Annotated in this window: 49 protein-coding genes (1 of these 49 running past the window's edge); 26 read left to right on the plus strand and 23 right to left on the minus strand. The window is 45.5% G+C overall.

The genetic code is table 11. The annotated features are described in order from the left end of the window. Window positions 1–320: 320 nt before the first annotated feature. Entirely contained in the window at window positions 321–1,835 is a 1,515-nt protein-coding gene (locus PN466_RS17185; protein WP_271941491.1) for a family 10 glycosylhydrolase, read from the minus strand. Window positions 1,836–2,103: 268 nt separating this feature from the next. On the opposite strand from PN466_RS17185, the gene PN466_RS17190 reads away from it, so the two are divergent. After that, entirely contained in the window at window positions 2,104–2,844 is a 741-nt protein-coding gene (locus PN466_RS17190; protein ID WP_271941494.1) for a PEP-CTERM sorting domain-containing protein, read from the plus strand. Window positions 2,845–2,982: 138 nt separating this feature from the next. Here PN466_RS17190 and PN466_RS17195 read toward each other — a convergent pair whose 3' ends face one another. Further along, window positions 2,983–6,687 (minus strand): WD40 domain-containing protein, encoded by a 3,705-nt coding sequence (locus tag PN466_RS17195; protein ID WP_271941496.1) that lies wholly within the window; start codon window positions 6,685–6,687, stop codon window positions 2,983–2,985. Between the two features lie 388 nt (window positions 6,688–7,075). On the opposite strand from PN466_RS17195, the gene PN466_RS17200 reads away from it, so the two are divergent. From PN466_RS17200 to PN466_RS17210, 3 genes are all read left to right on the plus strand, one after another. After that, complete coding sequence (locus tag PN466_RS17200) at window positions 7,076–7,765, plus strand: hypothetical protein (RefSeq protein ID WP_271941498.1); 690 nt, start codon at window positions 7,076–7,078, stop codon at window positions 7,763–7,765. A 64-nt stretch (window positions 7,766–7,829) separates the two neighbouring features. Further along, complete coding sequence (locus PN466_RS17205; RefSeq protein ID WP_271941500.1) at window positions 7,830–8,441, plus strand: hypothetical protein; 612 nt, start codon at window positions 7,830–7,832, stop codon at window positions 8,439–8,441. Between the two features lie 13 nt (window positions 8,442–8,454). Next, window positions 8,455–8,763 (plus strand): hypothetical protein, encoded by a 309-nt coding sequence (locus PN466_RS17210; protein ID WP_271941503.1) that lies wholly within the window; start codon window positions 8,455–8,457, stop codon window positions 8,761–8,763. A 105-nt stretch (window positions 8,764–8,868) separates the two neighbouring features. On the opposite strand, the gene PN466_RS17215 is transcribed toward PN466_RS17210, so the two are convergent. After that, window positions 8,869–9,780 (minus strand): AAA family ATPase, encoded by a 912-nt coding sequence (locus tag PN466_RS17215; RefSeq protein ID WP_271941506.1) that lies wholly within the window; start codon window positions 9,778–9,780, stop codon window positions 8,869–8,871. Window positions 9,781–9,891: 111 nt separating this feature from the next. On the opposite strand from PN466_RS17215, the gene PN466_RS17220 reads away from it, so the two are divergent. The 3 genes from PN466_RS17220 (at window position 9,892) to PN466_RS17230 (ending at window position 12,104) form a co-directional block, all read left to right on the plus strand. After that, window positions 9,892–11,439: a CPBP family intramembrane glutamic endopeptidase gene (locus PN466_RS17220; protein WP_271941509.1), complete on the plus strand. Its 1,548-nt coding sequence runs from the start codon at window positions 9,892–9,894 to the stop codon at window positions 11,437–11,439. A 97-nt stretch (window positions 11,440–11,536) separates the two neighbouring features. Beyond that, the gene (locus PN466_RS17225) at window positions 11,537–11,815 is read left to right on the plus strand and encodes a ribbon-helix-helix domain-containing protein (RefSeq protein WP_271941512.1); all 279 of its coding nucleotides are present in this window, start codon (window positions 11,537–11,539) and stop codon (window positions 11,813–11,815) included. Next, window positions 11,802–12,104 (plus strand): type II toxin-antitoxin system RelE/ParE family toxin, encoded by a 303-nt coding sequence (locus PN466_RS17230; protein WP_271941516.1) that lies wholly within the window; start codon window positions 11,802–11,804, stop codon window positions 12,102–12,104. The genes PN466_RS17225 and PN466_RS17230 overlap by 14 nt, the downstream gene beginning before the upstream one ends. Before the next feature lie 189 nt (window positions 12,105–12,293). Here PN466_RS17230 and PN466_RS17235 read toward each other — a convergent pair whose 3' ends face one another. Then, window positions 12,294–13,685, minus strand: a complete 1,392-nt coding sequence (locus tag PN466_RS17235; protein WP_271941519.1) for a UDP-N-acetylmuramoyl-tripeptide--D-alanyl-D-alanine ligase — start codon at window positions 13,683–13,685, stop codon at window positions 12,294–12,296. 507 nt (window positions 13,686–14,192) lie between these two features. On the opposite strand from PN466_RS17235, the gene PN466_RS17240 reads away from it, so the two are divergent. The 3 genes from PN466_RS17240 to PN466_RS17250 all read left to right on the plus strand — a co-directional run bounded on the left by PN466_RS17240 (window position 14,193) and on the right by PN466_RS17250 (window position 17,783). Next, on the plus strand, window positions 14,193–15,476 hold the full coding sequence (locus PN466_RS17240) for a hypothetical protein (protein WP_271941522.1): 1,284 nt from the start codon (window positions 14,193–14,195) through the stop codon (window positions 15,474–15,476). Window positions 15,477–15,714: 238 nt separating this feature from the next. Next, on the plus strand, window positions 15,715–16,284 hold the full coding sequence (locus PN466_RS17245; RefSeq protein WP_271941524.1) for a Uma2 family endonuclease: 570 nt from the start codon (window positions 15,715–15,717) through the stop codon (window positions 16,282–16,284). Between the two features lie 89 nt (window positions 16,285–16,373). Further along, the gene (locus PN466_RS17250) at window positions 16,374–17,783 is read left to right on the plus strand and encodes a GTP-binding protein (RefSeq protein WP_271941527.1); all 1,410 of its coding nucleotides are present in this window, start codon (window positions 16,374–16,376) and stop codon (window positions 17,781–17,783) included. 56 nt (window positions 17,784–17,839) lie between these two features. Here the strand turns inward: PN466_RS17250 and PN466_RS26020 are convergent, their stop codons facing one another. Together PN466_RS26020 and PN466_RS17260 are read right to left on the minus strand one after the other, a co-directional pair. Further along, window positions 17,840–18,154: a retropepsin-like aspartic protease family protein gene (locus PN466_RS26020; RefSeq protein WP_271941530.1), complete on the minus strand. Its 315-nt coding sequence runs from the start codon at window positions 18,152–18,154 to the stop codon at window positions 17,840–17,842. A 347-nt stretch (window positions 18,155–18,501) separates the two neighbouring features. After that, on the minus strand, window positions 18,502–18,708 hold the full coding sequence (locus PN466_RS17260; RefSeq protein ID WP_271941533.1) for a hypothetical protein: 207 nt from the start codon (window positions 18,706–18,708) through the stop codon (window positions 18,502–18,504). Between the two features lie 82 nt (window positions 18,709–18,790). Here PN466_RS17260 and carA point away from each other — a divergent pair, with 82 nt between their 5' ends. The 5 genes from carA to PN466_RS17285 all read left to right on the plus strand — a co-directional run bounded on the left by carA (window position 18,791) and on the right by PN466_RS17285 (window position 22,326). Next, the gene (gene carA / locus PN466_RS17265) at window positions 18,791–19,936 is read left to right on the plus strand and encodes a glutamine-hydrolyzing carbamoyl-phosphate synthase small subunit (protein ID WP_271941536.1); all 1,146 of its coding nucleotides are present in this window, start codon (window positions 18,791–18,793) and stop codon (window positions 19,934–19,936) included. Window positions 19,937–20,050: 114 nt separating this feature from the next. Then, window positions 20,051–20,440: an STAS domain-containing protein gene (locus tag PN466_RS17270; protein WP_278003129.1), complete on the plus strand. Its 390-nt coding sequence runs from the start codon at window positions 20,051–20,053 to the stop codon at window positions 20,438–20,440. Between the two features lie 79 nt (window positions 20,441–20,519). Next, entirely contained in the window at window positions 20,520–20,918 is a 399-nt protein-coding gene (locus PN466_RS17275) for a Mini-ribonuclease 3 (RefSeq protein ID WP_271941538.1), read from the plus strand. A 6-nt stretch (window positions 20,919–20,924) separates the two neighbouring features. Next, entirely contained in the window at window positions 20,925–21,953 is a 1,029-nt protein-coding gene (gene rlmB / locus PN466_RS17280) for a 23S rRNA (guanosine(2251)-2'-O)-methyltransferase RlmB (RefSeq protein WP_271941541.1), read from the plus strand. 85 nt (window positions 21,954–22,038) lie between these two features. Then, complete coding sequence (locus tag PN466_RS17285; RefSeq protein ID WP_271941544.1) at window positions 22,039–22,326, plus strand: DUF1816 domain-containing protein; 288 nt, start codon at window positions 22,039–22,041, stop codon at window positions 22,324–22,326. A gap of 25 nt (window positions 22,327–22,351) precedes the next feature. On the opposite strand, the gene PN466_RS17290 is transcribed toward PN466_RS17285, so the two are convergent. Together PN466_RS17290 and PN466_RS17295 are read right to left on the minus strand one after the other, a co-directional pair. Continuing rightward, window positions 22,352–23,164: an alpha/beta fold hydrolase gene (locus tag PN466_RS17290; protein WP_271941546.1), complete on the minus strand. Its 813-nt coding sequence runs from the start codon at window positions 23,162–23,164 to the stop codon at window positions 22,352–22,354. Further along, window positions 23,161–23,637 (minus strand): nitrate reductase associated protein, encoded by a 477-nt coding sequence (locus PN466_RS17295; protein WP_271941548.1) that lies wholly within the window; start codon window positions 23,635–23,637, stop codon window positions 23,161–23,163. The genes PN466_RS17290 and PN466_RS17295 overlap by 4 nt, the downstream gene beginning before the upstream one ends. 238 nt (window positions 23,638–23,875) lie before the next feature. Between PN466_RS17295 and PN466_RS17300 the strand changes: the two genes are divergently transcribed. Genes PN466_RS17300 through PN466_RS17310 form a run of 3 tightly spaced genes read left to right on the plus strand, consistent with a single transcriptional unit; the run spans window position 23,876 to window position 26,461 of the window. Continuing rightward, window positions 23,876–24,853, plus strand: coding sequence for a GDP-mannose 4,6-dehydratase (locus tag PN466_RS17300; protein WP_271941551.1), 978 nt, complete (start codon window positions 23,876–23,878; stop codon window positions 24,851–24,853). Between the two features lie 46 nt (window positions 24,854–24,899). Next, complete coding sequence (locus PN466_RS17305; RefSeq protein ID WP_271941553.1) at window positions 24,900–26,015, plus strand: glycosyltransferase; 1,116 nt, start codon at window positions 24,900–24,902, stop codon at window positions 26,013–26,015. Between the two features lie 56 nt (window positions 26,016–26,071). Then, window positions 26,072–26,461 carry a hypothetical protein gene (locus tag PN466_RS17310; RefSeq protein ID WP_271941555.1) on the plus strand — a complete coding sequence of 130 codons (390 nt, stop codon included), beginning with the start codon at window positions 26,072–26,074 and terminating at the stop codon, window positions 26,459–26,461. Between the two features lie 39 nt (window positions 26,462–26,500). Here PN466_RS17310 and PN466_RS17315 read toward each other — a convergent pair whose 3' ends face one another. Together PN466_RS17315 and tmk are read right to left on the minus strand one after the other, a co-directional pair. Continuing rightward, window positions 26,501–26,911 (minus strand): DUF1622 domain-containing protein, encoded by a 411-nt coding sequence (locus tag PN466_RS17315; RefSeq protein ID WP_271941558.1) that lies wholly within the window; start codon window positions 26,909–26,911, stop codon window positions 26,501–26,503. 118 nt (window positions 26,912–27,029) lie between these two features. After that, window positions 27,030–27,683, minus strand: a complete 654-nt coding sequence (gene tmk, locus PN466_RS17320; protein WP_271941561.1) for a dTMP kinase — start codon at window positions 27,681–27,683, stop codon at window positions 27,030–27,032. 56 nt (window positions 27,684–27,739) lie between these two features. Here tmk and PN466_RS17325 point away from each other — a divergent pair, with 56 nt between their 5' ends. Further along, complete coding sequence (locus tag PN466_RS17325) at window positions 27,740–28,153, plus strand: hypothetical protein (RefSeq protein WP_313898632.1); 414 nt, start codon at window positions 27,740–27,742, stop codon at window positions 28,151–28,153. A 109-nt stretch (window positions 28,154–28,262) separates the two neighbouring features. Here PN466_RS17325 and PN466_RS17330 read toward each other — a convergent pair whose 3' ends face one another. From PN466_RS17330 to PN466_RS17340, 3 genes are all read right to left on the minus strand, one after another. Continuing rightward, the gene (locus PN466_RS17330) at window positions 28,263–28,697 is read right to left on the minus strand and encodes an FHA domain-containing protein (RefSeq protein WP_271941564.1); all 435 of its coding nucleotides are present in this window, start codon (window positions 28,695–28,697) and stop codon (window positions 28,263–28,265) included. Between the two features lie 328 nt (window positions 28,698–29,025). Continuing rightward, on the minus strand, window positions 29,026–31,338 hold the full coding sequence (locus PN466_RS17335) for a heavy metal translocating P-type ATPase (protein ID WP_271941566.1): 2,313 nt from the start codon (window positions 31,336–31,338) through the stop codon (window positions 29,026–29,028). A 35-nt stretch (window positions 31,339–31,373) separates the two neighbouring features. Continuing rightward, complete coding sequence (locus PN466_RS17340) at window positions 31,374–31,664, minus strand: element excision factor XisI family protein (RefSeq protein ID WP_313898643.1); 291 nt, start codon at window positions 31,662–31,664, stop codon at window positions 31,374–31,376. A gap of 98 nt (window positions 31,665–31,762) precedes the next feature. On the opposite strand from PN466_RS17340, the gene PN466_RS17345 reads away from it, so the two are divergent. From PN466_RS17345 to PN466_RS17355, 3 genes are all read left to right on the plus strand, one after another. After that, window positions 31,763–32,149, plus strand: coding sequence for a hypothetical protein (locus PN466_RS17345; RefSeq protein ID WP_271941569.1), 387 nt, complete (start codon window positions 31,763–31,765; stop codon window positions 32,147–32,149). A 490-nt stretch (window positions 32,150–32,639) separates the two neighbouring features. After that, on the plus strand, window positions 32,640–39,731 hold the full coding sequence (locus PN466_RS17350) for a non-ribosomal peptide synthetase (RefSeq protein ID WP_271941571.1): 7,092 nt from the start codon (window positions 32,640–32,642) through the stop codon (window positions 39,729–39,731). 387 nt (window positions 39,732–40,118) lie between these two features. Beyond that, the gene (locus tag PN466_RS17355; RefSeq protein ID WP_271941573.1) at window positions 40,119–49,082 is read left to right on the plus strand and encodes a non-ribosomal peptide synthetase; all 8,964 of its coding nucleotides are present in this window, start codon (window positions 40,119–40,121) and stop codon (window positions 49,080–49,082) included. A gap of 352 nt (window positions 49,083–49,434) precedes the next feature. On the opposite strand, the gene PN466_RS17360 is transcribed toward PN466_RS17355, so the two are convergent. The 9 genes from PN466_RS17360 to PN466_RS17400 form a co-directional block, all read right to left on the minus strand. Next, window positions 49,435–49,953 (minus strand): YceD family protein, encoded by a 519-nt coding sequence (locus PN466_RS17360; protein WP_271941827.1) that lies wholly within the window; start codon window positions 49,951–49,953, stop codon window positions 49,435–49,437. Window positions 49,954–49,971: 18 nt separating this feature from the next. Continuing rightward, window positions 49,972–50,475: a Jag family protein gene (locus tag PN466_RS17365; RefSeq protein WP_271941576.1), complete on the minus strand. Its 504-nt coding sequence runs from the start codon at window positions 50,473–50,475 to the stop codon at window positions 49,972–49,974. Between the two features lie 15 nt (window positions 50,476–50,490). After that, window positions 50,491–51,681 carry a membrane protein insertase YidC gene (gene yidC, locus PN466_RS17370; protein ID WP_271941579.1) on the minus strand — a complete coding sequence of 397 codons (1,191 nt, stop codon included), beginning with the start codon at window positions 51,679–51,681 and terminating at the stop codon, window positions 50,491–50,493. A 118-nt stretch (window positions 51,682–51,799) separates the two neighbouring features. Then, the gene (locus tag PN466_RS17375; protein ID WP_271941582.1) at window positions 51,800–52,201 is read right to left on the minus strand and encodes a PH domain-containing protein; all 402 of its coding nucleotides are present in this window, start codon (window positions 52,199–52,201) and stop codon (window positions 51,800–51,802) included. After that, complete coding sequence (gene rnpA / locus PN466_RS17380; RefSeq protein ID WP_271941830.1) at window positions 52,191–52,568, minus strand: ribonuclease P protein component; 378 nt, start codon at window positions 52,566–52,568, stop codon at window positions 52,191–52,193. The genes PN466_RS17375 and rnpA overlap by 11 nt, the downstream gene beginning before the upstream one ends. Window positions 52,569–52,680: 112 nt before the next feature. Continuing rightward, entirely contained in the window at window positions 52,681–52,818 is a 138-nt protein-coding gene (gene rpmH, locus PN466_RS17385; RefSeq protein WP_271941585.1) for a 50S ribosomal protein L34, read from the minus strand. A 143-nt stretch (window positions 52,819–52,961) separates the two neighbouring features. Next, a complete protein-coding gene (locus tag PN466_RS17390) occupies window positions 52,962–53,507 on the minus strand; it encodes a DUF2808 domain-containing protein (protein WP_271941587.1) in 546 nt (181 codons plus the stop codon). Between the two features lie 231 nt (window positions 53,508–53,738). Beyond that, window positions 53,739–53,954 carry a hypothetical protein gene (locus PN466_RS17395; RefSeq protein ID WP_271941589.1) on the minus strand — a complete coding sequence of 72 codons (216 nt, stop codon included), beginning with the start codon at window positions 53,952–53,954 and terminating at the stop codon, window positions 53,739–53,741. A gap of 3 nt (window positions 53,955–53,957) precedes the next feature. After that, window positions 53,958–54,431 carry a type II toxin-antitoxin system VapC family toxin gene (locus tag PN466_RS17400; RefSeq protein ID WP_271941591.1) on the minus strand — a complete coding sequence of 158 codons (474 nt, stop codon included), beginning with the start codon at window positions 54,429–54,431 and terminating at the stop codon, window positions 53,958–53,960. A 121-nt stretch (window positions 54,432–54,552) separates the two neighbouring features. On the opposite strand from PN466_RS17400, the gene PN466_RS17405 reads away from it, so the two are divergent. Next, a complete protein-coding gene (locus tag PN466_RS17405) occupies window positions 54,553–54,870 on the plus strand; it encodes a type II toxin-antitoxin system VapC family toxin (protein WP_271941593.1) in 318 nt (105 codons plus the stop codon). A 68-nt stretch (window positions 54,871–54,938) separates the two neighbouring features. Here PN466_RS17405 and PN466_RS17410 read toward each other — a convergent pair whose 3' ends face one another. Beyond that, entirely contained in the window at window positions 54,939–55,358 is a 420-nt protein-coding gene (locus PN466_RS17410; protein ID WP_271941596.1) for a hypothetical protein, read from the minus strand. A 381-nt stretch (window positions 55,359–55,739) separates the two neighbouring features. Here PN466_RS17410 and PN466_RS17415 point away from each other — a divergent pair, with 381 nt between their 5' ends. The 3 genes from PN466_RS17415 to PN466_RS17425 form a co-directional block, all read left to right on the plus strand. Beyond that, window positions 55,740–56,891: a Re/Si-specific NAD(P)(+) transhydrogenase subunit alpha gene (locus PN466_RS17415; RefSeq protein ID WP_271941599.1), complete on the plus strand. Its 1,152-nt coding sequence runs from the start codon at window positions 55,740–55,742 to the stop codon at window positions 56,889–56,891. 131 nt (window positions 56,892–57,022) lie between these two features. Then, window positions 57,023–57,310: an NAD(P) transhydrogenase subunit alpha gene (locus tag PN466_RS17420; protein ID WP_271941602.1), complete on the plus strand. Its 288-nt coding sequence runs from the start codon at window positions 57,023–57,025 to the stop codon at window positions 57,308–57,310. 60 nt (window positions 57,311–57,370) lie between these two features. Next, on the plus strand, window positions 57,371–57,671 hold the 5' portion of the coding sequence (locus PN466_RS17425) for an NAD(P)(+) transhydrogenase (Re/Si-specific) subunit beta (protein ID WP_271941832.1). It continues 1,115 nt past the right edge of the window; the window shows 301 of its 1,416 coding nt (coding positions 1–301); its start codon is at window positions 57,371–57,373; its stop codon lies beyond the right edge, outside the window.

Raw genomic sequence — 57,671 nt, forward strand, 5'->3', positions numbered from 1 at the left:
CTCGATCAGCTAGAAGAAGTGTTGTACCAGCGCTGCCAAACCTTATTGAAACAGCCAGAATTAATTGGAGGGTTAACCGATTTTTACGGGTGGAGTGAACTCACTGCTATATCACAACTTATTCAACGGACTTGATATGATTTCTTTGTTGGGACACTTTAATTAAAACAATTTCTTGATGATACTTCACTCAATAAGGGGCTTAACCCCCTTTTTAATTTTTAACTGATATAGCAGAGAAAGAGTTGGTGAGGACATGGTTCAAGAGTGAAACCTAGCTACCATCACCTATTCCCTATTCCCTAGCGCGCAGCGCTATATTACTGGGGGCGACAAGAACGCCGTTGACGATCGATCTGCGGTTCTTGCCAAGAAAAGGCAAAATGGCTAATGGCTGAAATGCGGCCCTGCCAGCGTTGAAGGTCGCGCATCTGAGCTTCTAAAGAAGGTCGATTTCTGTAGGTTTCCCCCCATTGTCCTGCTAAGACGGGCTTCACTTGCACCTCTTGAGTCGCCATACTCAAGACTCGCTCCACTTGTTCCGTAATACATTCAGTTCCTCCACAAACGCCATAGGACATGGGATGCCATTCCATAGAAGCTGGGAATCGATCCCAAGGTTGTAATCGGGAATCATAACCTTTTCCCACGACTTTGTTGGCATCCGGGAAAAAGACCGCTCCAGTGGGTAACCCTTGGCGTTGAGCTGGGGCACTAGCGAGAGCGAGAAAGTCGATGACTCCTTGCAGAGCATGGGCAACGGTGAGTAACCATAATTCCTGTTGGAGACGATTCTGCTGTTGCCCTAAACTGAGGGAGCTTTGAGGGGCTTGGCGACCTTGCCAGAGGGGTTGACCTTCTTGGGGATGGCGACGATTGGCAGCTTGAATATCGTCGATGGTAATATACCCCTTGCTGATATAGGCTTGAATTAAGTCCCGACCTTTGTTATTGGTGGCTCGTTGATAGAGGGATTGTTGAGATGCCGGGCCATAAATCCATAAATCTTGGACTTTTGTCGCCACCGAAGCGGGGCCAGTGAGCCGAGGATAGCGAATATAATCAAACAGCATTCCATCGGGCTGGCGTTTGAGGATGGAATTAACTAAGTAATAATAGTCTCGTTTGGCTTGGGGATGATAGGGATCGATAAATACATTCTCTGTATCGCCTCCGGTCACATCATAACTGGTATCTTTTTGATCGTGGACGGAGAGACTGGTATCATTATTGCCATTGCGAGCCAGGACTTGTTGGCGATCGCCAAGCAGACTATAGTTATACCCAAAATTCATCGAAAACAACCAGGCATAAACTCGTAATCCCCTTTGTCTGGCTTTCTGAATCGCTAAGGCTAACAAATCCGCGTTTTCTTGTCCTTGAAGCCGAACGACAGAGGGCCAAGGTGTGGGGTTATCATTGACCGGTAAGAGGACTTGGCTATCATAAAATACCTCAACATAGACTTCGTTATATCCCTTATTAACAATCTCATCCATCACTCGATCCAAATTCCCGTTGAATAGATCGCAGGGATAGAGCCGTAGCCAAATAGCCTGGGTTTGCGGCCAAGTGCGATTGCGACAATTTTGCAGTTGGGCAGTATGTTGTTGAATCAAAGCTTGATAGCGCTGTTGGGCTTCTGAATTTCCACTCAGGGCTGCTTGACGGATCTGTTCCTTTTCTTGCCGCTCTCGATCGGATAACTGACAATAGGCATTGACTGCCGCAAAGCTCGATTTGACTTGAGTTAAGGTTCCTAAAATCGGCGACAGAACCAGCAACAGGGCAAGCCAAAGATTCAACTTTTGAAGTCTCAAGAATGGAAAAGTCATGAAAAAAGGATTAATCGGGTTGTAGTACCTTGTAGAGGCAGGGAGAATCTGGATTAGGCGATCGCCAAATATTGCTCGTCATCTTAACATTAATTCAATTGAGCCAGATCGTCGATCCGTACTTTTCCCAATCTTCATACCCCTGTGAAGAGTTGGTAAAGAAGGGGATTTAAGCTAGTCATCAGAGGAACTGGCAGCTTAAATTAGGCATATGACATGCACTTAATCTTATTGAAACCCCTAAAGATAGCCTACCTCAGGAGAAATAATGATGAAATCTTCTCAAGTCTTTGCTGCGATCGCCACTACCACCACCTTAAGTGTAATGGCAATGACTAGCGCTGCCCAAGCCTTCACCATCGGTGGCCATCTGAACGGGGCAGAATTTGACGCTTTAGGTTTAGACATTCCCTGGGCAGCCGAAAGCCGCATTGGTCGCGTAGGAGACCATGAACTTAATATTCATGACTATACCAACAGTGCCCAAAATCGGGTTCAAGCCAACTACGACAACTGGGTGAGTGGCGAAGCTGTTGATTTTTCCTTGGTTTTTGACAGTGCGCTCAATACCCTTACTTATACAGTAGCTGGTATTGAACTGAGTAAAACTGAGATCTTCGAGGATAATTTTTCTGACCTCTACATCCGCACAGCCGCTCGCAAAGAAGGAACCAGCATGGTAGTCAATAACTTATTCTTGAGCGATGCAACCCTGTCATCAAGTATTGGAGATTTCTCCAGTGCCTCCTGTTCTGGAGGAGTCGGTTGTGGATACAATGATGCCGACTACCTTCACATTGGCAATATTGTGGGTGACTTTACCCTAACTGGACAATCAACCATGACTTGGGGCGCAGTGCAACCCAAGAACTCTAATCTTGCCTATCAAATTAAATTGGTTGAAGGCGGTGGAGATGTTCCAGTTCAAGTCCCTGAGCCTGCTACTTTATCACTGTTCTCCCTGGGCTTGGTTGGTGTGTTAGCCAGTCGTAAACGCCGTCAATCCTAATTAAAAATTAGTCAACAAGGTTGTGATGCTGTAGGGGCGTGTTCTCCAAAATCTAGGATACCGATCATCAATGAAGTAAACCCGCCCCACCCTCAACAATTGGATTTGGCGATCGCCTCAATTGATTGATGCAAAGCTTTAGTCTTGTTTAGCACCTAAACTCATTAAAGCCTGTATCTGGAGTTCCGTTAATCCACCGATCCCTGTAATATTCATTCCTTCATAAGGACGAGGAATGGTTAGAATTTTCAAGCATTCTCCCGTATGAACATTCCACGACCGAATAGTACAATCAGCGCTACCACTAACCAGGGTTTGACTATCTGGAGTAAAAGCAAGTGATCGCACCGTATGTTTGTGTCCTTGTAGGGTATAGAGGCATTGCCCGGTTTGCACATCCCAGAGTTTGATTTTTGCCCCTCGATCGCCAGGAAGATAACCACTCGCGAGGATTTGACCATTTGGACTCGAAGCAACAGACCAAACTCCTTCAGTCTGTTCGTCCATAGTCTGTATGCATTCTCCCGTAGAAACCCTCCACACTTTGATCGTGCAATCATCGCTACCGCTCACTAGACATTCACCATCGGGACTAAATGCGATCGCCTCTACTTTACTCTCATGTCCGTTCAGAGTTCTAATCTGGCTTAGAGTTTGAATATCCCAAAGTTTAATCGTTCCATCATGATCCGCTCCAGCCAAAATGGGATAATTTTGGAAGGGAACAGCAGGATTGAACGCTAATGACCAACTCCAGGTCACTTCACCCGGTAAAGCTGTCCATTGCTTAGTGCTAAAGTTCCAGACCTTAATTTGTTTCGCTTGATACGAACAAGCCATCAGTTGGCGATCGGGACTCCAGGCGATCGCCCCCACAATTCCGTGAAATTCATCAGTATTGGGCACTAGAGTCGTCCATAACCGACCCGTTTGTGCATCGTAAATGCGAATCGTTTCATCCTCACTACTGCTCGCCAACCATTTCCCATCAGGACTAAAGGCCACAGCCCAAATCCAAGCCGTATGTCCAGGCAAAGTTTTCACACAATTTCCTGTTTCAATTTCCCAAATTCTCACTTGGCGATCTAAATGTCCGCTCCCTATATACTTTCCATCTGGACTAATCGCAATTGACCAAATCCAATTCACATATCCCTGCCAAGTTTGCAAGCATTCTCGGCTTTGAATATCCCAAAATTTTACTGTTTGTTCATTATCTCCGCTAACTAAAAGAGTACTATCTGGATTAAAAGCAATCGTTCGGATCGGAGCCGTATGGCCAGATAATATTTTCAGGCATTCACCAGTCTGGATCTCCCAGAGTCTAATCACATTATCAAAACCGCCACTTGCAACTATTTTTCCATCTGGACTAATCGCTAATGCTTTGATCGCTTTCGTATGACCTTTTAGAGTATGAGTACAGTCTACAGTTGAAACATTCCATAATTTCACCTCTGGTTCAAATCCAGAACTCGCCATTATTTTCCCATCTGGACTAAGAAATACTGACCAAATTCCCTCTTTATGCTCCGTTAAAGTCTTCAGACATTGACCCCTATCAATATCCCATAGCTTAATCGTAGCATCTTTACTAGCACTGGCAAAAACTTGACCATCACCGCTAAAAGCCACCGATAAAACCCATTCTTGGTGACCTTCTAATACCTGCAAACATTTTTGAGTAGTAGCATCCCAAATCCTAATCGTTTTATCGTCACTTCCACTCGCAATAATTGAACGACAAGGATGAAAAACTGCCGTCCATATCAGTTCTGTATGTCCTTCTAAATTCCATACTTCTCCTGTACTGATATCCCACAACTGTAACACAGACGATCCATAGCTACTACTGACAATTTTTTGGCAGCAAGGACTAAAAGATAATGAAGTAATCCACCATCCCTTACTCTGAAAAGTTTTAATCAGATTTCGATCGTGCGCCGTAAAAATGCGAATTTGACATTTGGAATCACCTAGAGCTAAGAATTTACCATCTGGACTAAAGGTAGCAGCATGAACACCTCCCAATTCTTGGGTAAAGGAAGACCGTTTAAAATGACAATTAGAAAAATCAACATCAGGTAATTCAACACCTTGTAAATCTGCTTGTAAAATAGATAGTCCGGAAAAATCATACCCCTTCAGATCAACCTCCAAGGAACAGAGTAAATTAATCATATTTCCAGCAAAATATCCAAAATCTCTTCTCAGATCTTTCTCCCGAACAATCAAATTATTCAGTTTTTGGATTAATTGATATCGAGATCCAAGCCGATCGAGCAGATTTTCTTTGATCGGATTAATAATCGTTCGTTTTTGACTTGCTTTGATATAATCTTTTCCGAATACTTTAAGTAAAGCATGAGAATTCAATAATTGGATATCGCCTGTATTGACTTCATCACAAATTCCCTCGATAAATCTCTCAGTCCAGTATTCAATTAACATCGGTTGTAGCGTAAACGTATTTTTATAACTCCCTCTTTCCAGAGGAAGTCTTAATTCTAGGGAATATAAAGTTTCGGTTAACTGTTTTTGAGCGCTTGTGGATATCAAATCCTCTTTCAACTCTGCAATAGAGACAGGCTGACGATTTATTGCTAACCAGTACATCACTTCTTGTTCGCGTTCAGAGAATCTCTGAAAATACCAATCGAGTAACTTGCGAAGGTCATCTCTTTCATTCTCACTCTCATTCAGAGGTTCTCCTAAGATTGGTCTCCCTTCTTTTAAAAATTCGGCAATATCACCTTGATAAACTTGCTTGATATGCTGGGAAACTAGCTCTAATGTCAAAGGATTTCCATTATACCATTGAATTAATTTATTCCATTGTTCATCTGTCGCCTCAAAATCCGTGGAAATCGTTTTAAAAATATTTTTCCCGGCTTGAGTATCGACTCCTTCTAGCTTGAGCAAACGAACCAGCTTTTTATCCCCTGATAAATTTTGAATTGTTTTAGGCACTTCCCTACTGGTGAATAAAACACAGCTTTGATGTCTAACTCTGCCCAACTGTTCAAAGAACTGACCATAATTGTGATAGCCTTCCCTGTACTGTCCAGCCATGCCACCTTCTTGCAAGATTGTTTCTACGTTATCGAGAATAATCAAACATTTATGTCGATCTAAATGATTCAGTAGCCAAAGGATTTTTTCGTCTGTTCTTTGACTGAATAAAGTTTCACTTTGTTTGTCAAAAAAATGAATAATATCGTCCAAGAGATCGTCGAGTCGTGGAGCGTTAAGCAATTTTCGCCAAATGATGTATTTAAACCGATCTTTAATGCGATCGACTAGGGTTAAAGAGAGATCGGTTTTACCTATACCGCCTTTATTGAACTGGAGGGATAATCCAGTTTTCCCGACTCCTGCAAGTCCCACAATTCCAACTAATCGACATTGCTCGTCAACAATCCATTTTATGAGAGTAGATAATTCATCTTCCCGTCCAAAGAAATGGGTGATTTCTGGAGCATCTCCCCAGTCTTGATAAGGAGAATTTGCATCAGGATCAATACCACCCAGCTCATTTGAGGGATCATCTACAATTCCCTGCCACTCCAGTCCTAGCATTTGGCATAAAGCTTGGAAAATTTCTAGGACTATTTTCTGTTTCCCTCTGCGAAATCGATGCCAAGTGGAAACTGAAATACTTGTCGGAATTTCAGTTTCTTTCCCTCCATGTTTGATGGTTTCGCTAGGTAGAAATTGATTGGCTCTATCTGCCCAATCTTCACCTTTCAAGTTCGCCTGTTGTTCCCGTTCTATTTTTGCTATGGCTCGCTTTATTTTTTCTAATCCTTCCGGGGAAGCTTTGGCCGTTTTTCTGTTTCCCATCTTATAGAGTTGACTAAGAAGATCGCATTGACTGAGTTATTATTGTATCACGACTCTACTAACGATCGCAAAAGCGAATCCTTGGTTTGTAAAAATATATGACATGATATCCGATTCATTAGCTTCCTGATTCAAACTGATTTTTACTGATTGTAACTGATATTTAATGATTCCAATTGAATGGATAAGGTTGAGAAAGTCACTGGCATCTTATAAATAGCGTTATTTCCAGTCAGTTCAATAATTATAAAAGAAATATTGTGGCGTTTTAATTGTTTTCTAATTTCAAAAGTTCGTCCGTATTTTTACGATGGCTCTCATCCTGGTTAGGATTATGATTGTTAACAAAGCTATTTTAGCTGTTGTTTTTGAATAGAGAAACAAAGCCATGATCCACTACAATCGCAAATACTTAATGCCTCTACTAACGAGTATAGCTACTATTGGCGCAGTGTTTACAACCAACTCAGCTCGTGCTTATTCAGGCTTTGATAATCGCAGTTATTGGGAAAAGGCGGTTTCTGAGTACACTATTATTACAGAAGATTTTAATTCTGTTGTGGGTTCAGTCAGTTCAGATACCCAATTACCCAGTACGTTGTTTACAGAAATTCCTTTAACTGTGAATAATGGTCAAGCGGAGTCAGAATGGGCAGCATTTGATTTTGTCTTTCCAGATGAAGTCATTGCCTTTGGTTTTGACATGATTTCACCCAATTACTCTCCCAATCGGGATGCTATCTTGGGCAACGTTAAGTTTTTTGACGAAGACAATAATTTAGTCAATCACTTGGGCGTACAATTCACGAGCTATGATGAAGATTTTGTTGGTTTCTTTTTAGGTGAAAACTCAGGAGTTCATCGGATAGAGTATCTTTGGTGTGGGGTTTGGCAAGGAGAAGGTAAGCCTTTAGATTATTGTAGACATGATTCGGCTCAACAAACCATTGATAATTTCAGTTTTGTCACCCCTAATACAGAATCTAAGTCAGTCCCAGAATCTGATGCTAATTTTGCACTTTTAGCATTGGCTATTTTGGGAACAGGTAACCTGATAAAACGCAAATATATTCATTAGAAAGGATTGAGTTTTGACTTGAATAAGAATACTGTAACTGAATTGACTGGAGAATTCAACTATTATGAAGATTAAATCCGTCATTGAAATTACGGCAATTGCCAGTACCATTTCCCTATTGAGTTTCTCTAAACCGGTTTCAGCCTTTACTCTAGTTTTTGATGATGTCACTGCTGGAGTAACTCACATTAACGATCTAGAAATTGACGAAAAAATTTATGATGTTTCGTTCGTTGGTGGATCGTTTCTGTCCCTTTTTGGTTTGCCCGATAGTCCAGATTTCAAGGCTCCTACATTTTGGGGTGATGATTCTGGCGGACTGAATGCTTTGAATGCCATCATGACAGCTTTGGGTGATAATACTTTCATTGTAGATAATGGATTCGTTACTTGGGATGCATTTTTTCTTCCTACTAAAAGTTGTGAAGATTGTCCTCCTGGGTGGACTGGATATCCATGGATTAAAGGTTTAACTGATGGAAATCATGGTTCGTCCATCGATACGATATCTGGTTTTTCAGCAGATATATCTTGGAAAACCTCTAACTCCGTTTGGAGGTATGCTGTATTCCAAGAGTCACAGAGTAGAAGCGTACCCGAACCTGTCAGTGCGATAGCTCTTCTAGGGGGAGCGAGTGCCATCCTCTTAACCCATAGAAAGTCTAAAAATAAATGATGGATTGAGGATTATGAAACGATTGCTTCAGGTCGCAGAAATTTATCTATACAGACAAAGAAACCGATATTTAACTGATGTCGAACGTCAAGTGCTGGAGTTGTGTTTAGATGGACAATCTTATCCGAAGATGGTATTAGAGACGAAGCGAAGTCAGGAACAGCTCAAGCGCATTGGTTCGTATCTTTGGAAAGATTTGTCTGTAGCTTTAGGAGAACCAGTACAAAAAAAGAATATTAGGGGGGCTTTGGAGCGCTATGTAGAGTTTCAGGAAAACGATCGCGATCGCTGCTGTTGTCGAAGCAAGCTTCGCTCTGTCTAACACAAGGCAGTCGGCTCGTTATTTGAGTTTGGATGACAATGATTAACATAGGATTTAGATAAGACAGGGGGCAAAGCGATCTTTGCCCCTTTTTACAGGAACCCTTTAAGTCCCGGTGGGAACCGATCGCAACAACCGCTCGATAATCACCCTCGCTTGTCGTCCTCCGGCCGGAATCATGCGATGACATAGTACGTGGGGAGCTAAAAACTTGACATCATCGGGGGTGACATAATCGCGGTTTTCCAGGAAGGCAAGGGCTTGGCTGGCTCGTTGTAGGGAGATCGCCCCCCTGGGACTCACCCCTAACGTAATCTCTTCATCTTCACGGGTTGCGCGCACCAAATCCACAATATATTGCTGTAAGGGCACTTCCACCTTTACTTGCAAACACTCATTTTGCAGTGTCTTTACTTCCGCCAGAGAAATACAAGGTTTTAAGCGATCGACCGGTTTTGATCCCGAATGTTGTTGCAACATCTTTAACTCTTCCGATTCCGTGGGATAACCCAGAGAAAACGACAACGCAAACCGATCCATTTGCGCTTCCGGTAAGGGAAATGTGCCTTGATATTCCACCGGGTTTTGCGTCGCAATCACAAAAAAGGGAGACTCTAGAGTATGGGAAACCCCATCCACAGTTACCTGCTGTTCTTCCATCACCTCCAAGAGCGCTGACTGGGTACGAGGAGTGGCGCGGTTAATCTCGTCGGTGAGCAGCACATTGGCAAAAATTGGCCCTGACATAAACTTAAATTCCCCCGTATTTGGGTTCCAGATATTGGTTCCGGTAATATCACTAGGGAGCAGATCGGGGGTACATTGAATCCGTTGAAACTTACCATCGATCGAACGAGCTAAGGATTTAGCCAGTAAGGTTTTTCCTACTCCAGGAACATCTTCTAAAAGGGCATGACCTCCAGATAAAAGGGCTACAAGTACGAGACGAATTGGATCGTTTTTACCGACGATCGCTTGATTCAGGTTATCGATTAATTGCTGGATATGCTCTCTCATCCGCTTACTTACTCCCCAAGCTTATTGTTTATAGAATAGCTTGGTTTCGATCCAGGATGTCTAGAATACTCCGGTACAATGGGATCTTGCCATCCCACCTAGAAGTGTTCTATGACCTCTGAAAAGCAACCTCTAACCATTAAGCGAATTGGGCTATTGTTCTTAACGGCGATCGCCCTTAGCCTGATTACCCTCTTTTTGTATAACAGTTGGAGTCAACCCCAGTTTCAAGGTCAGTTAGAACTCTATCAGACCAATTTACTCCTGAATTCGTCTGTGTGGAAGGGGGAAAATTTAACCCCCCAAGCCCAAGGGGTGTTGCGTCAAACGCTGATCGGAGTTGAACCGGTGTCAACGGCGATCGCCCAATATGAGGATGCTCAAAAAGATAGCCAAAATCATCTGGAGAAAACGCAACAGCAACTCACCGAGTTAAACCAGCAACCGGTAGCAAATCCGACTCAAGAGACCCTCCTAAAACAGGCGATCGCCTCTACACAAGAGAGTTTAGAAAAGATTAATCTTAATTTAGGTCTGTTAAAAACCCAGGCGGATCGAGTTCCAGAGGCTTTGCAATTATGGCAAAAATTAGCCGATGCTCCTCAATCTTTTACCGGAGATACAGCACAGGCTTTAATCGGGTTATGGGAAGAGCCGCCCCAGATTCTCTCAGATGCCCCATTGATGTTGGATCTGGAGTTATCGGGATGGTTTCGTTATCAGGCATTATCACAACTGTATGAGATCCAGGGTGACGCATTAGCGTTAAGGGAGTTGGAGAGTCAGCAACAGGAAATCGCGTTTCAAGGGATTCGTAAACTGCTGATTGTGGCTGGGGTGCAGTCAGTGGGAATATTCTTAGGAACTGCCTTATTGGTGCTAGTCGTACTGCAATGGATCATTCAACGGAAAGAGTCTTGGTTATCTCAAAATCAGGGGGTTAGCGAAGTCCCCTGGAATTGGGACACTATCTTGTTAGTCTTAGTCGCGGGATTTTTCTTCATTGGCCAATTGATTTCGCCAGTCATTTTCCGGGAATTCTTAAGTCTATTTTCCTTTACTCGTGGCAGTGGAGTTCGCGCCGATGCCATTATTATTTTAATGTCTTACTTGGTGAGTAGTGCTGGAGCATTAGGGATTTTATATGTGGCGGTGAATCCCTTTAAACCCTTACCACAAAACTGGTTTAAGTTTGAAGTTAAAACTTCAGGTATAGTGTGGGGAATAGGGGGATTTCTAGTTGCTATTCCCGTGGTGTTATTGGTATCTTTAATCAATCAAATTCTATGGCAAGGTCAAGGGGGTAGCAATCCAATTTTACCGTTAGCGCTGCAAGGGAATGATTGGGTTGCGATCGCCTGTTTTGCCTTTACCGCCTCTGTTGCGGCACCAGTCTTTGAAGAAATTATGTTTCGCGGTTTCCTACTTCCATCCCTCACCCGCTATGTTCCAGCATGGTTAGCGATTACGTTGAGTGGGTTTGTTTTTGCGATCGCTCACCTGAGTCTATCAGAAATCATTCCCCTCGCCACCTTAGGTATAATTATGGGAATAGTTTATAGCCGTTCCGGCAACTTACTTGCGCCCATTCTCCTCCATAGTTTATGGAATGGGAATACCCTGTTAAGTTTATTTCTCCTAGGCAGTAGTCTTTCTTGACTTGATATATACTAGATTTAGTGAATATGTTGTATCGGTTAAATGATAGATATTATTTTCACTAGATCTATTTTGATTGAACGGGTAAATTGTTGTCATGAATATCGTTTTAAGTCCAGAACAAAAACAATTCATTGAATCTCAAATCAAGAAAGGAAAGTATCTGAATAGTCAAGAGCTAATTAACAAAGCTTTGCAATTATTAGAAAAACAAGATCGAGAATATGAAAGATGGATTGAAGATACTCGCAAAAAAGTTGTTGTTGGAATTGAACAATTAGAAAAAGGAGAAAAAATGGATGGGGAAGTTGTGGTGGCACAATTGCAAAATAAATTTAAGCAAATGCGGGAAGGTGTAATGGATGAAGAGGTATAGTATTTCTCAAGAAGCGATTCAAGATCTTGATGAGATTTCTGACTATTTAGCCAGTTTTAGTATTGAAGCCGGTGAACAGTTTATTCAGAAATTTACTGAAAAATGTAGGCACTTAGTAAGGTTTCCTAATATGGGGAAGAACTACCCTGAAATTATGCCTAACTTAAAGGGTCTTATTTTGGATAATTATCTGGTTTTCTATCAAATCAAATTAGAAGAAGTGGAAATTGTGAGGGTTGTGAGTGGATATCGAGATTTAGAATCTGTCTTTGTAGATGATGACACTTAAGCAGAGTCGAAACCAGAGCGTCGGGGAGTAACGCTGACACCATTTCTCCATAATATTGCGCTTAATGAGAAGGTCAGACAATTGTTCCCACAGAAAACATTAGTTGCAAGATTAAACAGAAATGGTATGACTCCGTGAGAGGATCGTCGATCGGCAAGTTATTCCCCAAAACAATCAGCTTGATACTGTCTATGATGACCCATGATTGTCTAATCCGTAATGTTCTAAGATCGCTTTCACTACCCGATCCAAACCTACAGAATGGGATGCTTTAAATAAAATGCGATCGCCAGGTTGCATGAATTCTTTAAGTCGTTCAATCAAGGATTCCTGGGTACTATAGACTTCACAGGGCATCTTGCGGATACCCTCGTTAATACCTTCTACATCTTGGTCATCTTGTAAGACCATCATTCTATCTAAGGATGGCAGTTGTTCTGCCCATTCTCCCAATTGGCGATGATATTCAAAGGAATTCTCGCCTAATTCTTTCATGGCTCCCAAGACGGCGATGTGGCGATATCCTGGAGTTTGATCCAATAACTCTAAGGCGGCTTTCATGGATTCTATGCCTGCATTATAGGTTTCATCAAGCAGGACGATATCATTCGGTAAAACATAGCGTCCCGATCGCCCGCTGGGTAAAGTTACAGATAATCCGGCTTGTAGTGGCTTCCAGTCTAATCCTAAAACCTTAGCCACGGCGATCGCGGCCAGATAATTAGATGCATTATGACGGCCCGGAAGCGGTAAGGGTAAGCGTACTCCTTCTAACTCCAAGGTTTCTGTATCGATCAATTTTCCCTGACAGTCCCCTGCACTCAATCCATAGGTCAGGGTTTGACCCGACCACACTCGATCCGCCGTTGCCAGTAATCTCTCATTATCAGCATTTAAAATTGCTACTGAGTCTTTCGGCATTTTTTCGAGTAATTCACATTTTGCTTCGGCGATCGCCTGTTCTGACCCCAGCAGACCAATATGAGCAGTGCCCACATTTACAATCACCCCAATTGTCGGCTCGGCCAACTCCGAAAGCAAAGCGATTTGCCCCCGACCCCGCATAGCCATTTCCAGCACCGCATAGTTATGAGTCCCTGATAATTCCAAGAGTGTTTTTGGCACCCCTATCTCGTTATTAAAATTTTTTTGCGTTTTGAGAATTTTTTTGGTATAATTACTGTCTTTGAGGTGGGCTAAAACAGCAGCAATTAATTCTTTTGTAGTAGTTTTGCCACAAGATCCAGTGACCGCAATCACTGGAATATCGAACGTCCTTCTCCACCAACTGCCTACAGTTTGATAGGCAACCAATGTATCTTCAACTACAAGTTGAAGACCCCCATCGGGAACAGGAGTATCGACAATAGAGACAACTGCGCCCTTGGCGATCGCCTGGTCAACAAAATCATGACCATTAAAGGTTTCCCCCCGCAAAGCCACAAAAACCGATCCAGGAACCAGAGAACGAGTATCAGTCGAAATACCTGTCACTTCTAACGTCTGGTCTAATTGTGGCTCATGGATTACCGTAGCCCCTAGAACATCAATTAACTGGGCAAGGGTGACCTGAAATGTCATGATGACCTAACTATTCCTCTAAGCAATACACTTTGTTGTCCTTCATTGCTGAAGTCTTAATTTCCAGGATACCTCATAAATTCACTGAAGTTTTACAGAAAACTCGGATCAAGAGGAGGTACTTTACCAAAACTTTAAAAAAAACGCTCTCAATTGCCGGTCAATTATAGAGGAGAATTATTGGGAGTCTATCATTTGATCTCTCAAATGCACCGATTGATCGGGGTTTATCCCGATCTAGGGCAGATAGATGCTCTTTCAAAATTCCCAGAATTAACGGATGCAGGGTGACCCCATTCAGGGGGAAAATAGGGGATAATAAGAGTTATATAATTTACGGACAAGAAAAACGAAGGGTTCCCAGATCTTAATTGGGAACCATCCATATACTGAAATAGAATAGATGAAAGAATAGATAAACCTATAGAGGCAAGGTCTCGATCGTATTGAGTAAAGCACGAAAGGGGATAACCCCCATATATATATTCAAATCTAGGGGGATATACAATGAACAGGCGAACAACCACTGCTTATAACCAATCCAACCGAATTGCTCAAGAACAGGTGATCTATGAGCATCTCCTCGAATGTGTCCAAGCAGAAACCCCCGAGCAACTCGTTGATCGATTCCGGACATTATTTATCAATGGACTCGGATACGATAATCAAGAAGTAGTCACTGCCTTAAACGCCCTAACCTCGGCTAAAGGGGCAGAAGAGGACTTCAAATTTGTCATTAACCGCTGTTGTCATATTCTAATTAACCAGTGGCGAACCTATCCCCAACATCAAAATAGCATTCCGGATTTAGTCCACCTATTCGATCGCAGCAGTAAGGGACTCAATGGTGGATTCACCCAAATGCGCTCCGTTCGTCGTCTGCGCTCTTTAGTTCAAGACTTTACAAACACAGAACAATATGTAACGCTCTCTCGGTTAGCGGAAGTCTTTAGCGCCACACCCAAGCCAGCAGGGGATCAGGTTCCTCTGAAACAGCTTATTCACCGCTATCCCTATCTCTATTCCCACTGCATGTTAAGCGACCAAAGCAGTTCAGAGCAACAGAATACGGTCAGACAAGTCCAAACTCAAATGCAACAAAAATTTGAGAAAAACCTGTCCCAATATGTTACCTATCGAGTTCGGCAAAGCCAGATGCTGCGCTTATGTTCCCCAGAAAAAGCCAAACGACTGGTCAAACCAGAAGAAAATCCTACTCTATTGAGCGATCGCGAATTAGTCGGCGCACTCAAACACTATATTGGTAAAGTTGAAGGATCATATACTCACCAAGACTTAGCTCAATCCTTTATCACCCATACCCATCAAGTTAGAACCTTCAGAGAGTACAAAGACAGTCTTTATGAATATCTCTCAACCTCCATCGAATCCAGCTATGGTCAACGGAAGTTTAATCAACAACTCTACGAGCATCTCAGTAATACCCTCCCCCAAAGCGACGATCAAAAACCAAGTGATTTCCTCACAATCCGTACTTGTAGTCAACTTTTAAACTTTATGATAGTTCAAGGGCAACAGAACCCTCAACACTATACCTTTATTGACCTCCTCTCCAATAACGGTCCCACAGCCACCATTGGACTATTGCTCAAAATTGTCCTAGTCTGCCGTAAAGTCAAACCCTACTTAGAAAAGCGCCTCGCTATCCTCTATAACCACTATGAAAACTCCACGAAGTCCACTGTTTCTTGGTTGGTTCATGCTCTAGAACATATGAATGTCGCCCTAAGTACCAACTTCGGTAAAGTCGATCTCTCGATTATCCGTTAAACTGAGGGATTGGGCGATCGCCCAAAAAAACAGTCCGATCAGCAAGCGTACACTTACTAGCGCAAATCACTAGGGAATGGGGAATAGGGAATAGGATTGTGGTACATGACTTTGGGGATTCGGTATCGTACTCCATAACATCGCAAAGCGCTTTCTCCTGCTTAGTTTGGGTTTGTAGATATCAGTTCGTCTAAAATGGAGTTAGGTCATCCAAGCCATGGGAAATCTATAAAAACGTATGGTTGCGCTCCCTAAATCCTATTTTATCAGTCCAGAAGAGTATCTGGAAATCGAAGAACAGAATACCATCAGACATGAATATATTGATGGTCAAATGTATGCCATGTCAGGAGGCACTGATAGCCATAATGTGATTGGTGGTAATTTGTATATGTTGCTCCGCAATCATTTACGAGGAACGGATTGTCAGGTCTATTTCAACGATGTAAAGGCACAGATAGAAAAACAGAATCGGTTTTACTATCCCGATTTGATGGTTACTTGCGATCCGAGGGATCGGGAAACTCCGCTGTATAAGCGATTTCCTAAATTAATTGTGGAGGTGTTATCTCCCAGTACAGAAGGATTCGATCGCGGGGATAAATTTAATGATTATCAAACCTTGGAGACGTTGGAAGAATATGTGCTAGTGAACACAAAACAGCAGCGAGTAGATATTTTCCGTCGCCAGGGCAAACAGCAGTGGTCTTTTCAATCCTATACCCAAGAGTCGGGAACATTTGCACTACAGAGTTTAGGGTTAGAGGTGTCTTTTGAACCATTGTACGAAGATGCGGGGATTGATTAAAAATCAACAATTTTCAAGTCGGCGGCAGCCGAAACAATTAACCGGTAGTGGCAAGTTTAGGGAATTAATTTTTTATTTTTAATTGATCCATGAGTGCAGCAGATTTTGAGCAAGAACTGGAACAAACCGTTCTGAGTTTCGCCGATATTCAAGCGGAATTAAACTATAAACAGGCCACGGAATCTTTACAGTCCTTGGTGTCAAATTTAGATTTGAGCCATTCAGAACGGTCAGGTCTAGAAGCAGAAATTGAAGATTTACAAGGAATGCTCGACAAGTTAGAACAAAGTCGGGTACAAATTGCTGTGTTTGGTTTGGTGGGACGGGGTAAATCTTCAGTGCTGAATGCACTGTTAGGAGATCAAGTGTTTGAAACCGGCCCCATCCATGGAGTTACTCGCGCTATTCATGGAGCGTCCTGGGAAGTTTGCGATCAACAGGAGTCAGAGTTAGTACGGGTGACCATTGGTCATCAAGGACAGGCCCAAATTCAGCTCATAGATACGCCAGGAATTGATGAGGTCAATGGTCAGCAGCGAGCGGCTCTTGCTCACGAGGTGGCGAAGCAGTCAGACTTAATTTTATTCGTGATTGCTGGGGATATGACCCAGGTAGAATACGAAGCTTTGTCCCTCTTGCGAGCCGAGAGTAAGCCGATTTTGCTGGTGTTTAATAAGATCGATCAATATCCGGATACTGACCGGATGATGATTTATGAAAAAATTCGCGATGAACGGGTGAAGGAGTTATTGTCCCCAGACGAAATTGTGATGGCGGCTGCTTGTCCGTTGGTTCCAGAAGGGGTGCTACAGCCGGATGGCAGTTTGGGGGTGAAACTGGTGCGGGGAGAACCGCAAGTGGAGGATTTGAAACTAAAGATTTTGGAATTGCTCGATCGCGAAGGCAAGTCTTTAGTCGCGTTAAATACCATGCTCTACGCCGATACGGTGAATGAGCGGTTAGTCCAACGAAAGATGGAAATTCGGGAGGGGAAGGGGAATCAAATCATCTGGAATTCGGTGAGGGTCAAGGGATTAGCCATCGCTCTAAATCCAGTTACGGCGATCGATTTACTCAGTGCAGCGATCGTTGATGTGGTCATGATCCTGAATTTATCTAAGCTCTATGGTATACAGATGACCCAACAAGGGGCTTTGAATTTACTCCAAAAAATTGCGATCGCCATGGGAGGCATTAGCGCGGGAGAACTCTTCGCCAACCTGGGACTCAGTAGCCTCAAAGGTCTACTCGGTTTAGCGACTCCCGTGACGGGAGGAGTTGCCTTAGCACCCTATTTATCTGTCGCTATCAGTCAAGCGGCTATTTCTGCCCTATCTTCCTATGGCATTGGCCAAGTGACGAAAGAATATTTAGCCAATGGTGCATCCTGGGGCCCGGATGGGCCAAAAGCAGTCGTTAGCCGCATTTTATCGGGCTTAGATGAGAGTTCTATTTTAAATCGGATTAAGGAGGAATTATGGACAAAACTCCATAATTAGGGTTTGCTGAAAAATGGTTTACCCATTACCCATTACCCATTACCGCGCGCAGCGCTTTATCTCGGTTGAAAGACAATCTGGTCTTGGCGAATAATCAGGTCATAATCGCCAAAAAAGTCATGACCCAGTAAGCCAATGTCCAACTGGGAACCGGCAATAACCACGGGTAAATTCTGCACCACTAAACCTTTAACGGCAATAGATTCGGCCAAACCGATGGGGACTGTAACTCCTTTGGCGCTTGCAGTATCCATTTTTGCAGATCCGATGAGGGGAATATTCAGGGATTGGGCCATCTTTTCGGTAATCACTACTCCTGTCGCTCCTGTATCAACGATCATTTCAAAGCTTTGGGTCTGATTAAACACCACATCAATCACCGGTGTTCCTCCCTCTCGGCGCTTAATGGGAGTTTGAATACTGCCCGGTTGAGCAGAATAGGGTCTGCGTCGAACCGGTTGAACGGGGGTGACGGGTTGAACGGCAATGATTTGGGGCGTGGGAGCAGGCGCTGGGGAAGCGGTTTTACTTTGGGTTTGAGCGTAAGTCAGGTTTTTCTGATATTCGTTAATTTTTTGTTGAGCCAGGGCATAGTGGGGACTTTGGGATGGGATTTGCTGAAGCAGCGCGATCGACTGTTGCCATTGCCGTGTGACTAACTGCCAATCCCCTGGAGATGCGGCAGACTGGGCGATGCTGGCGGCACCATAGGCTTTATCTAAGGCTCGTTGTAGGGTTTTTTGATTTGGACAACTGGAGAGGGAGCTACCGAGGGAGAAGGGGAAGGGGAGGCGATCTCCTGGGGGACTTCTGGCATTGGCGGATCGGACCCCTCAACCGGCGATCGCCCACAGGCCACGATCCCGACTGCCATTCCTAATACAATTAATCCTTTCACCGGTTCTAACCCGATCTGAGTATTCATTGGCAAAAACAATCTAAAAAAACTATAGCTTCCTTTTCCCCTGTGCGATAATAACCAGCGTTCTTAATCCTGCTTGATGCCTATGCCACTCAAAGATGCTCAACCAGCCCTCCTCGTCCTTGCTGATGGCACAGCCTATCGCGGTTGGTCTTTCGGTGCAACTGGAACCACCCTCGGCGAAGTTGTGTTCAATACGGGAATGACAGGCTATCAAGAAGTCCTCACCGATCCCAGTTACTGTGGCCAAATTGTAACATTTACTTATCCAGAATTGGGCAACACTGGGGTTAACTTAGATGACGAAGAATCCGATCGCCCCTACGTCAAAGGGGCGATCGCTCGCAACATTTGCAGCCTGCCCAGTAATTGGCGCTCTACGGAATCCCTACCCGACTATCTTAAACAACATAATATTATCGGCATTTACGGCATCGATACCCGTTCCCTAACCCGCAAGCTCCGGGGTTTTGGAGCCATGAATGGGGGCATCTCCACCGAAATCCTTGAGGAGAACCAACTGCTCGAAAAAGTCAAACAAGCCCCCAACATGAGCGGTCTGAACCTAGTTCGTGAAGTAACCACCGCTTCCACCTACGAATGGTCAGACACCACGCCAGATCTCTGGGAATTTAACCCCGAAGGTATTAAAAATAATGCACAAAAATATACCGTAGTTGCGATCGATTTTGGAGTCAAACGGAATATCTTGCGTCGGTTAGCCAGCTATGGTTGCCGGGTCATTGTAGTTCCGGCCAATACTCCCTCTGAAGAAATCCTTCGGCATAACCCCGATGGTATCTTCTTGTCCAATGGGCCAGGAGACCCTTCTGCGGTGACTGAAGGCGTTGAAACGGCGAAACAGCTACTCACGGCTGGAAAACCCATGTTTGGTATTTGTATGGGTCACCAAATTCTGGGACTCTCCCTGGGAGCGCAAACCTATAAACTCAAATTTGGTCATCGAGGTCTCAATCAACCCGCTGGACTGTCGCAAAAAGTGGAAATTACCAGTCAAAACCATGGATTTGCCATTAGTGGGGAATCTCTCGATCCCCAAGTGGAAGTCACCCATCTGAACTTAAACGACAAAACCATCGCTGGACTACGTCATAAAGAACTACCAATCTTCTCCGTTCAGTATCACCCAGAAGCAAGTCCTGGCCCCCATGATGCCGATTATCTGTTTGAAAACTTTATTCAGGCTATGGAAAATTACCGCGCGGCCTAAGTTCCCTGGAAACTATGGCATAAGGGACATCAGAAATGTTAATCTAGATCTCCGACTGTCCAATCTTGAATAGTCCTTTCACGGGGTTTACCCCTAAAAATTTGTTGATTTGATCTGAAATCAAAGGAGGGTAGAATTAAGGCTGAACCACTCACCCTGACTGTTAGTTTAAGAGGCACACGCAGCGTCAGCGGTAATGCACAAATTTTTCGCCTCACGGGTTTATTAGATGCATTTTCTGAACCCGCATTTCGTAAGGCCATCGGTAAATGTATTGATGAAGGGCCAAAGCACATTATCCTAGACCTGTCTAAGATTGATTTTGTGGATAGTTCTGGACTAGGAGCTTTAGTCCAATTGGTGAAAAAAGCTCAGACTGAAGAAGGAAGTCTACAAGTGGTTGCCAATGCTCGTGTATTGCAAACTGTAAAACTGGTTCGACTAGAAAAGTTCCTATCGGTGTGTGACACGATTGACCAAGCCCTTGAAAATACGAAGAACTGATGACCAGGATAGGTCTTAACTGGGCTATCCAGTCCTTTTACTGGATAGCTTCCTATTTTAATTGTGGTGGGGGCACTTAGTGGTACTCGACCCGCGATCGATAGTTCCCGATCCTATCGACTTGCAACGATTATCGCCAGCGGCTTTAGCCTATGTGGGGGATGCTGTATATGAGTTGTACATGCGGACTTATTATCTAATGCCTCCTAAGAAATCGCCACTCTATCATCAAGCGGTTGTCCAACAGGTTCGCGCTGAACAGCAAGCTCAACATCTACAAACCCTAATTCCCTACTTAAATCCAGAAGAGTTAGACATGGTTAGGCGGGGTCGCAATAGTGTCCATCGTTCCCCCCGACGCTTAGACCCCCAAATTTATCAACAAGCGACTAGCTTAGAAACCCTCATTGGTTATCTCTATTTAAGCGATCCCTCTCGATTGCATCAGTTATTGGGGATGCTTAATTTTGATGAATAACTAAAAATGTGTCCTGTTCGACAGACAGCCCAAAAAGCGATCGGGCAAACTACACCTTTAGATACGATTAATCCTATGGCAGCATTCCATAAACCCCGTCCTCAACGGAAATCCGAGGGGAGACGTTTTTCACGTCCTCAACTCAAAGGCAAACCCAAACCCGTACTCAAGCATCGCCCATCTGTGGTGGAAACTCCCCAAGAGTTACCCAAAGAGCGATCGCCAGAAGTCGTGGAGGACTCCAACCCCGACCTGATCTATGGTCTCCATCCCGTACTAGCCGTCCTTAAAGGAGAACGGCATATCAATCGTGTCTGGATTACCGCCAAAATGAGGTATGATTCTCGCTTTCATACCCTCCTTAACCAGGCTAAAGCGAACGGAACCGTCATTGATGAGGTAGACTATCGCCGACTCGACCAAATTACAGAGCGGGGAAACCACCAAGGAGTTGCCGTTCAGGTGGCTCCTTATCAATATATAGAGTTATCCGATCTGATTACCAGAGCCAAAGAACAAAGCCCCAATCCGGTCTTAGTTATTGCTGATGGAATCACCGATCCCCATAACCTAGGGGCAATGATTCGCACGGCTGAAGCCTTGGGATCTCAGGGTCTCGTGATCCCCCAACGGCGAGCTGTGGGGATCACCTCCACCGTGGTTAAAGTTGCAGCCGGATCTTTAGAATCTTTCCGGGTTTCTAGGGTTGTCAATCTAGCTAGGGCCTTGGAAGAATTGAAGGCATCTGGATTTTGGATTTATGGAACTGTTGCCGAATCAGGAGAAGCTCTCCCTAAAGTTAACTTTTCTGGGGCGATCGCCCTCGTCATTGGTTCAGAAGGCAGTGGGCTAAATTTACTAACCCAGCGCCATTGTGATTTTCTCATTTCTATCCCTCTCCAAGGTAATACTCCCAGCCTCAATGCTTCTGTTGCTGCTGGAATGAGCCTTTATGAAATCTACCGGCAACGGTGGACTACCCCCTTGGATATTTCTGGTCAGAGCAATTGCCAAAATAAATTGAACCATGTATAACAAAATGTAAAGAAATATGACCATCGCTCAATATCGTCCGCTCAACTTTATTGTCCATCGGCAGAGTCAATAGGCAGGCTAGTCAATGAATAACGTCCAAGATTTGTTAGTGAATACCCAAAACTTCCTTGGTTTCGCCTACTGGATTGAAATCAAAACCCAAACCCCCTCTTGTACTTACTACTTTGGCCCCTTTCAGAGCATAGAAGAAGCGGAAGAAGCCCAACACGGTTATGAAGAGGATCTCAGAGCTGAAGCTGCTGAAGGCATCAGTAGCCTGATTAAACAGTGTAAGCCTGAATCCCTTACTATTTCTGGAGACTTGGGGGAAATCGGTAATCGGCAGGAGGCGATAGGGAATTATCGGGAATAGGAAAGCCGGGTTTCAAAATTACCCATTACCAGGCCTGAGAGTCTAACCAATGGTCAATATCGGCTAAAACCAGGTTAGGGACTTCCCAAGGGAACAAATGGGCCGTTTGTGGATAACAGCGCCATTGACTCTTGGACAGAGCTTGTGCGGTTTCCCAACTGGAATCGGCTGTAATATGACAATCATGTGACCCAGCTAAAACTAAAGCTGGGCACTTAATCTGAGCGAGAGCATCTCGGCGATCGTAGCGCTCTCTCAGGGCCCGATTCAAGGCTTGATGGGCTGCCTGAGAAGTCGAGAGATACGCTCTTGTGCCCTCCTGAGCTAAATAGCGATAGGCTTGGGGGGTATGTTGTCGGATTAAGGTGCGAAAGAGCGATCGCCTCCCAAACTGCTCAATATTCCACTCCCATCCTGGCTTGATCCCATTCAACAGGGCGGCTATCCCCGTATACAGATAATCCCTCCAATTGACTGGAGGATGATTCCCACGGGGGCGAGCTGCTGTAGCAATCAGAATTAGCCCCTTCACCCGTTGCGGATGTCTCAAAGCCAACTCCAGGGCCAAAATCCCCCCCAAAGACCATCCCAACAGCAAAAATGAGTCAATTCCCAACCGTTCTAGAAGCGCCTCAAGATCGGCCAAATGATCCGTTAACTCAAACTCTTCTCGTACCTGGGAACGACCATAACCGCGTAAATCTGGGGCTAACGTCCAAAACTGTTGAGAGAGGCGATCGGTAAATACGGACAGGCAGCCACTTGTCCCTGGATGGCCATGTAAACACAATACCGGGAACCCTTCCCCCTTCGACTCCACAAACAAATCCTGGCTCATGGCAAAACCTGAAATTCCCTTAATGCGGGGACGAAATTGTGATTTTCATGACTGGGACGACTCAGTTTAATTAAGGCAAAACGCTGGGCCGGAGTCAGTTGTGCCCATTGCTCCAGAGTCAAATTAACCGCTACACTCTCCGCTTTTTCCACTACAACTGTGGGTATAACGCTTGCATCCATCCAAGGGCGATCGGGATCGATCGCCAGATCCCTGGGAAATTCGCCCATTTTCGCGAAGACCAACTCTCGCAACTGTTCTCGATAGGTCTGCTGCTCCTCTAAAGTTTCACAAGGTAAAGCCATCAGCTCTTCTCTCTCCTCTACCATCAATTGATGCCAATGGGTTAACTTCAGCTTCACGCCACAAGTATCCAATTTCATCCGTACCTGCATGGGAATACAGCGCAGGTCTTGCACAAAATCAGCTTCAAACTGAAAGAAAGATAGGTTTTTGCCCTGATTATCACTCATGAAGGATCTGTCGATGGGGGTTTCTACAGAGTGTAGCAACGAATGGAGTTGTGCGATCGAATCGCACAACAGAAGTGACACAAAATACTGATGATTCGGTAGAACTTTACTGAATCTTTGAACTGATCTCGAAGCGATCGCTTCATTGGGCTTTGCGCCCTTCGCAAATCCCTATCCTCGTTCAATCCCCTAGAGATGACTTAACATAAAAATAGAAACACAATTTACAAACTATCCCATGACCAAAACAGCAATCATTACAGGAGTGACAGGTCAAGACGGTTATTACTTGAGTCAGCTACTCTTAGGAAAAGGATATCATGTAGTCGGGTTAGTCTCTCCTCAACGCAAAAAAAATGTTTCTAAACTAGGAGAGTTAGCAGAACAGATCGAGATTTATCCTGTAGAATTAACGGATAGCGAGGCTCTGATTGAAATGGTTGAAGCCAAGCATCCTGATGAAATTTATAATCTAGCTGCCCCTAGTTTTGTTCCGGATTCTTGGAATGATCCGTTAGGCACTTTAGACTTAGTAACTGGAACTGCAACTCGCTTACTCGATGCTGTTCGCAAAGGAGATTTAGACACCCGATTTTATCAAGCCAGTAGTTCGGAAATGTTTGGCGATGTGCAGTGTTCTCCCCAGGATGAAGAAACCGCCTTTCGACCCAAAAATCCCTATGCTGCCGCTAAACTTCATGCCCATTGGACTATGGTACATCACCGAGAACGATACGGTTTATTTGCCTGTAGCGGAATTTTATATAATCATGAATCTCCTCGCCGACCCCAAAATTTTGTTACCCGAAAAGTGTCTTTAGCAGCCGCTTCAATTAAGTTGGGTTTGAGAGAAAATTTAGAGATGGGAAGTTTGGAAGCTAAACGGGATTGGGGCTATGCTGGCGATCACGTGGAAGCCATGTGGCGAATGCTGCAAGCAGATGAACCAGAAGAATATGTAATTGGGACAGGAAAACTACATAGTGTTCAGGATTTGGTTGCGACGGCGTTTGCTTGTATCAATTTAAATTGGGAAGACCATGTCACGATTAATCCCAAGTTTTTACGAAAAGATGAACATTTTCAATTGGTCGCGAATCCTACCAAGGCAAAGACGAAATTAGGATGGCATCCGCAGGTGAGTTTTGAACAATTGATTGAGAAAATGGTAAAACAGGATTTGGAGTTATTAAAACAGGGAGAGATAGGGAGATAGAGGGACACGGAGATCTCCTATTCCCTATACCTTATTCCCTATTCCTATGGATATATTTGTTTTTTTAGAAATCTTTAGCCTGGAAGGAGGTATCCAATCCTATGTTAAAGATATTCTCAGCAGTTATACACAACTGTGCGCTCAAGACCCCGATCAAAGGGCTGAAGTTTACCTGTTGCGAGATAAAGCGGGATGTGATAATCCTTTTGAGGGTGAACCGGGTCTGAAGTTTTATTACTTCAAAAAAGAACAAGCTTGGTTAGGTCGAATTCATTTAGCCAGTACGCTCTTTCTTCATTTACTCCAAAAACGACCCCGTCGCGTGTTTTGTGGCCATGTGTATTTAGCGCACTTGATACAACTGTTGTGCAAACCTTTGGGCATTCCTTATACGGTATTAACCTATGGTAAAGAAGTGTGGGAACCTTTAGCGCCGAAATATTACAATGCCCTCCAAAAAGCGGAATGGGTTTGGACGATTAGCCGTTATAGTCGAGATCGGACGAGTATCAATAATCAAGTCGATCGCCAGAAATTTGAGCTGCTTCCCTGTGCGATCGATGGGGATGTGTTTACCCCAGGGCCTAAAAATCTGGAGTTAGTGCAAACTTACCAGCTAGAGAATGCCAAAGTGTTGATGACTGTTGCTCGGTTGTGGAGTGGAGATATTTATAAAGGGGTTGATGTGACTATCCGAGCGTTGCCTAAAATTGCCCACGCTATCCCAGATGTGAAGTATTTGGTGATTGGACGGGGAGACGATCGCCCCCGGTTAGAGAAATTAGCTGAGGATCTGGGGGTGAGCGATCGCATCGTCTTCGCTGGTTTTGTGCCTGATGAGGCCCTTGTCGATCACTATCGTCTTGCCGATGCTTATATTATGCCATCCCAAGAAGGCTTTGGTATTGTATATCTTGAAGCGATGGCTTGCGGTGTATCCGTATTATCAGGGGATAATGATGGTTCCGCCGATCCCCTGGAAGATGGGCGTTTGGGGTGGCAAGTCCCCTACCGAGATCCGGAAGCGGTGGCAACAGCATGTATCGAAATTCTGCAAGGGGGCGATCTCCGCTGTGACGGTTCCTGGTTACGGGAGCAAGCTCTCTCTGGGTTTGGAAAACCGGCCTTTACCCAACGGTTAGCTCAACTTCTCCATAACTGACAATTGGGTAACTGAGCCATTATCCTAGGAAGAGAAAATTCCATAAGGAGGCGATCTTGAACTTAAACGATTGGAAAAAACTTCAGATTAACCTATCCGGTATTGGCTTTTGGTTAGCCCTTTTTGGGGGAATTTGGCTCTTAGGATCGGTGGGTTTGGGCTGGATTGTCCATTCAATTCTGATTCTGATTGTCCTATTGGCGATCGCCCCTGTTATTTTTCTTATTGCTCTGCGCTGGTGGTTGCAACGAAATCTGATTGAGTCCTCTTGTCCCGTGTGCCAAACCTCATTTCCGGCGTTAAATAACACTCAAGTGCGCTGTCCTGGTTGTGGGGAACCCCTGAAAGTTGCCTCTGGCAAGTTTACGCGTTTAACTCCCGATGGCACAATTGATGTTGAGGCGATCGATGTGTCTGTACAACAAATCGATGACCGAGGAAGTTAGGAATGACACGGCTTGAGGCGGTAAATCTGAAATTCATCGCTATTCTCCAGATTTTAACTGGCTTTGCTCATTGAGTTTCTCTCGTAATTCCACTTGTTCCACTAATTCCTGATTCAAGAAATAATTGAGGAATGTTCGGATAATCGAGATCGCTCCCAATTTTCCCAAACTTTCCCAACTCGGCGCAACGGTTGTCGCTAAAATATCCGCCCCTAGCTGAAACTCCAGCGCCAACGCCAACCAAGACCCCAATTTAATTCGCAGCAGTACAAAAGGAGTATCCGAATTCCCTTGTGGCATCAGCTTCATTTGAGGCAGTAGCTGGATCGCTAATCGCAGAGTTTGCACCAAACCAAGGAGAATGCAAAATACAGCGATCATCTCAAAGGCTAGTTGAATGATTCCAATGAAGCCACTAAAGGCTTCTTCAACATGATGTATCCATTTCATAGTTTCAGGTTGGTGTGGTTTTCTCCTATAGCAGAGAAAGAGTCAGTTAGGACTCCGGCTCAATATTGAAACCTATTCCCTATTCCCCATTCCCCATTCCCTAGCCCACAGCGCTATATTAACCGTTCATTCTGATTTTAAGGGCAGTCCGAATCTGAGCTTGTACCCGATCTTCGGGCAAATTGGCATCAATACGAATCATGCGCTCTGGATAGGTGTGGGACAGACTCTCAAAGCCCTGTTGGACGCGATGATGAAAGGCCAGATCTTCTTGTTCCATGCGATCGGCTGATGCCCTTTGGCGCATTCGTTTAAGTCCGGTTTCCACATCGACATCCAACCATAAGGTGACATCACTTTGGATACCTTGTGTAGCAATTTGATTGAGTTGATGGATTAAGTCTAAACTTAAACCACGACCGTAGCCCTGATAAGCAAGGGTCGAATCGGTGAAGCGATCGCATAAAATAATTTTGCCTGCCTTCAGTGCCGGTTGGATGAACGCTTGGATATGTTGGGCGCGATCGGCTGCATAGAGTAACAACTCTGGAGTATCATAAATCCAACTATCCCCCAATAACACCTCTCGTAACCGTTCACCCAAAGGTGTACCTCCGGGTTCCCTGGTGATCAGGACTTCTTGAGAGAGCCAAGACCTTAGCCAATCTGAGGTTTGCTGGATTTGGGTTGTTTTTCCTGCACCCTCAATTCCTTCAAATACAATTAACTTGCCTAACCCAGGGGAAAAACGCTCTAATGGTTCTACAATCATAGTTTTTTGGCGATCGTACCCACCTCACTCATTCTCTCGTGTCAACAAGAGAGGGAATGACTGGTAAGATGAGTTTCGATAATATAGTTAAAATTATCCGTGTTTTACGTCCGGAGTGTTTTATGGCTCGGTACACTTGTTTATTTACAGTAGCGCTTCCCAATAACAATCTCCGGCAGTCGTTGATTGAGATTCTCAAATCCTTGAATATTGAGGTTCAATACGATAGAGCCGAGTACCTCATGGGACGCGAAAAGCCTGGCAAAGTCCCTTTTGGCAAATTAGTTACCGTGGAAGTGTTGATTGATAACACAACCGCTACTGAAACGGAAATTAAAATGACCTTAGTGGCCAAAAACGAAGAGCTACCTTTACAACTGGACAATCACTGTCATCAACTGTTTCAACAGGTTAGCAAGCAAATTCAAGACAGCAGTCAATTGAAGTTGATTGATACAGTTCCTGGATAACCCGATGGCGAGTAGTGGAGTAGGGAGTGGGGCGTAGGGCGTAGGGGACGATCCCCAATGACCTGTTACCGATTACCCATGACCTATTACCCATTACCGGTACGTAGGGCTACATATCTTCTTCGCCCATCATACCGGGGCTAATTAAGGTAATATCGAATTCATCTGATGCGGGAGTTGTGACCACACTTTCCCGGACTAATAGATAATAACTAGCTCTTACTTGGGGGCCGAAGACAATTTCATCTTCATTCTTGAGGTCATGGGTGGGGACTTTTTTACCATTGACCATAATCCCGTTAGCGCTTCCTTTGCCTTTAAGATTACCGTCAACGATGCGGTAATAGTAATTTCCGTCTTCTTTGGGTAACCGGACTAGGGTCGCATGGCGACGAGAGACGAACTGGGAATATAGGCGAATATCGCTCTGTTCATGGCGACCGATGGAGTAAACCGGGGCTTCGAGTGTAAATTCTCGCCGTCCCTTATCGTCTTCAATAATGAGGAGATGATTTTGGTTAGATTGAGCAGAAGTTTCGGTCATTATTTAGATTACACCTATTCAATAACATCAATAACTTAGGGTTTAGTCCTCATTTAAGAGGTTTTAGGGAAGGGGCAAAGGACACGAAGCCTTGTTAACCGTAGATTTTGGGATTCCTTTTCTAGTTTAAACGCTCTTGATGGAGATAGTTACTCTAATTGGGCGTATTTTTAGAGAAACCATGAGTACAATCACTGGAGAATGGAAGCCCCCAGATGAGTACAACAAAGTGACAATTTTAATCGATTCTAGCCATATTGTGAAGTAGGGGCGCGAATCTGCCCACAGTAGTGTCTATTCCCTATTCCCTGGCGCGAAGGTTAGGCTGTCAAGTTGGGTAACGTCGGCGCAACAGCAGAGAGTTGGTGACGACACTGACGGAGCTAAAGGCCATGAATGCACCCGCAGTGGCTGGAGAGAGGAGAATACCGAATTGCGGCAGAAACACCCCCGCAGCTAGGGGGATGGCAAGGATATTGTAGGCAAAGGCCCAAAAGAGATTTTGGCGAATTTTGCTAAAGGTATCTCGACCGAGGGCGATCGCGTGGGGAATGTCGGCGAGCCGATCGCCGATCAACACCAGTTGTGCTGTATCCATAGCTACTTCAGTAGCACTCTGTAGAGCAATTCCCACATCGGCTTGAGCTAAGGCAGGCCCATCGTTAATGCCATCTCCCACCATGGCAACACGGGCGGATTTTTGTAACCGAGCGATCGCCTCGGCTTTGGCTTCGGGTTTCACTTCTGCCTGAATTTCGTCCTGACTCAGTCCCAGTTTTTCACCCACAGCGTGGGCGGTTGCTTGGCGATCGCCGGTTAGCATCATCACGCTTAAGCCCATCTGCCGGAGAGTTTCCAGGGTTTCCCTTGCTTGGGGACGCAGGGGATCGATAATCCCTAACCATCCAGCCCATTGGCCATTAAGGGCGATCGCTACGACGGTTTTACCCTCTTGGGCAAGTTGGTCAATTTCTTCAGTATTCGCGGGTAAAATAACATCTTGTTGCGCTAGCCATTCGGGGGTTCCTAACTGTACCCGTTGTTGCTCTACCCAGGCTTGAACGCCGTAACCGGGAAAGGTTTGGAAGCTTTCCGCCGAGGGTAAGGTGAGTTCCTGCTTTTGGGCTGCATCTAAAATAGCACGGGCGAGGGGATGGTTTGTGCCTTGTTCGACGGCTGCCGCAGTTCCCAGGAGGCGATCGCTACTCCAACCTAGGGCCGGATTGGGGATACAATCGGTGACTACGGGACTGCCTTGGGTGAGAGTTCCGGTTTTGTCAAAACTGATTACGTCGATGGCGTTCAGTTGTTGTAGAGCTTGTCCACCTTTGATCAGAATGCCTTGTTTTGCGCCAATTCCTGTACCGACTAAGATGGCGGTGGGAGTGGCTAACCCTAGGGCGCAGGGACAAGCGATGACTAAAACGGCGATCGCCAATTTTAAGCTCAGTAGGACGGGAGAATAGGGGGTTTCCCCAATTGCTAGTACATGGGGCCAAAGTTGCACGCCCAACAGTTCCCAGAAGAGAAAGGTTAACGTGGCGATCGTCATAATGCCGTAAACAAAATAACCAGCTACCGTATCGGCCAGTTGTTGAATGGGCGCTTTACGGGTTTGGGCATTTTCCACCCATTGGATAATTTGACCTAAGGTTGTATCTGAGCCAATGCGGGTTGTTTCCAGAGTGATGAGTCCGGAATCATTGACCGTTCCCGCACTAACCAAATCTCCCGCCTGCTTGGGTACGGGGATCGCTTCCCCGGTAATCATACTTTCGTTGACCGTGGTTTCTCCACCGACGACGCGCCCATCCACGGGAAAGCGTTCTCCGGGTAATACTCGCAACCATTCCCCCACTTTCACGGTTTCAGCCGCAATATCAACGGGGGTTTCATCCGGCGTTGAACCGACGGGAATCAGGTGCGCTCGTTTGGGCTGTAGGGCTAAGAGGGCACTGAGATCGGCGGCAGCTTGGCTTCTGGCTCTGGCTTCTAGGGTACGACCGAGGAGAATAAAACCCAGGAGCATCACTGGTTCGTCAAAGAAGCATTCCCATCCCGTTTGGGGAACGAGTAGGGCAATGGTGCTGGTGGTGTAGGCAGCGATCGCCCCTAAGCCGACTAAACTATTCATATTGGGGCTATTGTTCCATAATCCCCGCGCCCCTTCGATAATGATGTTTCGTCCGGGAAAGAGGAGAGCAAGGGTGGCTAAACCCCAGTGAAACGCCATGGAACTCAGAAGGGGTAAATCGTGAAATCCATGGCCGGTAAAGGATAACAGCAATAAAGAGGCGGCGATCGCCAATTCTTTTTGATGTGCTTTAAGTTCCTGTTGATACCGGTGTTGGGGAGAAAGGGAGGAATTTCCGAGATTTTCCGGCGATCGTAGTTGGCTGGGAAATCCTGATTCTGTTAGCTTTTCAGCCAATTGAGTCCCATTGACCGCGCCACTCTCATATTCTACTGCCGCTACAGCCGTCACTAAATTAACACAAGCAGACCGGACTCCTGGCTGTTGAATCAGTTGCCGTTCTACAGCTTGGACGCATCCGGCACATTTCATTCCCGTCACATCTAAGGTTAGGGTTTCGAGGGGCATCGAGTCTTGGGGGACTGGTGTTTGGGGAACGACTTGCATAGGCGGCTCTAGAACTCTCCACTACGATCTCTGGTCTAGTTTAGAGCAAGTCTATGGAACAAGAAAATTAAAAAATTCCTTCTAAGCAATAGCTCATTAACAATTCCTTCTTCCTTCCAATCTTTTTCAATATCAATTTTCTCATTTTTAATCGGAATATGAACATGAATATTTCTGATTTTCTTCTTCCCTTCCCACCCCAGAAACATCCAAAGATATTGATCGTGAGTTTCATCAAATACCAAACACCTTGCTCGAGCAAGGTTCGATGAACCAGAGATCCATTCATGATCTTCAGTTAAAATTGGTTGAATTCGAGTCTCGATCGTTTTCTAGTTGAGCGATTATAGGCTGGTGGTTTTCATTGATCTCTAGCCGATAATTTGATATAATATCAGACCGTATTTATATACAGGCTTTAACTATGCAATCTGATAATTATGAATTTGATGGTTCCCAGAATGTACTGATCGGGCAATTAGCCAGTCGCATGAAATTTGTCAGTATTTTTTTAATGATTGGTGGAGTTCTGACAGTCATCTTTGGGCTGCGCGGATCGCAAGAAGGCATCGGAGCGATGATCTCAGGAGTGGCTGATTTTTTAATCGGCATTTGGACATACCAAGCCTCTACTGCCTTTAAGCGAATTGTCGATACTGAAGGTCAGGATATAGAACACTTAATGGGTGCGTTAGGAGAGTTGCGAAAACTTTACACCTTACAATATTGGGTTTTGATCGTTACATTGGTGGCTCTCATTTTGGTCTTGGTCTTAGGTGTGTTTTTAGGATTGCTTGAGGGTTTAGGCTAGAGTGATGACGCTAAAACTAACTATAGTCAAAGTTCTATACAGGGCTTAAAGCATTCTTTACAAAATCAAGAAATCAATACTGATGCAGTATGAATTTCTGTCAAACTCCTCAATTTGAGATCGTTTGTCAACCAATTTGCATTGAGACTCTTTGCCGTTGTCACCACTATAGCATCGGGAAGCTTTAACTTGTAATTTTTACGGAAAGCGATCGCGAACTCTTTAATAGACTCTCACTTTTATTGACTATATATATAAGTGATTTATTATAGCATTTTTTTGTAGATCGAGTGAAAATATGTAGAGATTCAATGATTGAAATAAAAATAACCTTAAACTTGAAAAGCCTCCTCAATTTAACCTACCGTTAAATTGAGGAGTGCCAATCATAAAGTGTTATTTACAGAAGATTCTACGAGTAGGAGCGATCGCCCTGTAAACTAAACTAGGAACTTACTCTGGTTCCCAAGTTAAACCGAAAAATCAGTCTATGGCAACAACATCAGCAGGCGATCGCCCATTACCCTCCTGGAACAATACTCAAGCCGACTATCCCCAAGATAAGTGCATCCATCAGTTATTTGAAGCCCAAGCCGAGCGAACCCCTGACTCGGTGGCTGTTGTATTCGAGTCTCAACAACTAACCTATAGGGAATTAAACGCCAAAGCCAATCAACTGGCTCGCTACTTGCAAAGGTTGGGAGTCGGACCAGAGGTATTGGTGGGTCTATGCGTCGATCGCTCCTTGGACATGGTAGTGGCTATGTTGGGAATCCTCAAAGCCGGTGGCGCTTATGTACCCTTAGACCCGGCCTATCCAGCAGAGCGTTTGGCTTTCATGCTCGCGGATGCTAACCTGTCAATCGCAGTCACTCAAGAGAAACTAGCATCAGGACTGCTGAATTCGAGCGCCCAGGCAACGCCTTTTGAGATCGTTGGCTTGGACAAAGACTGGGAGAAGATATCGCAGCAGAGTGCAGAAAATGTAAATAGTACCATTCATTCTGACAACCTAGCCTACATTATCTACACTTCAGGTTCTACTGGAAAGCCAAAAGGCGTACAGATTACCCACAAGAGTGTGGTTTGTTCGCTCGACTACACTTGCAAGTATTTTGAACTAACAGAGTGCGATACCTTAGTTGCAGTAGCTAGTATTTGCTTCGATACCTCAGTAATGGAAATTTACTCTCCCCTGAATGTAGGGGCACGTCTGGTAATTGCAAGTGACGAAGCTACCAAAACCGGAAGGATATTAGCGCAGTTACTGACCTTATCCGGCGCTACCATTATGGTCAGCACTCCCTCTACTTGGCATATGGTGCTAGAAGCTGAGTGGGATGGTAACAAACAGTTCAAAATAATTTGTGGTGGCGAAGCCCTATCGCGAAATCTAGCCAATCGGTTGCTAGAAAAAAGTTCTTACTTATGGAATTGCTACGGACCCACAGAAACGACGATATATTCAACTACATGCCAAGTTAGCCCGGGCGAAGGTTGCGTCCCCATTGGAAAACCAATTGATGGTGCCGAGGTTTATATACTCCTAGAATCAGGAAAGCCAGCTCCTACAGGAGTTCCTGGAGAATTACATATTGGCGGTGCGACACGTCTGGCACGAGGTTATCTTAGCCGACCGGAACTCACTGAAGAAAAATTTATTCCTAACCTATTTTGTACGGGCGATCTCCTTTACAAAACAGGTGACTTAGCTCGCTACCTACCAGATGGCAACATTGAGTACCTAGGTCGGATCGACGACCAAGTAAAAATTCGCGGCTTCCGCATCGAACTGGGAGAAATTGAAGCGGTACTGCTCGAACACCCCGCCGCGAGCCAAGTTGTCGTAGCGGCGAGGGAAGATATAGCTAACAACAAGCGCCTAGTAGCTTATGTTGTCTCTTCCTTGTCCGATCCATCAAAAATAACTGTCGAAGAAGAGCAGGTTAAGCAATGGGGTAAACTATGGGATGAAGCCTACAAAAAGCCAGCAGAAGAGTGGGATTCTGCTCTCCACATTGGTGGCTGGAACGATAGCTATACCAAAAAGGCATTGCCGACCATCCAAGTGCAGGAGTGGGTGGACTGTACGGTAAAACGCATTCTCGCTTTGCAGCCGAAACGAGTGCTGGAAATCGGTTGTGGAACGGGGATGTTACTATTTCGCATCGCACCCCACTGCAAGCATTATTGGGGCACCGATGTTTCTGTAGAAGCAATCCGTTATGTCCAGCAAGAGATTAAGGACAAAACTTTAGCACCGAACGTGACGCTGCGTGCAACTCCAGCAGACGACTTGGAGGGAATAGATGCTGGCTTGGATACCGTAGTAATTAATTCGGTCATTCCCATGTTTCCCAGCATGGACTACCTCGTTCGCGTTTTGGAAAAGGTTGCCACTTTAGTCAAGCCTGGAGGTGCAATTTTTGTTGGAGATGTGTTGAGCAGACCGTTGCTAGAAGCATTTCATACCTCAGTGCAGTTGTATCAAGCCCCTGACTCTCTATCTACAGCGGCACTGCAACACGACATCCAGGAACGAATAGCCAGAGAAAAAAGATTAAATATTGACCTAGAATTCTTCGCAGCCCTAAAAGAGCATTTGCCGCAAATCAGTCATGTAGAAATTCAACTCAAGCCCGGCTATTCCCAAAACGAACTGACTCGCTTCCGTTATGATGTGGTTCTCCATATAGGCAAAAAAGCGCCCGCTTCCAATGCTCCAATTTATCTAAACTGGCAGCAAGATAGTTTGACCATAGCCGCCGTTCGCCAACAACTTCTAGAAGCATCCCCAGAAATGCTCGTAGTCGCTGGCGTTCCCAACCCCCGGACATGGGCAGATCTGCAAGCAATAGAATGGCTCGCCAGTCCCGAATGTCCCGAAACTGTAGGGGAACTGCGTCAAAATATTTCTCAAGCAGGAATTGAGCCGGAAGACTGGTGGCAATTGCAGTCCGAGGTAGATTATCGAATTAACGTTACTTGGTCTAGCAATACCAGCGAGGCTTACTATGATGTCGTATTTGTCCGCAAGGATAGCAACATTATTCCAGACAGCAGCATTATTTCGCCTCAAGAAACCCCTCAGCAAAACGAACCCAAACCTTGGAGTGCTTATGCCAATCTGCCCTACACCGGCAGCAAACCCAGTCAATTAATCCCTCAGTTGCGCCAGTTCCTGCGAGAAAAACTGCCGGATTATATGGTGCCATCGGCGTTTGTCCTTCTGGACGAACTCCCCCTGAACCCCAGTGGAAAAATTGACCGGCGCGCCCTGCCCGCACCCGATCGCTCCCGCCCGGTTCTGGATGTAGAGCTGGTATCGCCGCGAACTCCCACAGAAGAAATTATCGCCGGAATTTGGGCAGAAGTATTGAGCCTGGACGAACTCGGAGTTTTAGACAATTTCTTTATGCTGGGGGGCGACTCCATCCAAGCGACGCAACTGGTATCGCGCGTACGCGATACCTTTGGTGTAGAGCTGTCATTGCATCAGTTGTTTGAATCGCCGACAGTGGCAGAATTAAGCGAAACCCTCTCAGGCGCTTCTCGCCAAAAATTGGCCCCGATCCAACCCGTGCCGCGAGATGGAGAAATGCCCCTATCTTTTGCCGAGCAACGCCTGTGGTTTCTGGATCGCTTGCAGGAAAAAAGCATCGCCTATAACGAGCAAGAGGCTTTGCGCTTGACGGGTTCGCTTTCTGTAGAAGCGCTACAAGGGGCGTTGCAAGAAATAGTGCGCCGTCACGAAAGCTTGCGGACAAATTATCAAGCAGTTGATGGCTCTGCGGTGCGAACGATCGCGCCGGAACTGGATTTGCATATTCCCACGATTGACTTACAGCATTTGTCACCAGAAGAACAGCTATCCCAAGTACAGCAATTGAGCGATCGCGAAAGCGAGCAACCCTTTGACTTAGCCAACGATCCTTTGCTTCGAGTAACCCTATTGCGGTTAGGGACTGATGACCATGTATTATTGCTGGGGATGCACCACATTATTACCGATGGCTGGTCGATGGGGGTATTTGCCAACGAGTTGGAAGCATTCTACGGAACCCAAGTGTTGGGCTTGCCCTCACCGTTAGCCCAACTGCCAATCCAATATGCCGATTTTGCTTGCTGGCAGCGGCAGCCGGCGATCGCAGAAATACTTTCCCCACAACTGTCTTACTGGAAGCAACAGCTCGCAGGAGTTCCTCCTTTATTAGAACTGCCGACAGACTATCCCCGCCCGACGGTGCAAACCTCGCGAGGGGGCAAAGAGTTTTTCGAGTTTGACTTTGAATTCACCGAACGACTCAAGCACCTGAGTCGAGAAAACGGAGTGACTCTCTTTATGACGCTGTTTGCCGCCTTTAGCACCCTACTATATCGCTATAGCAGCCAGCCCGATATAGTTGTAGGCACGCCGATCGCCAACCGAAATCGCAGCGAAATAGAAGCAGCGATCGGCTTTTTTGTCAATACGCTGGTGTTGCGATCGCGCTTTGAGGGCAATCCCAGTTTCGTTGAATTATTGGCTCGGGTACGGCAGGTATCTTTGGATGCCTACACGAACCAAGATTTGCCCTTCGAGCAGTTGGTGGAGGCACTGCAACCCCCGCGCACTCTCTCGCACTCGCCCGTATTTCAGGTGATGTTCGCCTTGCAAAATGCGCCTCGGAAACCTGTGGAATTACCGGGATTGAGTTTTAATTGGTTGCCTTTGGAAACGGCAAAAGCCAAGTTTGACTTGTTCCTGTCGATGGAAGAAACAGAAGCGGGATTAATTGGCTACTGGGAATACAATCGCGATTTGTTCGAGCCAGGAACTATCCGCCGCATGATGGGACATTTCCAGACTGTGCTAGTGGCAATATTGGCAAACCCAGAGGCGCGAGTTGGCGAATTGCCCTTGCTGAGTGCAGCAGAGAGCCACCAGTTGTTAGTAGAGTGGAACGATACTTTTGCCGAATATCCCCAGGAAAAGTGCATCCAGGAGTTGTTCGAGGAACAAGTAGAGCGGACTCCCGATGCCGTAGCAGTAGTTTTTGAGGAGGAACAACTAACCTATCGGGAGCTGAATGCGAAAGCAAACCAATTGGCGCGATATTTGCAAGGCTTGGGAGTCGGGGCAGAGGTGCTGGTAGGGATATGCGTAGAGCGATCGCTCTCTACGATCGTAGGATTGTTGGGAATTCTCAAAGCAGGTGGTGCTTATCTGCCTTTAGACCCGAATTATCCATCAGAACGAATAGCCGATATACTGGCAGATGCTGGAGTTTCGATGTTATTAGCGATAGGAAAAGGAGTAGTCCCACCGCAGAACCAAACCCAAGTCATATGTCTCGATACGGCTTGGGAAGAAATCGCCAAACAGAGTGAAGGAAATCTGCCGATCTCGGTAACGGTAAATAACTTAGCGTATGTCATCTACACATCAGGCTCTACGGGCAAACCAAAAGGAGTTGCGATCGAACATCGCTCTATTTTGAATCTGGCGCGGGCAATCGAAGGAGCGATCGCAGCCACAAGTGACGAGCCTCTATGTAAAATCACTTTAAATGGGCCTTTATTTTTCGATACTTCAGTAAAACAAATCGTACAACTCCTGTACGGTCGCACACTTTATATCGTGCCGGAAAACATTCGATTGGATTCGAGGCGCTTGTTATCCTACCTACTCGATTGCCAAATCGACCTGTTTGACTGTACCCCATCCCAACTCAGACTGCTTGTGGCGGACGGATTCCTAAACAGCGATACCCCTCCTAAGTATGTGTTAGTGGGAGGAGAACCGATTGATGAATCCACTTGGACTGCTTTGAGACAGGCTAAAAGTCGTCAATTTTATAATCTTTACGGACCGACTGAATGCACGGTAGATGCAACGGTTTGTGCTTTAGGAAAGACTGGCGATACGCCCACGATCGGTCGTCCCATTGCCAATACCCAAATTTATATTCTGGACAACTATCTCCAACCCGTCCCTATCGGCGTACCGGGCGAACTCCATATCGGCGGCGCGGGTTTAGCGCGAGGTTATCTGAACCGTCCCGAATTAACTGAGCAAAAGTTTATCCCCAATCCTTTTAGCGACGAACCCGGTTCGCGCTTATACAAAACTGGCGATAAGGCGCGCTATCTTCCCGATGGCAACATTGAATTTATCGGACGCATCGACAATCAGGTGAAAATCCGAGGTTTCCGCATCGAACTGGGGGAAATCGAAGCAACGCTGACTCAACACCCAGAAATCCGTGAAGCCGTGGTTATGGTTCGCGAAGATACTCCAGCAGATAAACGACTTGTCGCGTATATCGTCACCAAAGAAGAAGTGACATCCGCCGATTTGCGCAGTTTCCTGAAAACTAAGCTCCCTGACTACATGGTTCCCAGTGCATTTGTCTTTTTAGAGGCAATCCCTCTAACTCCCAATGGCAAATGCGATCGCGAAGCGTTGCGGATGCAATATCGCCGCGCCCTACCCGCACCGGATACAGAACATCGAGAAGAAGGCGCGATCGCCCCCCGCACTCCCACCGAACTGCACCTGTCCCAAATTTGGTCGGAAGTTCTCAGTATTCCCACCGTGGGAGTCCGAGACAACTTCTTTGAATTGGGCGGTCATTCCCTGTTAGCAGTACGCTTGATGGCTCGCATCGAACGGCACTTTGGTCAAAATCTGCCTCTGGCCACTCTATTTCAAAGCTCTACGGTTGAGGAACAAGCAAAACTTCTGGATTCGGATCAAGATTTTCAGCTCGGATCTCCCCTAGTGAACATTAAGTCGGGGGGAGAGGGAGCGCCACTGTTTTTGATTCCTCCCAGCAGCGGCCAAGTCTTATTTTATCTAGACTTAGTTCGCAATCTGGAAACCGAGCGACCGATTTACGGTTTGCAATTGCCCGGTTTAAACGGAGAACGAGAACCGATAACTTCCCCAGAAGAACTAGCGGCGTTTGCTGTCCGAGAGATAAAAGTAGTGCAGCCGCACGGACCTTATTATCTGGCAGGTTTTTGCGTGGGAGGTCTCTTAGCATTTGAAATCGCCCAACAGTTAAAGCAGCAAGACGACACTGTAGAATTGCTCGCAATGATAGAAACTCACTCTCCCAAGTTACATAAACTTCTCAACGATCGCATGGCAGAAGAAAACTTAGGATATGAGATCCTGTATGCAATCGGTTTTGCTCAAGAACTCAGCGCTAGTTCTGGCAAACCCTTATCCGTGTCTCCTCAACAATTGAAGCGTCTGAACTTGGAGGAGCAGTTGGAATACATCCTGGAACAGGCAAAGCTCCAGAATATTATCCCCTCAGAGGTAGGAGTACAGCAGATGCAAAACCTGTATCGAGTTTATCACGCAACGGGATGGGCAACCTATGACTATCAGGCGCGACCCTACCTTGGTGCAATTCACCTGTTCAATGCCAGTCAACCTTCGATGGAACTTGACACTGATGCAACTCTGGGTTGGAAAGATTTAGTTAAAGGTCAAATCGAAGTTCATCAGATTCCGGGGGATCATTATTCTATTATTCGCGAGCCAGGTGTCGGTCTTTTAACTCAAAAGTTAGCAGTCTGTCTGAGATGATGCAGCAGCCTCACCTCTGGGTTCTCGCCCAAAAGTTGGCAGCTTGCTTGAATTAGGTTAAAGAGCGATCGCAGTTAAATTGAAAAGCTAAATTGAGCAAAAATAATTGACGCGATCGCCCTTTACGCTACTTTAGAGATTGCCAACCCAGCTCTTTCCTGGCAGGTTGCTCCACAATCAAGAGGAGCATTAAGACTATTCTCTCAATCTCTAAAAAGCCGCTCTCTTGTCTTCATCCCATCCATCAATTCACGGGGTTTTCAGCATATCTCTGATAATGATATATAGCAGAGAAAGGGAGAGTTACGACATTTTCTATTGCCTCTTGCCTCAAACCATAACCTCACTGTCCTAATCAACTCTTTCACTGCTATAGCAAAAATATTTATGTTCGCTGACAAAACACTTAATCGCCCCATCGGTATAGTCTTTGAGGAACAAGTATGGAAAGCTCCCGATCGGGTGGCGATCGCCAGCAACAATCACCAATGGACTTATCAAACCTTAAACAGTCGTGCCAATGCAATAGCCAATGATATCCTCAAGAGTTGCGACAATGGTTTAGAGAGAATCGCCCTACTGCTAGAACATGACGGGCCAGCGATCGCCAGTATCTTGGCAGTCCTCAAAGTTGGCAAAACCTATATTCCCCTCGATCCAACCTATCCCAGTTCCAGACTGAAATCTATTGTGCAAGATTCCCAACCCCAAATTATCTTGACCAATAATAGAAACTGGGATTTAGCACAAAAGATAACTCAAGCAAAAATAGCGATCGTCAATATCGATAATCTAGAGTATGCAACGACTGTCTCTAACCTCGTATTGTCAATTTCTCCAGAAACACCAGCCTATATTCTCTACACATCTGGTTCGACAGGAGTTCCCAAAGGAGTCGTGCAAAATCACCGCAACATTCTCCATTTCATCAGAGCTTATCGTAAAACGATTCATCTTTCGAGTTCGGACAAACTCACCCTGCTATCTTCCTATAGTTTTGATGCCGCAATAATCGATATATTTGCCGCCTTGCTAAATGGAGCAACCCTATGCTTATTTGACCTAAAGCAAGAAAAAATCACAATTTATCACTCAACCCCAACAGTTTATCGGCAATTAATCGATATTTTGAACGAAAATAGTCAAGCGGTTCGGACTGAGCTAGACTCAATTCGTTTAGTAGTATTGGGAGGAGAAGCTGCCTTAACAACAGACTTTGAATCCTATAAAAAATATTTCGCTCCAGACTGCCTATTGGTAAATTTGATGGGATGTTCTGAATCGTCCTTCAACTTCCAATATACCCTAAACAAGGAAACAGAACTCAGCGATCGAGGCTTACTTCCAGTCGGTTATCCAGTTCCAGAAACAGAGTTATTATTGCTCGATGAAGCAGGAAATCCTGCACTTGACTCTGGAGAAATTGCCATTCGCAGCCCCTATATAGCCTTGGGATACTGGCAAAATCCAGAACTAACAAAAGTCGTATTTCTACCCGATCCAGAAGGCAGAAAACAGTGCATTTATCGCAGCGGAGACTTGGGTAGATTAAGAACAGATGGGGTATTAGAGTTTTTAGGACGCAAGGATTTTCAAGTCAAAATCAGAGGGTTTCGCGTCGAACTTGGAGAACTCGAAGCCACTCTCGGGCAGCACCCAAAGGTACTATCCTCCGTAGCAACTAGCTCCAAAGAGAGTCCGGGGAACCTGTATTTAGTCGCTTATATAGTTCCCGATCGCCAACGGGTCCCAACTATAAGCGAATTGCGTAGCTTCTTGTCGGAAAGACTGCCAGACTACATGATGCCAAGTGCGTTTGTCATGCTAGATACTTTGCCCCTGACTCCCAACAATAAAATAGATCGTCTCGCTCTGCCAGCTCCGAAATTTTCCCGTCTCCATCTATCAACACCTTTCGTGCAACCCAGTAGCAAGAACCAAAAAGTTTTAGTAGATATTTGGAGTGCTTTGCTAAACGTAGAAGTCGGCATACACGACAATTTCTTTGAACTGGGCGGACATTCCCTACTGGCCACTAGGATTTTAAGTCGCATCCGCAATGCGTTCGATCTCGATTTACCCGTTCGTGCCTTATTTGAATGTCCAACTATTGCCGAGTTAACCCTGGCGATAGAGACACGCATTAAGGGAGACTTAGAACCAAAAAAAAATGCGATCGCACCAGCTCCGCGAAGTCAAAACTTACCGTCATCTTTTATTCAGGAAGAATTTTGGTATCTGATTCACCTAGCTCCAAATAGTGCCATCTACTATACGATTAAAGCAGCATGGCGTTTAACAGGAACTCTGAATCGAACTGCCCTAAAACGAGCCATCGCCGAAATGGTCAGCCGTCACGAAATTTTGCGCACCACATTCAAATTGACTGAGGGTTTGTTGGTGCAAGTCGTAGCTTCTTCTTTACAGATATTCGTGCCAGAAATCGATTTGCAAAACCTCTCACCAGAGGAACAATCAGAAACGCTTAAAAGATATTCCCAAAAAGAATTAGAACGTTCTTTTGACCTAGTTAACGGTCCTTTGTTCAGAGTTATGGTCTTGCAGTTGGGAGTAAAATCCCATGTTTTACTGTTAACGATGAGCCACATTATTGGTGATGCGTGGTCAACGGGAATATTTTTCCAAGAGTTGATGACTATTTACTCGGCTTTTGCCTCCGGTAAACCCTCACCTTTGCCAAAGCTGTCCGTACAATATGCTGATTTTGCTTGCTGGCAACGGGAGCGGTTAACCGACCAAATGTTAAAACCTCAGCTTGAATATTGGAAACAACAACTCTCAGAGAGTCTACCCCTTTTGGAACTTCCTACAGACCGTTCTCGGCCTTTAGAGCAGAGTTTCCGAGGAGGCAGACAATCTTTTCACGCACCCGCCGACCTGACCGAAAAACTATTGGAGTTAAGTCAGGGAGAAGGAGCGACTTTATATATGACTTTATTGGCAGCGTTGGCAACGTTGCTCTTTCGCTACAGCTCTCAAGAGGAGATTAATATTGGCACCCCAGTCAGCCAGCGAAATGTTATAGAAACTGAATCTTTAATCGGTCCATTTTTGAATGTGCTGGTGCTGGGGATTAAATTACAAAACAATCCCACTTTTCAAGATTTGCTTTCTCAAGTAAGGCAAACCGTTCTAGAAGCTTTGGTTCATCAAGAGGTGCCATACCCAAAAGTTCTAGAAACCATACAACCAGAACGGCAACTCAGCCACAATCCTCTGTTTCAGGTGATATTGGATTGGGTTAACCTACCAACGAGCAAACTAGAGCAACTAGAAACTTCTAGTCTGACAACCGAGCCACTGCTGGAAATCCAAGATATTGAGGATAAAACGACTGCGGTCGATCTATGCCTTTTGGTGTGGGAAACTGAAGGCGAATTGAACGGATATTTCCAATACAGCACGGATTTATTTGATGCGGAAACTATCTCGCGGATGGCGGAACATTTTCAGGTTTTGCTCCAAGCAATAGTGACTAATCCTGAAGTGCAAATTAGCCAACTTCTGTTGCTGACTCAGTTGGAACGCCATCAGTTGTTCGTAGAGTGGAACAATACAACGACGGAGTATCCCCAGGATCGGGGTATACATCAGTTATTCGAGCAACAAGTTGAACGAACTCCCGATGCTGTTGCAGTTATTTTTGAGAACCAGGGACTAACTTATCGAGAATTGAATGGGAAAGCCAATCAACTGGCGCGGTATTTGCAATGTTTGGGAGTCAAACCAGAGGTGCTAGTGGGGATTTGTGTAGAGCGATCGCTGGAAATGATCATAGGATTATTGGGGATTCTCAAAGCTGGTGGGGCTTATGTACCCTTAGATCCAGATTATCCAAGCGATCGCATCGCCAGCATCTTTTCTTCTTCCAAGCTCAAGGTGTTGGTGACTCAGGAAACCGTATTGACCTCTTTACCGCAACATTCTGCACGTTCGGTATGTTTAGATGCAGAATCAGAGCAAATAGCTTGGTTTAGCGATCGCAATCTCGACATAACTTCTCAACCTGAGAATCTAGCATACGTCATTTATACCTCCGGCTCTACCGGACAACCCAAAGGCGTAGAAATAGGCCACCAATCCCTTGTTAACCTGGTGAGTGCAATGCAAGTCACCCTCGGTTTCAGCAACAGCGATTCTATTCTGGCAGCTACCACGATCGGTTTTGACATGGCAGTTCCGGAGATTTATTTGCCACTGATCGTAGGGGGAAAAACGATTGTAGTCTCTAGGGAAGTGGCTACCGACGGCAAGCAGCTCTTGTCAACCTTGAAAAACTCCGGTGCTACTGTGATGCAGGCAACTCCAGTCACGGCGAAAATGCTGCTAGCGGCTGGTTGGCACAGTAGTAGTGGATTCAAAATGATTTGCGGTGGCGAAGCCGTACCGCGAGAACTCGCTGTTCGTCTGATAGAAAAAGGCGCTTGTCTCTGGAATCTATATGGTCCTACCGAGACTACAGTTTGGTCAACTGCCTGCCATCTCAATGCCTCCAGTTATTCCTCCCAGCGCCAAGAGATCGACTACTCAATTGGCACTCCCATTGCCAATACCCAAATCTATATTCTCGACAAGCATCTCCAACCCGTCCCTATCGGCGTATCTGGAGAACTCCACATTGGAGGTGCGGGGCTAGCCAGAGGCTATCACAACCATCCGGAATTAACTGCCCAAAAATTTATCCCCAACCCCTTGAGCAACGAACCTGGTTCTCGCCTTTACAAAACAGGTGATTTAGCTCGCTATCTCCCGGATGGCAACATCGAATTTATCGGACGCATCGACAACCAAGTAAAAATCCGAGGCTTCCGCATCGAACTCGGAGAAATAGAAGCCACGTTAACTCAATATCCAAGCTTGCGCGAAGCCGTGGTTGTTGTCCGTGAAGATTCGACCGGGGATAAACGCCTCGTTGCCTATATTGTTACTCAGGAACAAGTAGCGGTATCTGTTTTGCGAATGTTCCTGAAAACCAAGCTACCTGACTACATGGTTCCAAGCGCATTTGTCTTTTTAGAGGCAATACCTCTAACTCCCAACGGCAAAATAGACCGCCGCGCCCTACCGAAACCCGATGCTTCTAGTTTCGGCACTTTAACAAAAATCGTCCCTCGCACTCCTACGGAAGAACTGCTAGCCGCTATCTGGACTGAAGTATTGGGATTGGACAAGGTGGGAATAGAAGAGAACTTCTTTGAAATTGGGGGACATTCTCTGAAAGCGATGCAAGCGATATCGAGGATAAGCGATACATTTTCCGTAGATATCCCGTTAAAAAAGCTATTTCAATTACCGACAATTGCAGAACTGGCTAAAGGAATAGAAACGGATCGCACTGAGGGAAAAACTGGGTTGCAACTGCCAGCAATTGCTGTAACAGCAAGAGATACAACTATTCCCTTATCCTTTGCCCAACAAAGACTGTGGTTTCTCTATCTCCTGGAAGGGAAAAATGCCACTTACAATATTCCCGTAGCAATCCACCTAGATGGTTTTCTGAATATTGCCGCCCTACAGGCAGCTTTAGTAGAAATAGTTCGCCGTCACGACATTTTGCGCGTCACGTTTCAAGCAGAGAACGGGACTCCATTTCAAGCGATCGCCACCCCGTCTAACGGAGAATTTCCAGTTATAGACCTACAAAATATACCCGAAGCCAGTCAAGAACGCAAAGTACACCGATTCCTCACAGAAGAAGCAAGCCATTTTTTTGACATCACTACCGAACGATTAGTCCGCTTCAAGCTATTGCGTCTGAGTCCCCAGTCTAATATCCTACTGCTTACGATGCACCATATCGTCTCTGATGATTGGTCTTTGGGGGTATTCTTCCGGGAGTTACAGGTTTTATATGCAGCGTTTTCTCAACAACAACCTTCCCCTTTACCAGAGCTGCCCATCCAATATGCAGATTTTGCCATTTGGCAGCGTCAGTACTTGACTCCAGAAGTCCTGGCTACCCAAGTAAACTACTGGAAACGGCAGTTAGCTGAAATTCCGCCTCAATTAGAATTGCCAACAGACCGACCCCGCCCTTCAGTTCGGGGATTTCGAGGTGCGAGTGAGTCTTTTTCTGTACCTGTAGAATTGACGGCTAAACTTTTGCAAGTCAGCGAACAATATAGTGCGACTCTATTCATGACTCTCTTGGCAGCTTTTAGCACCTTACTTTATCGTTATAGCGGCCAAACAGATATTGTGGTGGGGTCTCCCATTGCCAACCGCGATCGCCCGGAAATAGAGTCCCTAATTGGCTTCTTTGTCAATACCTTAGTGTTGCGAACTACCTTTGCCGAAAATCCCAGTTTTGTTTCCTTGCTACATCAGTTACGAGAAACCTGTCTGGATGCCTATTCTCATGGAGATGTACCCTTCGAGCAATTGGTAGAAGAATTGCAACCCGAGCGCAACCCAAGCTATACACCCCTATTTCAAGTCATGTTTGCACTGCAATATGAAGAGGAGGAAAAGACTGGGGAAAGTTGGGAATTATCCGGATTAAAAGTCAGCCGTTTGGCAACGAATAGCGCAACTTCCAAATTTGACATGACTCTGTGGATGAGAGTAACAGAGTCAGGATTAACGGGAAGGTGGGAATACAATACCGATCTGTTTGATGCCGAGACTATCTACCGGATGGCCTTACATTTCCAGAATGTATTGGAGGCGATTGTCGCTTGTCCTGAAGAAAAGGTGGCTTTTTTGCCCTTGATGGCCCAAGCCGAACGAGATCGACTGTTGCTAGCGTCGAACAATACTCGTGCGCAATACGCGGATAATTATTGCCTTCATCAGGTCTTTGAACAGCAAGTAGAACGAACGCCAGATGCGATCGCAGTAGTATTTGAGGAAGAACAAGTTACCTATTGGGAGCTGAACGCACGGGCCAATCAACTGGCGCGTTACCTGCAAAGCTTGGGGGTAGGGCCGGAGGTGCTAGTGGGGATTTGTGTAGAGCGATCGCTCTCTACGATCGTAGGATTATTAGGAATTCTCAAAGCAGGCGGAGCATACCTACCTTTAGACCCAGATTATCCACCAGAGCGTCTCGCCTATATCTTTTCTAACTCCCAAGCTGCGGTATTAGTAACAACGCAGGAATTAACCGTCCGATTACAGGTCTTACCCGATCTCGTTGTCTGTTTAGATAGTGACTGGGAATTGATATCGAGTTGCAGCACTGACAATCTATCATCTCCAGTTCGTCCTGAGAATTTAGCATACATAATTTATACGTCCGGTTCCACAGGAAAACCCAAAGGAGTGGAAATCTGCCATCAATCTCTGGTCAACTTTCTTCGTGGGATGGCAATAAAACCCGGCTTAACTGATACTGATATTATCTTAGCCGTCACTACTCTCAGTTTTGATATTGCTGCCCTAGAGATTTACTTACCCTTAATCGTGGGAGCAAAAATAGTCTTAGCGAGTCGAGAGGTCGCTACTGACGGTCAACAACTGTTGTCCAAATTGGAGCTAGAGGGCACGACCGCGATGCAAGCGACTCCAGCAACTTGGCAAATGCTGCTAACTTCCGGTTGGCAAGGGAATTCGCACTTGAAAATACTTTGTGGTGGAGAACCCTTGTCTAAGCAACTAGCCATTCAACTTCTGGAAAAAGGCTCTTCCCTCTGGAACCTATATGGTCCTACAGAAGCGACAGTGTGGTCAACAGTTTGCCCGGTTAGTGCTTCCGATCTCATAGAGAGCAAAGAAAATGTGTCAGTGGCGATCGGTCGTCCGATCGCTAATACCCAAATCTATATTCTCGATAACTATCTCCAGCCTGTCCCCATAGGCGTACCAGGAGAACTCCATATCGGCGGTGCAGGGTTAGCGCGAGGCTATCTCAATCGCCCCGAATTAACCGAGCAAAAGTTTATCTCCAATCCCTTTAGTGACGAACCGGGTTCGCGCCTTTACAAAACCGGCGATAAGGCACGCTATCTCCCGGATGGCAAGATTGAATTTATCGGACGCATCGACAACCAAGTAAAAATACGAGGCTTCCGCATCGAACTCGGAGAGATTGAAGCAACTTTAGCCCAACATCCCAATGTGGGTGAAGCCGTGGTTATTGTTCGCGAAGATACTCCAGCAGATAAACAACTGGTCGCCTACATGGTCACTAAAGAAGAAGTGACCTCCTCTGATGTGCGCAGTTTCTTGAAAACGAAGCTACCCAACTATATGGTTCCCAGTGTGTTTGTCTTTTTAGAGGCATTGCCTCTAACGCCTAATGGCAAAGTAAATCGCCGCGCCCTCCCTGCACCAGATACAGAACAGAGAGAAAAAGGAGCGATCGCCCCCCGCACCACTACCGAACTGCAACTATGCCAAATTTGGTCGGAAGTTCTCAAGATTTCCACCCTTGGAGTACAAGACAACTTCTTTGAATTGGGGGGTCATTCCCTGTTAGCCGTTCGCTTGATGGCTCGCATCGAACGGCAATTAGGCATTCACCTACCTTTGACTACTCTGTTTACAGAACCGACAATCGAAAGCCAAGCTAATCTGCTCAAGGCAAAGAATGATATTAGCTCCCATTCCCCCTTAGTGCCGATTCAAGCTTCAGGAGAGTTGCCACCATTTTTCTGCGTGCATCCGGTTGGCGGCAACGTTCTGTGCTACGCACAGTTAGCCCGACACCTGGGCAACAACCGACCGTTTTACGGCTTGCAGTCTGTGGGGTTATCTAGCGAAAAAGAACCCTTAACCAAAATAGAGGAGATGGCAGCTATTTATATAGAAGCATTGCAGGAAATTCAGCCTCACGGGCCGTATTATTTAGGCGGTTGGTCGATGGGTGGAGTCGTTGCTTGGGAAATGGTACGGCAGTTGCAAACTTTGGGGCAAAACGTTGAGCTATTGGCGTTGATTGACAGCTATGTACCGAGCCAGAATCAAAAACCGATTGATGATGCTTTTTTGATTAATGCTCTATTGGGCGATCTCGGCGGTATATTTGGCACAGAGTTCTCAATTTCGACCCATGAACTTCATCAACTTCAACCCTCAGAACAGTTAGGTTGCATCCTCACTGAAGCTAAACGCCTGAATATTTTGCCGCGAGAAATTTCCCTGAAACAGGTGGATCGGTTGTTTGAGGTTTTCAAAGCAAACCTGAAGGCGATATACGATTATCAACCTCAGCCTTATTGGGGTCGAGTAGCTCTATTTTCAGCCAATGAACTAGAAGAAGACCGAGGGTGGAGTAGTTGGGTGACAGGGAAGTTGGAAACTTATATGATTCCCGGCGATCATTATGGGATGATGCGATCGCCCCACGTCGGGGTTCTCGCCCAAAAGCTGGGAGCTTGTTTGAATTAAGTTAAAGAGCGATCTAATATCAAGTCCAGTTAATTGGCTATGATGCAATAGTTCGCCTTGGGGAACAGGAAACAGGCAACAATGTAGGAGTGGAAACGCACTATCCATAGCGAAACTTAGAAGAATCTTTCGACTAAAATAACCTGTAATCCAGTCAGGGTAAGGAAACCAGGTCGAAGACTGAAAAATAGCTGAAACTCTAGCCCTAACTGGATTGGTACTTGATCGATGTTAAATCCTTGTTCTGTATAGCTTTGAACTAGATATCAGTGCTGATTTTTGTCTAAGTCCCATGACTGTTGTTGCTACCCTGGTCTTTAATGACTTCCCTAAATAGGTTAGAGTTTTGCGATTAAGCTCGTGGGAATTGATCCTTAAGATTTGCCAAAGCTGACCAACGGGAATCCATAGCAGTATCGTCAGGTGCAGCCATTTGCTGAGTGACCTCAATTCCTGGACAATCTTGATCACATAATTGCCGATGGGGAAGTCTTAAGCAAAGCTGTTCGTAGAGCCAAGCTTCAGGGTCAAAATGACCTTGAGGGGAGAGGGTTTCCACCAAATCCTCTAAAGCCACTTCTCGCTCTAACGGTAGATTATCGTTGAGAGTCTCAGCATTGGGATCGAGCCAAATCATTTCCTTCGCTTTTGCCCGCAGTCGATAATTATATTGTTGCAGACAACGATCGCACTTCAGGGTTACAATCGTTTCGGCGATCGCCTTCACCTCCAAGTAACTCCCTTGGTGAATCATCTTAATCCAGCCCTCGACAGGCATCAAAGAATCCAACCCATCTAAATACTCATCAACCTCAATCTTGAGTTTTCCATCTGGGCACTTTAACAACCCAGGAATATGGATCATCTGCATCATCCACCTCCTTGCAAACTACTCCCTGAGCTGGGGTCGCACGCGCACAATCAAGCATCGATGAGGCTCTTTACCCACACTCTCCGTCTCCAGATCCTCATACGATTGCAGAAACTGATGCACTTCTCTCCTTTCCGCTGATGAGAGCGCCTTCATCTCAAACTCAACCGCCGTTTGACGTACTGTATAAGCCGCCACCTCAGCCATTTTCTGCACTTCCTGCTGTCGCTGGTGACGATAGCCATTCAACTCGACTGTAAACGACCCCTGTTCCTCTCGGTCTTGTCCCAGATTGAGAATTGCATTAATCAGATACTGAATGGCATCTAAACTTTCGCCCCCCGTACCCACCAACTGTTCAATCTGGGACGTATTTAAAGGCGAAGGGTCAATCGTTAACCAAGACGTTTCCTGTCCTGACCATCCTTCAATTACCTCCACCCTCACCGCAGTGGCTAGTCCCATCTTCTTTAACAGGTTTTCTAGCCACTCCTGGCCGCGCTTTTGCATGGTTTCCTTCATCGCTGCTACCGAGGCCTATTTCTTTTTCGATTCCGGTTTAGTCTTCTTTTTAGACCGTTTTTCAAAAGGCAGATCCGCGCGATTCTCGGATAGTGTACCCGCAGGACTAACGCTCAGGCCTTTTTCCTCGACCAACTTCTGGAGATTTTCCGGCAACGGTTCCTTAGACAAAATAAACGTTTGTGCCGTTTGGAAAATATTGGCAATCACCATATACATCAAAACCCCAGCCGGTAAGGGAAAGAATAAGAACATCCCTGTAAAGATAATGGGCGTAATCTTATTAATGGTTTGTTGCTGGGAATTGGTATCATTATTGGTACTGGTTCCTCCCTGGCCAGACAGCACCTGGTTCAGATACAAACTGACCCCGAAGAACAACACCATTCCGAGGATGTCGAAGTTAATATTGCCATTATCATCAACAGCCCCAACTCTTCCGAGAGCTTTAATAAATAAAAATCCTTTCTCTGCTGCTAATCCTGGAACTGTCCCTTGAAGGGTCACTTCTCCCGGTTGAAGAGCAACCAAAGAGCCATCGGGATTAACCTCAACAAACTCTTCACCCTTAGTTATCGTCCAAGTCGGTTGTAGCTTTTGTACCTGATCCGGATACTGAGCCACCAACTCGTTAACCGTTTTTCCTTCTACAGTTTGTAGGTTAATTTGGGTTTTCTCGCCTACCCCAATTTTATTACCTCCAGGCAAAATTGCCGCTACTTTAGCATGAACCCCATCTTCGATATAGATGTTTTGGGGTTTGGTGGCATAAATTTGGGGTTGAATTCGCTGAATCTGTTCTTGGGGGAAAATCTGCACATCCACTGTATAGTTAACATCGGCAAAGGGCGATCCTCGCAATGTGGCAAACAGAGCAAATAGCACCGGCATTTGAATCAGGACTGGCAAACACCCGGCTAAGGGATTCCCCACCTCTTTGAAGAGTTTAGCCATCTCTTCTTGTTGTTTTGTGGGGTCATCTTTGTAGCGATTGCGAATTTCTTCTTGTCGCTTTTGCATGTAGGGCTGTACCACACGGGTGCGGCGCATACTGCGAATTGATCCGGCACTCAGGGGATACAGAGCAAACCGAATGACCAAGGTTAGGGCGACGATCGCCAAACCATAGCTCGGTACGATCCCGTAGAAAAAATCCAGGATCGGTAGCATAACGTTGCTAGAAAGAAAACCAATACCAAAGTCCATTCGTCGTGAGTTAACCTTTGCGCTGAGGAACTGCCTCTTCAGTGTATCTGATTGTCGGAGGCTTGATCTGATTAATTTTCACCGAGAACAGTCAGACTGTCCTCGGACTGATAAAGAATTAGGCGTTAACCTTACTCCCAGAGCCACTTTTCGTTTGGGCATTTTTGGAGATTTTGCCATTGATATAGTCATACAGTTCCCGAAACTGGGGGAGCGATCGCAGTTCTAGACGACTGCCATCCTTGAGCGTAATCACCATATCTCCCCACGATCCAAATCCCCTAGGAACAACGACCACTTGGGAGATTTCCGAGTAAATTACATCCGTGCGGTTGCGTCCCATCCATCCTCCAACACTGGAAACCCGGCGGCTGGTAATCCGATATCGAGACCAAATCGCTCGAATAATCGAACCAATGGTTAAGGGGAGAGCAATAATGGTAAAACCGATAAAAATATTGAAGATTAAATCTCCAATATGGGGGCCGCCATCATAGATGACATCTTCTTTAATTCCCATTCAGTACCTCTGCCTGTGCCAATAACTGCTCTAATTCTTGCAGAAATTCGTCCCAATTGCAGGATTGAACACTTGGGCGCACAATAAACACCAATCTCCACCCCCTCTGAATTTTGGGGAGCAGTTGGCGGAGTTTGGCCCGCATTTGCCGTTTTATCCGATTACGATAAACGGCTCGTTTATCAACTTTTTTGCCAATCGCAATGCCAATTTGGGTAGGGTGGCTTGGACGATGGGCATTTTGCGAACGAGAAAGTTTTGGCCCTAAAGCTCTTAGGGTCAAGTGGGCACTCTCATGTCGGCTTCCTTGACGATAGACTCCGACAAAATGTCGTCTATTTTTCAGTCGGTTAGCTTTGGGGAGCATGATATAGCGCTTCGCGCTGGTCATGGGTAAGAGGTAATGGGGGATTTCTCCCAATTGCACCCTTACCTCTTACCCAGCAAGGATTTCCTCTCATCCACATTAGCCGTAAATCTTAAACCGTTAACCGATGACGGCCTTTTTTACGACGGGTGCGAATGACTCGGCGGCCAGTATTACTGCGCATCCGGGCCCGAAACCCTGACGTTCTCTTTTGTTTGCGGTTGGTTCCTTCTAAGGTTCGTTTACTCATAGAATTGCTTTCACTTAAAGGGTTAGCGACTCAAATAAAAATGTCACAATCATTCATTATACCATAGTTCAGGGGATGTTCCCTGAAGGGGAAAAGGGAATAGGCCATCTCCCCATCCCCCATCCTCCAAGGGAATGAGGCAGTTATGGACTGATGCTTAATTCCCAAGTTCCGATATAGCGGGGGAGAGGAACCTCACCAGGGGTAAAAATTAGGCACTTAAACCGATAAATCCCAAATCCGGGGTTTTTGACATTGGAAAAGACTAATTCTAATCCAGGAGTACCTGCGGGGATGGGGTTTTCTGGATAAATCTCCACCAGTTTATTGTCTTCATCCCAAATCACCTCTTGTAGGGGTTGGGCCTCTCCTTTAATACGCACTTCTACTTTATCGGGGTCAATTTGGCCCGTATAGTTGGCGGGACTTTCAGAGTAGGAGATGGTAAATTGCTGAACTGCTTCTGTGAGTTTCTTTTGAGGCACTCGAAGCCGATAGCGATCCCATTGATTGGCAATGCCATCATAGTCAAGGCGGAAGGGTAGAGTATTTTCCCGTCCAGGACCCCCAAAGATAGTCAGTCCCGGTAAACCATTGGCGAAGGTTAGGGTAGGCACAGCCGCCACCAGACCTGTGGCGATCGCCGCAGCCAACAGAGGATACTTGATTGACTTTAATGTTTTAAGCATAGGAAAACTCCTCAACTCATCCTTAAATTTAAGACACCGTTACTTAACTTTACCAAAAGACACCCAAAGATTGACAAACGTCACCTCTATAGGGCCGTAGTGGGGACGCAAGGCGGGGTGCAAAAGTGCCAAAATACTTTAGGAGCAATCGCCAAACAGCATCCCCAGAACCCGGTTTCTAGATCCTATGACGAATTAGAACGTAGGGGTTAAGATTGAGCGCGATCGCTCCTAACTAAGGCTTGTTTCCTTTGCTTTATCGCCAACCAACCGTTGACTCCAACGGGTTTTTAGACCCGGTTTGCGCGACAAAGTGACCACTTCTGTGCCCCTTTCTGCTTGCTTTTTGCGTAAGTCTTCAAATATGGCATTCAAATCATAGTTGAAAGACTTGGCATAGGCTTCACGAATTTGGTGAATTTCTTCTACAATTTCATCTTTCCACATCAACTAATCTCCCATCAGTTCATTGGGGGTACAGAGAACGGGCAGCACATAGCCAAAATCTAAACTAATTTCTGCTAGTTTTCCTTGAATTTGGGCGTTGGCAATATGTTTACAGTTCCAGGTTAACAAATAATCCAAGCCGTGAACCGTTGCGGCAGCGATGTGGATGGCATCTATCTTGGCTTTGGGGGGTAAATTACTTCGGGCTAAAAATTCTGTTGCTAAACCTTGTACCGCCTGATTCAAGTCTAACACAGGAAGATCGCGTAAAATCTCTAGTCGTTGGGTGGCGATCGCCGGATCTCCTTGTGCTACTTCATCTAAAACGGCTTCTGAGGTATAGAGCGTGAACTCTCTCCGACGCAGTTCCCACCAGTCCCTTGTAATCTCCATGTTGGCAGCGATAATCAAGTTTTTGGTCGATCTAGCGGTGAGATAGCCTAAAATACTTGTTTCAATGTAAACTGTTTCACTCATATCGATAAAGGTTAACTCACTCTATTTTAGGCTACGGCGATCGCCACCTGTACAAAGAAACCGGGTTGGTGGTTTGACCTCGATAGGGGGCAGCATCCCCAGAATCAGGTTTCTAGATCTTATGACAAATCAGAAACTAGGAGTTAAGATAGAATCTGAAGCGATGTATTTCTTATCAGAATTACGAGGTTGGTCAGCACAGGCAATCTTATGGGATTTTATCAAGAGAAAAGCTTTGTTTCTTTATGCAATTCATGAAGCAGAATATCAACGCATGGAAGTTTTGATGGAAAAATATCAAGACTTGCCTATGGATTTAGCTGATGCTTCTCTTGTTGCTGTGGCAGAAAGTCAAAAGATTAAGCGAATCTTTACATTAGACAGTGATTTTTATGTTTATCGACTATATGATAAAGATGCTTTTGAAGTCATTCCTTGAGTTGAAATTTGGCGATTGCCCTTCAGTTTCGTCTCCTTCATCTTATGAGATTCATTCTGGAGAGTTCGTTAAAAGTCATACTCCCCTTTGAGTTGTTCTGGCTTGATGGGGATTGAATAGCGCTTCTTGATAATTGGTTCCACCTGCTCTTGAGCATTTCTCTTGGTTCCTACAAGCATCTCTAGTTCATTCCCATGGGATATTGCTTGTAAGGTTGCGTATCTGTAACTTGATTGGCTCCACACCCAATTCAGATCGATAGTCATGGTTCGATTACGGAAAGATAAGTCTATGTTAGGTACGGCCGAAATCTTGTCATCTTCTGATGGGGGTTGCGGTTCATATCGATTCATGATTTCGGCTAACTCTGAGATATAGATGCGGGTTAGTTCCGTAGCGCGATCGCGATCGCCGACAGCGCCCTCAAGAAAATCAGTAAGCATCCCCTTAATCGTTGTCAGTCTGGCTCGGTTTGTTTCATTAAGCATCAGTCTGTTCTGCCTTTTATTTCCTGTTAGATTTGGGACTCCGACAGTAACAATACTATCACTAAGAATGTTAGATCAAATCCCAAAAATCGCGCTACATATCAATCTCCGTGTCTCCGTGTCTCCGTGTTCCCGCGTCAACCATCTGTAGCACATATCTAAGAATTTCATATTACTCACCTTGATCGCGTACCTATCCAGTCAGGGTCTTGAAATCCCGCTAATTCATAAAATAAGTTAAAGATCCCCTTGGGTTTCCAGGGATCGGCCTACGATCCATAGGAACCAAATGCAAATGACTCAAATCCAGTCGGTGCTATCTATCCAGCAATAATGCTGGTTCGACCATAGCCCATTGATCGCTATAGAAGAGGAATATCCATGAAAATAGGAGTTGCGAAAGAAGTTGAGTATCGAGAACGCCGAGTTGCTCTAATTCCCGATGCGATCGCCAAGTTAACCAAACAGGGGTTAGAGATTTGGGTTGAATCTGGATTAGGCGAGCAGTCCTGCTTTGAGGATTCTGCCTATGAGGAAGCGGGAGCGCAAGTTATTTCTGATAAAGAGAAATTATGGAAAGAAGTAGATGTATTGTTAAAAGTTGGCTCTCCAGTCGAAGAAGAACTCGGTCTACTGACTCCCGGAAAGGTACTGATTAGCTTTTTGAATCCCTTGGGCCAACCAGAAATGATCCAGAAACTGGCCAATGCTCAGGTAACAGCTTTAAGTATGGAACTGATTCCCCGTACCAGTCGTGCCCAAAGTATGGACGCTTTATCCTCCCAAGCGGGGGTAGCGGGTTATAAGGCGGTTTTGATTGCGGCTGCGGCTCTGCCTAAGTTCTTTCCTATGTTAACCACGGCTGCGGGAACCATTCGACCGGCGAAAGTATTTGTCATTGGCGCTGGAGTTGCGGGTCTACAGGCGATCGCCACGGCTAGACGACTGGGAGCTGTCGTAGAAGCCTTTGATATTCGTCCCGCCGTCAAGGAAGAAGTACAAAGCTTGGGCGCTAAATTCGTGGAAGTAACACTCAATGAAGAAACCGTAGCCGAAGGAGGCTATGCACGGGAAATTTCGGAAGACTCCAAACGCCGTTCCCAAGAATTAGTCGCCGAGCATGTGAAAACGGCAGATGTGGTGATTACCACGGCTCAAGTTCCGGGTAAAAAAGCACCCCGGTTAGTGACGAAAGAAATGGTGGCACAAATGAAACCGGGTTCAGTGGTGGTTGATTTGGCCGCTGAACAAGGAGGTAACTGTGAAGTTAGCGAAGCAGGTAAAGATGTTGTCTATGAAGGAGTAACCGTCATTGGCCCCATTAATCTTCCGGCATCTATGGCCATTCATGCCTCACAAATGTATGCCAAAAATATCTCCACTCTGCTGAATTATCTGGTGAAAGAAGGCGAATTAAATCTCGACTTTGACGATGATATTATCAGCGGCACTGTAGTCACCCACGGCGGAGAAATCCGCAATCAGCGAGTTAAAGATGCCTTGGCTAGCGAACAATCTCCTGTTGCCAATTAACTGGGTTATGTAGGGATAGGAAAATCGAGAGATATGAGCGCTCCCTTCGACTCCGCTCAGGGAGCAGGGACGCAGAGAAGGTCTATTCCCTATTCCCTATTTCCCCTGTCCATTACTCATTACCTATCATCATGACAGAATCATTAATCGGCGCTTTATTTGTCTTTGTGCTTGCCAGTTTTGCTGGCTTTGAAGTAATTAACAAAGTTCCGCCTACGCTGCACACCCCTTTGATGTCTGGGGCGAATGCCATTTCTGGAATTGCCTTAATTGGGGCCTTAATTGTGGCCGGCGATCGCACCCTCAGCATTAGCGTAATCCTCGGTCTAATTGCCGTTGTCTGCGCCACAATCAACGTGGTGGGCGGTTTTTTGGTCACCGATCGCATGTTGCAAATGTTCAAGAAGAAAGAAGCCTGAACGCGAAGATTGGGAGATTTTCTATTCCCTATTCCCTATTCCCTATTACCTATTACCCAAATGACAGCATTAATGGATTATTTACCCACAGGGATTCAACTGGTTTATCTGGTTTCTGCGTCCTTGTTTATCATTGGTTTGAAACAACTTGGCTCTCCAGCAACGGCTCGCAATGGGAATTTATTAGGATCTGTTGCGATGTTTTTAGCCGTTGTAGTTACCCTGCTCGATCAGCAAGTTCTCAACTATGAACTGATTCTAGTGGGGATTATTATTGGTTCTCTGATTGGGGCGATCGCTGCTAAACAGGTCGCTATGACGGCCATGCCTCAGATGGTAGGCTTATTTAATGGTTTGGGGG

The sequence above is a fragment of the Roseofilum reptotaenium CS-1145 genome (genome assembly GCF_028330985.1).
Classification (GTDB): Bacteria; Cyanobacteriota; Cyanobacteriia; order Cyanobacteriales; family Desertifilaceae; genus Roseofilum; species Roseofilum reptotaenium.

Bases quoted from the DNA above. Each gene is read 5' to 3' on its own strand.
- PN466_RS17185 (WP_271941491.1), bottom strand. From the start codon at position 1,835: ATGACTTTTCCATTCTTGAGACTTCAAAAGTTGAATCTTTGGCTTGCC.
- PN466_RS17190 (WP_271941494.1), top strand. From the start codon at position 2,104: ATGATGAAATCTTCTCAAGTCTTTGCTGCGATCGCCACTACCACCACC.
- PN466_RS17195 (WP_271941496.1), bottom strand. From the start codon at position 6,687: ATGGGAAACAGAAAAACGGCCAAAGCTTCCCCGGAAGGATTAGAAAAA.
- PN466_RS17200 (WP_271941498.1), top strand. From the start codon at position 7,076: ATGATCCACTACAATCGCAAATACTTAATGCCTCTACTAACGAGTATA.
- PN466_RS17205 (WP_271941500.1), top strand. From the start codon at position 7,830: ATGAAGATTAAATCCGTCATTGAAATTACGGCAATTGCCAGTACCATT.
- PN466_RS17210 (WP_271941503.1), top strand. From the start codon at position 8,455: ATGAAACGATTGCTTCAGGTCGCAGAAATTTATCTATACAGACAAAGA.
- PN466_RS17215 (WP_271941506.1), bottom strand. From the start codon at position 9,780: ATGAGAGAGCATATCCAGCAATTAATCGATAACCTGAATCAAGCGATC.
- PN466_RS17220 (WP_271941509.1), top strand. From the start codon at position 9,892: ATGACCTCTGAAAAGCAACCTCTAACCATTAAGCGAATTGGGCTATTG.
- PN466_RS17225 (WP_271941512.1), top strand. From the start codon at position 11,537: ATGAATATCGTTTTAAGTCCAGAACAAAAACAATTCATTGAATCTCAA.
- PN466_RS17230 (WP_271941516.1), top strand. From the start codon at position 11,802: ATGAAGAGGTATAGTATTTCTCAAGAAGCGATTCAAGATCTTGATGAG.
- PN466_RS17235 (WP_271941519.1), bottom strand. From the start codon at position 13,685: ATGACATTTCAGGTCACCCTTGCCCAGTTAATTGATGTTCTAGGGGCT.
- PN466_RS17240 (WP_271941522.1), top strand. From the start codon at position 14,193: ATGAACAGGCGAACAACCACTGCTTATAACCAATCCAACCGAATTGCT.
- PN466_RS17245 (WP_271941524.1), top strand. From the start codon at position 15,715: ATGGTTGCGCTCCCTAAATCCTATTTTATCAGTCCAGAAGAGTATCTG.
- PN466_RS17250 (WP_271941527.1), top strand. From the start codon at position 16,374: ATGAGTGCAGCAGATTTTGAGCAAGAACTGGAACAAACCGTTCTGAGT.
- PN466_RS17260 (WP_271941533.1), bottom strand. From the start codon at position 18,708: ATGAATACTCAGATCGGGTTAGAACCGGTGAAAGGATTAATTGTATTA.
- carA (WP_271941536.1), top strand. From the start codon at position 18,791: ATGCCACTCAAAGATGCTCAACCAGCCCTCCTCGTCCTTGCTGATGGC.
- rlmB (WP_271941541.1), top strand. From the start codon at position 20,925: ATGTGTCCTGTTCGACAGACAGCCCAAAAAGCGATCGGGCAAACTACA.
- PN466_RS17285 (WP_271941544.1), top strand. From the start codon at position 22,039: ATGAATAACGTCCAAGATTTGTTAGTGAATACCCAAAACTTCCTTGGT.
- PN466_RS17290 (WP_271941546.1), bottom strand. From the start codon at position 23,164: ATGAGCCAGGATTTGTTTGTGGAGTCGAAGGGGGAAGGGTTCCCGGTA.
- PN466_RS17295 (WP_271941548.1), bottom strand. From the start codon at position 23,637: ATGAGTGATAATCAGGGCAAAAACCTATCTTTCTTTCAGTTTGAAGCT.
- PN466_RS17300 (WP_271941551.1), top strand. From the start codon at position 23,876: ATGACCAAAACAGCAATCATTACAGGAGTGACAGGTCAAGACGGTTAT.
- PN466_RS17305 (WP_271941553.1), top strand. From the start codon at position 24,900: ATGGATATATTTGTTTTTTTAGAAATCTTTAGCCTGGAAGGAGGTATC.
- PN466_RS17315 (WP_271941558.1), bottom strand. From the start codon at position 26,911: ATGAAATGGATACATCATGTTGAAGAAGCCTTTAGTGGCTTCATTGGA.
- tmk (WP_271941561.1), bottom strand. From the start codon at position 27,683: ATGATTGTAGAACCATTAGAGCGTTTTTCCCCTGGGTTAGGCAAGTTA.
- PN466_RS17325 (WP_313898632.1), top strand. From the start codon at position 27,740: ATGACTGGTAAGATGAGTTTCGATAATATAGTTAAAATTATCCGTGTT.
- PN466_RS17330 (WP_271941564.1), bottom strand. From the start codon at position 28,697: ATGACCGAAACTTCTGCTCAATCTAACCAAAATCATCTCCTCATTATT.
- PN466_RS17335 (WP_271941566.1), bottom strand. From the start codon at position 31,338: ATGCAAGTCGTTCCCCAAACACCAGTCCCCCAAGACTCGATGCCCCTC.
- PN466_RS17345 (WP_271941569.1), top strand. From the start codon at position 31,763: ATGCAATCTGATAATTATGAATTTGATGGTTCCCAGAATGTACTGATC.
- PN466_RS17350 (WP_271941571.1), top strand. From the start codon at position 32,640: ATGGCAACAACATCAGCAGGCGATCGCCCATTACCCTCCTGGAACAAT.
- PN466_RS17355 (WP_271941573.1), top strand. From the start codon at position 40,119: ATGTTCGCTGACAAAACACTTAATCGCCCCATCGGTATAGTCTTTGAG.
- PN466_RS17360 (WP_271941827.1), bottom strand. From the start codon at position 49,953: ATGCAGATGATCCATATTCCTGGGTTGTTAAAGTGCCCAGATGGAAAA.
- PN466_RS17365 (WP_271941576.1), bottom strand. From the start codon at position 50,475: ATGAAGGAAACCATGCAAAAGCGCGGCCAGGAGTGGCTAGAAAACCTG.
- yidC (WP_271941579.1), bottom strand. From the start codon at position 51,681: ATGGACTTTGGTATTGGTTTTCTTTCTAGCAACGTTATGCTACCGATC.
- PN466_RS17375 (WP_271941582.1), bottom strand. From the start codon at position 52,201: ATGGGAATTAAAGAAGATGTCATCTATGATGGCGGCCCCCATATTGGA.
- rnpA (WP_271941830.1), bottom strand. From the start codon at position 52,568: ATGCTCCCCAAAGCTAACCGACTGAAAAATAGACGACATTTTGTCGGA.
- rpmH (WP_271941585.1), bottom strand. From the start codon at position 52,818: ATGAGTAAACGAACCTTAGAAGGAACCAACCGCAAACAAAAGAGAACG.
- PN466_RS17390 (WP_271941587.1), bottom strand. From the start codon at position 53,507: ATGCTTAAAACATTAAAGTCAATCAAGTATCCTCTGTTGGCTGCGGCG.
- PN466_RS17395 (WP_271941589.1), bottom strand. From the start codon at position 53,954: ATGTGGAAAGATGAAATTGTAGAAGAAATTCACCAAATTCGTGAAGCC.
- PN466_RS17400 (WP_271941591.1), bottom strand. From the start codon at position 54,431: ATGAGTGAAACAGTTTACATTGAAACAAGTATTTTAGGCTATCTCACC.
- PN466_RS17405 (WP_271941593.1), top strand. From the start codon at position 54,553: ATGACAAATCAGAAACTAGGAGTTAAGATAGAATCTGAAGCGATGTAT.
- PN466_RS17410 (WP_271941596.1), bottom strand. From the start codon at position 55,358: ATGCTTAATGAAACAAACCGAGCCAGACTGACAACGATTAAGGGGATG.
- PN466_RS17415 (WP_271941599.1), top strand. From the start codon at position 55,740: ATGAAAATAGGAGTTGCGAAAGAAGTTGAGTATCGAGAACGCCGAGTT.
- PN466_RS17420 (WP_271941602.1), top strand. From the start codon at position 57,023: ATGACAGAATCATTAATCGGCGCTTTATTTGTCTTTGTGCTTGCCAGT.